The sequence below is a fragment of the Sphingomonas sp. Root720 genome (assembly GCF_001428605.1).
Taxonomy (GTDB): domain Bacteria; phylum Pseudomonadota; class Alphaproteobacteria; order Sphingomonadales; family Sphingomonadaceae; genus Rhizorhabdus.
This window is the reverse complement of sequence record NZ_LMID01000013.1, coordinates 329,364-383,599: the sequence shown is the minus strand read 5'-3', so window position 1 is coordinate 383,599 and position 54,236 is coordinate 329,364. Positions and strand designations below refer to the sequence as shown.

Here is a 54,236-nt window from a genome sequence, read left to right as displayed (position 1 = left end):
CCGAGCCCGTCCAGCTCGGGCGTCTGCCGGTCGAGGATCAATATGTCGAACGGCTCCGCGCCTGCCCGATCGACCGCGTCGATGCCGTTGGCGACCACGTCGACCCGCGCGAAACCCGCGCGGTCGAGCGCCGTCGCGATCAGTTCGGCGACCTCGGTCTCGTCCTCCAGGATCAGTGCGGATCGCCCGAGGAACAGGCGACGGAAACTCTGCTCGATCGTGATATCGTCTTCTTGCCCCATGGCGTCATCATGCCAGCGTGCCGGGGAAAGGAAAGCGGGTCGCCGGCCGCCGTCAGATAAATTCAGGCCGAGGCGCTGGCTTGCCGGGCACGGCCATTATAGACGGAGACCATGGTTCGCCTGCGTATCCTTGCCGCGCTGCTGCTGATCGGTGCCGCCGCGCCGTCGCCGGTCGAGGACGCGGTGCTCGGCCTGAAACTCGCCGATCATGCGCGACGCACCGGCGATGCGCGGTCGATGCTCGCGGCGGCACGGATCGTGGCGGCGAGCGGCCTTCGCGACGCCGACCTCAACGACGGCCGGCTGGTCGCGCGCGAGGGGCTGCCCGACCGCTCCCCGATCGCCGTCGCGATGGCGCAGGAGGCGCGGCTGATGGCGCCGGGCGACCCTGCGATCGCAGCCGAGGCCGAGGCCATCGCGCGGGCGCGGCCCAAGGGCATCGTCGGCGGCAGCTGGGGCAGCGGCCCGCTGCAGTTCCGGCAAATGCTCCCCGCAGGCAACCGGATCGGCTGGACGGTGCGGGCGCGCGGCGCCGAACCGGCCTTCGTCTCGGCGATCGGCGACGGCGATGCGGACCTGCACCTGAGCGTGGCCGACCGACAGGGGCGCACGATCTGCGACGAGCGCCGCAACGCCTATTACCCGCTCTGCCGCTGGTCGCCGTCGCGCCCCGCCGACTATCGCGTGACGCTCGGCAATGCCGGACGGGTGCCGACCCAGGTCGTGGTGCTCAGCAACTGACCGTTCGCGCCGCCCGGCGCCGGGTCAGGCGTCGCTGATCACCACCCGGTCGCGTCCGCCACCCTTGGCCGCATAGAGCGCGTCGTCGGCCCGGCGCATCAGCGCCTCGCGGCTCATCCCCGGATAGGCCTGCGCTACGCCGCAGCTGATCGAGATGTCGAGCGGCCGGCCGCCGGGCAGGATCACCGGTTGGGACGCGACCGAGACGCGGATCGCCTCGGCGATCGTCAGGGCCAGCTCCTCGGCGGTGCCGTCGAGCAGGATCGCCAGCTCGTCGCCGCCGAGCCGCCCGATCCTGTCGTGATCGCGCAGCAGCGCGCGGAGCCGGTCGTGTAACTCGACCAGCACCTGATCCCCCGCGAGGTGACCATGGCCGTCATTGACCTGCTTGAAATGATCGACATCGACCATGATCAGCGCGAGGTGCGACGAGGCGAGGCGGGCGAGGGCCCGGTCGAGATGCTCCATGAAGGCGGCATGGTTGAGCGCACCGGTCAGGCTGTCGGTCGAGGCGGCGAGCACCAGGCTTACCTCGCGTTCCTTGCGCATGGTGATGTCGCGGATCGCGCCGATCGCGCCATAAGCGCGCCCTTCCTGGTCGACGAGCGCGCGCATCGTGCCTTCGAGCCAGTCTTCGGAGCGGCCGTGCGGGCGGAATTCGCAATAGGCCACGGAGCCGGGACGGAGAATCGCCTCGGCGAAGGCGATGCCGACCGCGTCCGCGTCGCGCGGGTCCACGAGCGTGGCGAGCGCCTGCCCGACCAACTCGCGCGTCTCCACGCCCAGCAGCATCGTCGTGGCGCCCGACGACTGGATGCATCGCCCGCGATCGTCGAGGCGGACCAGCGCGTCGGCGGATTCGGAGGCGAGCAGCCGCAGCCCCGCCTCGCTTTCCGCGAGGCGCCGGGCCAGCGTTCGCCGCGCCTGAAGTTCGGCGGAGACCGGCAGGGTCGAGAGCAGCAGGATAGCCAGGTAGAATTGCACGAACAGCGCCTGTTCGCCCTTGTCGGCGATCATCGCGGCGATCGGCCCCCGGCCGAACATGGTGCAGACCATGCCGATGACGGTGGCGATGATCAGCGCGATGGTGGTGCCGAAGCGGCCGAGCCGGAAGGTCGCCAGCAGGATCGGGGCGTTCAGGATGAACAGCATCGGATAGCCGGCGGTGTGGAAGGTGAAGAGTCCGCACAGGGCGACGAGGAGCAGAAGCCCGGCCGCCTCGAACCTTCCGCCGGGAGACATTTCCCTGATCCAGCGCGACAGATCGCCCGCGACGATGCCCAGGAACAGCGGCGTGAAGATGAGCAGGCCGAGGGCATCGGCGAAATACCAGATGCGGTAGACGGCCCAGAAGGGCTGGCCGTGGATATAATGGGCGGTGGCCGCCCCTGCCGCGGCGCTGACGATCGGGGCGGCGGCGGCGAACAGAGTGAAGCGGACCACCGACCCGACGCTTGCGAGCGGATCGCCATGGGCTTTCAGTCGCTGGACCAGCCACCCGGCGATCAGCACCTCGCCCATGTTGTTGGCGGCGTAGAGCAATGCCGTCGGCGGCGCGTGGAAGGCCAGCAGGTTGGCGAGGAGATTGGCGGTCATCGCGGCGGCGAAACAGGGCAGCCAGCGCGCCTTGGGAAGCGACAGGATGACCGCGAGCAGCAGCGCGTTGGCCGGCCAGATCGCGGCGACATCATGTCCGTCGCCGGTCAGCAGGATGGTGCCGTAGGCGAGCAGGAAATAGCCCACGCCTCCGGCCATAGCGGTCCGGAAACCCCGATCGTGCGGGTTCCCTATCAAGCGCCTCACGTCGTTGCCCCCCGGCCGCCCGCACGAAGCGGGCGTCGTCGACCATAGCCCCAAAACGCCGCCGGGCTGAGAGAAAAATCCCGATCGTTCTTCCGGGGGCGGTCCCTCGCCTCGCGCACCGGACCGGCGAGGGCCTTCCATGCGCCGCCAGGACGCGTGTTTTCGGGGCGAGTCCGGCTGGTCAGGCGGCGCGGAACCGCAGCAGTCGGGCGCCGATGGCCTTTCCGGCCGCGTCGCGCGCGATCAGCACCAGCATCTCCTCGCCCTTCGGCAACTCGCGGCCGGTGCCGGGATCGCGGGTGACGAAGGTGAAGCCGACATTGGCCCAGCGCCCCGGGGCCACGACGAGGCCGAGCGGCGGCGCGAGGCTGGTGTAGCCGCCCGCCGCGTCGCGATACCAGGCCTCGACCCGGAGCGCCTGCGGCGGTTCGGCCATGTCGATGCGGACATGGTCGCAGTGGCGCAGCAGAGTGATGTAGCCGCCGTCGCCCGGTTGCGGCCCGGCGGCGGTCGCTGGCTTGCAGGCCCCCGCGCGATCGATCGATAGCGCGGTGGCGAAGGGCAGCGGCGGCAGCGCGCGGGCGACGTCGACCATGTCGGGCGACCGCCCGTCGAACAGCAGCGGCGCCGCCAGGTCGCCTGCCGTCCAGAAGGTGCCGATCGTCCCGCCGCCGCGCGGGCTGCCGCTGATCCGGGCGGCGAGCGCGGCGAAGCTGGCCGGCCGATCGGGGGCCAGGGTGCTTGCGATCACGCGGGCGAGCGCGGTGGTGAAGGCGCCGCCGTCGCCGTCGTCCCAGGCGATCGCGCCGGGCCCCGCCGCGGCGAAGGCGACGAGCCGGCCGCCGCCCGCGAGGCCGCCGTCGACGAAGCCGGAGGGATCGGCCGCGCCGCGCAGCGCCGGGCCGGCAGGGATGCCCAACTGCTCGGGGGGGATCGCCTTGGGCGTGCCCGAGCCGCGCAATAGCCCGCCGCCGGTGCAGCTGTCGATCACCACCCAGACGTCCACGCCGCGCGCGCGCAATTCGCCGATGCGACGGCCGATCTCGTCGTCGACCAGCGCGCCGGGCACCGACCGGCCGCGCGGATCCCACGGCCCGGCATCGGCCGCCAGGAAAAGTTCGTCGCGTCCGTCGGGCTCGATCGGATCGGCGTTCCGCACCGGCGCCTGGGTTCCATGGCCGGACAAGAGGATGACGGCGCGGTCGCCGGCGACCGAGCCGGCGGCGAGCCGGTCGAGCGCGGCGCGGATCGCGGCCAGGGTGGCGTCGCCGCCGGTCAGGATCGTCATCGCCGCGCGGTCGACGCCGAGGCTGGCCAAGGCGCCCGCCATGCGTTCGGCGTCGCGCGCCGCGCCCGGCAGCGCGAAGGCGGCGAGGCGCGGATCGGAGAAGCGCGACACCCCCACCAGCACGGCGCGCGTCTCGGCGGGAGCGGGAGCGGCGGACAGCAGCGCGCCCGCGAGCGCGGCGAGAAGGAGGCGCGTTCGCATCCTCCCTTCCATAGGCGCGCGCGGGGCCTGCCGCCAGCGCATGTCAGGAAACGTCAGGGAGCAATTCGGGCGGTCCGTGGCAATTCGCCTCGGGGGTAACAGGGGAGATACCGTGAAACGTCGCATATGCTTTTCCGCTACGGCGGCCTTGGCCGCCGTGCTGGCCTGCGCGCCCGCGTCGGCCGCCATGGACGAAACCGTGAAGGGCGCGATCGCCCTTCAGCAACAGGGCAAGGCCGCGCAGGCCTACGCCATGCTGGCGCCGCTCGTCGCGACCCGCGCGGGCGATCCGGACTATGACTATGCGCTGGGTCTGGCCGCCGCCGACAGCGGCCGTCCGGGCGAGGCGATCCTCGCCTTCCAGCGCGTATTGTCGGTCCAGCCCGGCAACAGCCAGGCCCGCGCCGAGCTGGCCCGCGCCTATGCGCTGGGCGGCGACGTCGATACCGCGCATGCGCAATTCAACACCGTCGTCCAGGATCCGACCCTGCCCGATCCGGTGCGGCAGCGCTTCGACAGCATCGTCCGCCGCTTCGATCGCGAGATCGCCGGCGGCGGCACCGACCTGTCGGGATTCATCGACGCGTCGGCGGGGCATGACAGCAATATCAACAGCGCGACCAACCTGACCACGATCAGCATCCCGCTCTTCGCAGGTCTGGGGCCGGGGACGCTCGGCGGCGCCGCGCGCCGGATCGACAAGCAATATTACGACCTGCAGGGCGGCATCAGCGTCGCCACGCCGGCCAGCCGCCAGATGCGCGTGTTCGGCAGCCTGCTCGGCACATGGCGTGACAATATCGGCGACCGCACCTTCGACCAGGCGAGCCTGACCGGGACCGCCGGCGCCTCCTACAGCCTCGCCAGCCGCGACGTGATGTCGCTGTCGGGACAGGTCCAGAAATTCTGGCTGGGGCATGACGGCTATCGCAACGCCTATGGCGCGATCGGCCAATATACCCATCTGATGGGCAATGGCGCGGCGCTCAGCGTCGGCGCGCAACTCTACCGCTTCGACTATGACAATGATCCGCTGCGCGACGCCGACCGCTATGCGCTGGCGCTGTCCTATGCCGACCGGATCCTCGTCGCCAGCGTGTCGGGCGGCAAGGAGGAAGCACGGCGCAATGCGGGCGACCAGTTCTCCAACGGCTTCGTCAACGCCAATCTGGGCTTCGAACAGGCGATCGCGCCGGGGCTCAACGTCGTCGGCGGCATCTCCGGCGAACTGCGCCGCTACGACGATGCCGACCCGCTGTTCCTGAAGAAGCGCAAGGACGAGCAGATCGACGCCTCGATCGGCCTCAAATATCTGCTGACCCGGTCGGTCTACCTTCGCCCGCGCGTAACATACACGCGTAATTTCAGTAACATAGCACTGTACGACTTCAAGCGTTGGACCGCCAGCCTCGGCGTCCGCTTCGAGTTCCGGGGGAATTGAGCATGACCAGCACCACCATCTTCGCCCGCCTTTCGCTCGGGCTGCTCGCGTCGGCCTCGATCGCCGGTCTCGCCGCGCCCGCCATGGCCGGCAAGCTCCTCTTCTCCGACGATCCGGCGCTGGCCGGCGCCACCCTGGCGGCCGGCCAGGAGGTCCGCACCAGCGGCGGGACCACCCAGATCATGACCGACAACGGCACGATCGTCTCGCTGGTCGGCGGCGGCGCGGTCAGGGTCGACGGGGATGACGTCACCGTGCTGGCCGGGAGCGTCACCGTCGCCGCGCAGAGCGGCAATTCGGGGACGATCGTCCGGCTGCCCGGCGGCGCCACCGCGCGACTGACCGGCACGGCGCCTTCGGGCGCCTTCAGCGTCGATGGCGACGGCTTCACCGGCCATACGCTCGGCGGCAGCGTGAACATTCGGACTCGGCCTGGCAGGGCCAGGCCGGGGGGCGGACTTCGCGGGTCTTCGCCAACGGCGCCGATCCAGCGCCGTCAGCGTCGTCGGGCGGCGGGACGAGCGCGGCGGTCGAGCCGGCGGGCGATACCGCACGGGCGGCCGCCAACGGCGTCCCGGTCAACCTGGGCGAGGCGCTGGCGGCGGTCGGCGCCTCGGGCGACGTCGTCCAGGCGGCGCGCAACGTCGAGGCGGCGGCGACCAATCCGGCGATCCCGGCCTTCCCGGCCGACGACGTCGCGACCCTGGTCGGCTTCGCGGCGCAGCTCCAGTCGGCCTATGGCGGACAGCTCTTCGCGGGTGCCGAACCCGGCATCATCCAGACCTATCTCGCCTTCCTGGCGAACGGCGGGGCGGGGGACCAGTTCAAGGCGACCTATGCCGCGCTGATCAGCCAATATATCGACCTGCTGCGCACCGGGGCTTCCCCGGCGACCTTCACCGGCGCTAACCAGGCGGCGGTCGACAGCTACCTCGCCTATCTCGCCACGACGGGAACGCTGCAGGGATTGTCGGCGCAGAACCAGGCGCTGGCCGATGCCTATCTCGACTTCCTGTCGACGGGCGGCGCGGCGAGCGACTTCACCAAGAGCTACACCGACGTCGTCAACGCCTATATCGACTTCATCAAGAGCGGGGGCGTGCCGGCCAACTTCACCGGCGCGACCCAGGACGTGATCGACGCCTATTTCGCCTTCCTCCAGTCGAGCGGGCTGGTCGATGCGATCGCGCAGGCGAACCGGTCGGTGTTCGACGCCTATGCGCAATATCTGGCGAATGGCGGCACCGGCGTGTTCGTGCCGCCCGGCGGCGTCGATCCGGGAACGGGAGGGCCGGGTACCGATCCCGGAACCGGCCCGGTCGCATTGCCCGAATATGCCGCGGCGCTGCAGGCCTATATCGCCTTCCTCAAGGGGGGCGGCAATCCGAACGGCTTCAGCGGGATCACGGTCGACCTGATCCGCCAATATATCAACCTGGCGATCGACAATGGCCTGTTCGCGGGGATTCCGGCCCCGACGATCCAGCTGATCCGCGATGCACTGAACCTGCTGGCGGCGACCGGCACCTTCGACGCCATCGCCCCGCTGCTCGCGAACCTGACGCTGGTCCTGCCCAACCTTCCGACCACGCCGACCGGACCGACGACGCCGTCGACCCCGACCACGCCGGGATCGGTGGCGGGCGCGGAGAAGACCGGGCAGATCGTCGCCTATGCCGGCAACCAGCTGGGCATCGACCTGCGGGACAAGTCGACGACGACGACCGACGACAGCGGCAAGCTCGTGAAATATGTGTGGACGACCAACCCGGCCCAGGAGGCGCCCGAAATCGGCACCAACAGCGGGTTCGAGACGGGAACGGTCGCCGGGGTGATCGGCTGGACGCGCTGGGCGGGCGGGGCCACGGCGGGCAAATATTTCGACAGCAGCGTCGTCAACCGCAACGACAAGCAGGGCGTTCATTTCGTCCATGGCACGCCGGCCACCGACCTGCCGACCAGCGGCACCGCGACCTATGCGTTGGTCGGGGCGACCAAGCCGACGATCAGCGACGGGTCGCTCGATCCCGGTACGCTGACGGGCAGCGCGGCGGTGGCCTTCGGATCGACCCCGAAGGTGGGAATCGACCTGCATGTGGGGATCGGCGGCCACACCTATGACGTCGCGACCACCGGTGGCGTCACCAATCCCTCGCAGAGCCCGATGTCGGTGCAGAGCAACATGACCTTCTTCGCGAACAACCTGCCGGTCGCCATCGGCGGGCCGGCCTGCTCGGTCGGTTGTGGGGCGAACATCTCGGGCTTCCTCGCCGGCCCGGGGGCCAGCCATCTGGGCCTGAGCTACATGGTCAGCGGCAACAATGGCGGCCTCACCGTCACCGGCGCGGCAGCGTTCGGCAAATAGATCGGCTTCGGGCGCCGGTCCTCCCACCGCCCGGCAGCCCGCAGGAGACGGCGTCAGGTCTGGAGGCCTGGCGCCGTCTTTCCTTTCCGGCCGATCCCGAACGCCTTATGGCGATATGAAAGCGCTCGTTACGAACCGAAGGCGTCGGTCCACCAGATAAGCCCTAGCGCGCCAGCAGGATGAAGGGCGCCCAAACCGAGGGATCGGCGCCATTTTCCACCGCCGGGTCGGCGATCAGGCCCAGCATCGCCTGGCGGAGGGCCTGTGGCCGTGCTTCGCCCCTGGCCGCGCGCGCCGCGGTCTCGACCGTCAGGCGCGCGGCGACGTCGTCGCGCACCGCCCAGTGGCTGACCAGCAGCGAGCGGGCCCCCGCATAGAGGAAGGCGCGCGCCAGACCCGACAGCGCGGGCGCGGACGGACTTTCCCCCGCCGCGGTGTCGCAGGCCGAGAGCACCACCCAGTCGGCGTCGATGTCGAGCCCGGCAATCTCCGACGCGGTCAGCAGGCCGTCATCGGCGTCGTCGGGGGTGGCCGGCGGCGTCAGCACCAGCCCCGGCTCGGACAGCTTTCCGACCGCACCGCCGACCAGCCCATGGGTGGCGAAGGCGAGCACGCGAACCTGCCGGAGATCCTCGGCCTTGACCGCGCGCTCGGTCGCGGCCGCGCCAAGCAGCAGGCTGGGCTTGAGGCCGAGCGCATCCTGCATGCGGCGCAGCTCGCGTTCGGCTTGCGGCAGCGGCGCGAGCGCGGCGATGGCGTCGCGGTCGACCGCCCCGCCGCGATAGAAGCTGCGCAGGTCGCCCGGCGCGGCCGTGCCCCCGAGCAGCGGCGCGCCGATGCCGACGAAGCGGTCGCCGGCCGCCGCCGGCCTGACATCCTCGCCGATCCCGGCGATGGCGGGTACCTGCATCAGCGCCGCCTTGCGGATCAGCCAGGGCGTGCCGCGCAGCGCGGCGGGATCGTCGTCGCGGCCGCGCGGCGGCTCGGTCACCAGCACCGCGAAGGGAAGCTTGGTGAAGCCGCCGCCGGGGGCGAGGATCCAGTCGGTCGCGCCCTTCAGCGAGCGGTCGAGCCCGGCGGGCACGATGTCGCGATAGACGCGGTGGGCCAGCGTCCGGTCGAAGCGTGGGCGTTCCGCCGCCGCGTCGGCGAGCGCACCGCGCGCCGCCAGCGCGAGGCCGAGCGAGGCGCGCAGGGTGGCCGCGTCGGCCAGCGTGGTCGCCCCTTCGGCCGATCGCGCCCAGGCACCGCCGCCGGGACGGACCACGAAGGTCAGCGCGCCGCCGGCGAACGGCACCGGCATGACCAGCGCCTGGTGCCGATCGAGCCGCTTCGCCACCGCCGCCTCGTCGAGCGCCGCGAAGCGGGTGAGGGCGGCATAGTCGGGCTGGGCCAGCGCCAGCGCGGCTTCGGTCGCCGCCAGTTCGCCGTCGACCTTGCCGACCTCGGCGGTTGCGTCGCGATAGTCGGAATCGCCCTTGCCATAGGCGCGCAAGGCCGCCTGCGTCAGCTTGTCGCGCTGGGCGAGCAGATCCTGCCGCCTGCGGATCAGCGCGGCGGCGGCGCCATCCCTGGCCGACGCGCGGGCCGACACCGCGACGATGGCGCGGCCGGCATCGTCGAGCGCCATGAGCTGGGCGATGCGGAAGCCCGAGGCCCGGTCGCCGACCAGCCAGCTCGCCTCGAGCAACCGGGCGAGATGATCGGCCACGAAGCTGCTGCGCCGGTCGGGATCGGCATCGGCGAAGGTCTCGCGCTCGGTGATGTCGAGGGTGCGGAGGAGATCGGCATCGGCACCGGGCCGTTTCAGCCGGGCGGCGAGCAGCGCGCGGTAGCCGGCATTCTCGATCCGGTCGGGGTGGGTTTCGGGCAGGCTTTTCGCCTGCCAGGCGTCGACCGCCGCGAATTGCTCCCAGGCGCCGTCCTCGTCGCCCATGTGAAGCAATGTCTTGCCGAGCGAACTGCGGATGCGCATCGCCCGCTGCTGGTTGCCCTTGCCGAGCCCGGCGATCGCCAGGCGGCGGATCTCTACCGATTCCGCCTCGCGGCCGAGATCGACGAGCTGATCGGCGAGATTGTCGCGGAAGGCGGCGAGCGACTGGTCGGCCGGATCGCGGGTCTTCTCCCCGATCGCGACCGCGCGGCGCGCATAGGGCTCGCCCTCGGCGGCGCGGCCGAGGAACATCAGGTTGCGGGCGAGATTGTTGTAGGTGATCGCGAGCGGCGGATAATCGGGGCCGAAGCGCTTCTCGCGCAGCGCCGCGATGCGCCGCAATATGTCGACCGATTCGGCGCGCCTGTTCTGCGCCGCGAGCACCGCGACCCAGTTGGTCAGCGCGACGATCGCGGTCGGGTGATCCTCGGGCAGGATGCGCGCGGCGATCGTCATCGCCTCGCGCGCATAGCCCTCGCTTGCCTCGAGCTTGCGCTGCTGGAGGGTGATCGTCGACATGTTGCCGATCGAGCCGACCAGCTCGGCATCCTCGGGCGCGCGGACCCTGCGGTAGAGGTCAATCGATGCGCGCCCGACCCGTTCGGCGGCGTCCAGGTCGCCTTCGGCGAAGTGGATGGTGGCCAGCGTATTCATCGCGCTCGCTTCCTCGGCGCTGCCCTGCGGCCTGATCGCATGCCATTGCGCCATCGCCGACCGGAGCGACGCTTTCGCCTCGTCGAGCTTGTTGAGATCGGCGAGCGCCGATCCCAGCATGGTCGCGGTCCGCGCCTTGTCGGCGGGGGTGGCGTCCGGCGCGTCCCGCGCCTCGATAAGGAACGGCATCGCCTCGTCGCTGCGCGAGGCTCCGACCAGCGCCGCGCCGAGATTGACGAGGATATGGGTGCGTCGCGCGCCCGCCTTGGGCGCGGTGGCCAGCGCCGCCTGCCAGGCGGTGACGGCACCGCCCGGATCGGCGGCGATGTCGATCCTCCCGGCCGCGACGACCGGATCGGGCCGCGCCGCCTGGATAGCGGGCGACGCAAGAACGAGGGCCGCCATTGCGGCGACCGACCGAAAACAAACCCCCACGCCACTTCCCCCGCGTCGCAAGCCATCCCACCGCCGGTCACGATAGGCGGTCGGGACCGCCGCGTCAGCCCGGTAGCGCCGCTTCATTTCGAGACGAGAATGAACGGAGCCCACACCGAGGGATCGGCGCCGTCCGCCACCGTGCGGTCGGCGATCAGGCCCAGCATCGCCTTGCGTAGAGCCTGCGGCCGATCCTCGCCCCTCGCGGCGCGCGAGGCGGTCTCGACCGTCAGGCGCGCGGCGACGTCGTCGCGCACCGCCCAGTGGCTGACGAGCAGCGAGCGGGCGCCGGCATAGAGGAAGGCGCGGGCGAGGCCCGACAGGGCGGGCGCGGAGGGGCTTTCGCCGGCCGCCGTGTCGCAGGCCGACAGCACCACCCAGTCGGCGTCGATCTCGAGCCCGGCGATCTCGGAGGCGGTCAGCAGTCCGTCGTCGTTCGCGTCCGGCGCAGCGGGCGGGGTCAGCACGAGGCCTGGCTCTGACAGCTTGTCGATCGAGCCGCCGACCAGCCCGTGGGTCGCGAAGGCGAGGACGCGAACGCCCTTGAGGTCCTCGGCCTTCACCGCCGCCTCGGTCGCGGCCGGGCCGATCAATAGGCTGGGCTTGAGGCCGAGCGCATCCTGCATGCGGCGCAGCTCGCGCTCGGCCTGGGGAAGCGGGGCGAGCGCGGCGAGGGCGTCCCGGTCGACTGCGCCGCCGCGATAGAAGCCGCGCAGGTCGCCCGGTGCCGCCTTGCCGCCGAGCATCGGCGCGCCGATGCCGACGAAGCGGTCGCCGGCTGCCGCCGGCCTGTCGCCCTCGCCGATCCCGGCGATGGCGGGGACCTGCATCAGCGCCGCCTTGCGGATCAGCCAGGGGGTCTCGCGCATCGCCGCCGCATCATCGGCGCCCTTCGGTGCTTCGGTCACCAGCACGGCGAAGGGCAATTTGGTGAAGCCGCCGCCGGGGGCGAGGATCCAGTCGGTCGCGCCCTTCAGCGCCTTGTCGAGGCTCACGGGGACGATGTCGCGATAGAGCTTATGGGCCAGCACCCTGTCGAAGCGGGGCCGTTCGATCGCGGCATCCGCCAGCGCGCCGCGTCCCGCCTGTTCGAGCCCGAGCCCGCTGCGCAGGACGCGGGCATCGGCCAATGTGGTCGCCCCCTCGGCCGACCGCGCCCAGGCACCGCCCGTCCTGCGAACGACGAAGGTCAGCGCGCCGCCCTGGAAGGGCACCGGCATGACCAGGGCCTGGCGCCGGCCGAGACGCTTCGTCACCGCCGCCTCGTCGAGCGCGGCGAAGCGGGTGAGGGCGGCATAGTCGGGCTGGGCCTGTTCCAGCGCGGCCTCGATCGCGGCCAGTTCGGTATCGACCCTGCCGACCTCGGCGGTGGCGGTGGGGTAGTCGGCTCCTCCCTTGCTGTAGGCGCGCAGTGCCGCCCGGGTCGCCTGGTCGCGCCGTGCGAGCAAGTCCTGACGGCTGCGGATCAGCGCGGCGCTGCGGCCGTCCCTGGCCCCGGCCCGGGCCGAAACCGCCACGATCGCCCGGCCGGCATCGTCGAGCGCCATGAGCTGCGCGACGCGGAAGCCCGAGGGCCGGTCGCCGACCAGCCAGCTTGCCTCCAGCAGCCGGCCGAGATGGTCCGCGACGAAGCTGCTGCGCCGGTCCGGATCGGCATCGGCGAAGAGTTCGCGTTCGGTTATGTCGAGGACGTGCGCGACCTGCGCGGCGGCATCGGGCTCCCCGCGCCGTGCCGCCAGCAGGGCGCGGCAGCCGGCAATGTCGATGCGATCCGGATGGGTCTCGGGAAGCTTCTTCGCCTGCCATTCGCCGATGATGGCGAACTGGTCGGCGGCGCCCCCTTCGTCGCCCATCGCCAGCAGGTTCTTGGCCAGCGACGTGCGGATGTTCATCTCGCGCACCGGATTGGCGTTGCCCAGGCCGGCCAGCGCCTCGCGCTTGATCGCCATCGCCTCGCCATTCTCGCCGCGCTCGATCAGCAGGTCGGCGAGGTTGTTGCGGAAGGCGGCCAGGGTCTCGTCCTCGGGCGCCAGCGTCCTCTCGCCGATCTCCACCGACCGCCGGGCGTAAGGCTCGGCCTCTGCCGCGCGACCGAGATAACCCAGGCTCTTGGCGAGATTGTTGTAGGTGACGGCAAGCCCCGCATAATCCTTGCCGAAGCGCTTCTCCTCGATCGAAGCGATTCGCCGCATGGTCTCGACGGCCTCGGATCTGCGGTTCTGCGCGGCGAGGACCAGCACCCAGTTGTTGGCCGCGATGAGCGCGATCGGATGATCCTCCGCCAGCACGCGCCCGGCCATCGTCATCGCCTCGCGCGCATAGGTTTCGGCGGCCTCCAGCTTGCCGGCCTGGACGGCGACGATCGCCATCGTCGCGATCATGGCGACCAGGTTGGCGTTCTCGGGAGCCTTCACCTTGCGCGACAGGTCGAAGGAGGATTGTTCCAGCCGGGCGGCGGTGTCGAGATCGCCGCGCGCATAATAGGCGATCGAGAGCGTGTGGATCGCGTCCGACTCCTCGGCGCTGCCTTCCGGCTTGATCGCATGCCATTGCGCGACGGCGTCCTTGAGGGTGGCCTCTGCCTCGTCGAGCTTGTTGAGGCTGGTGAGCGCGGAACCCAGCAATGTCGTGCTATGGGCCCTGTCGCGCGCGGAGACGCCTGGCGAATCCCGCGATTCGAGCAGGATCGGGATGGCGGCCTCGACCTCCGCCGATGCGACCAGGGCGGTGCCGAGATTGCTCAGGATATGTGCGCGCCCCGCGCCCGGCGCGGGTGCCGCGGCGAGGGCTGCCCGCCAGGCGGCGACGGCACCGACCGGATCGGCGGCAATGTCGATTTTCGACGCCATGGCGACGGCGTCGGGCCGTGCCTGGGCCGCCGACGACGCCAGGACAAGGGCGGCCATGGCGACCGCCGAATAAAAACGCACCCCCACGTCACTCCCCCGCAACGCGAACAATTCCCACCACCGGCCATGATAGGCGATCGGCGTGGCCCCGTCAGCCGAATAGTGGGGTCAGGGCGGATCGGGCTGGCAGGCGGCGCCGACGCGGCCTCGACCCGGCCGAACCGGCGGCGGGAGCGATGGTCGCCGATCGGAAGCCGCATGGCTTTCCTCAGTCGGCGAGGCGAAGGGCCACCTCGTTCATGAAGCGCGCGTCGTCGCCCGATGCGAGCCGGTCGGCTTCGGATGCGATCGCGCCCAGCATGGCGGCGAGCGGGTCGAGTTCCGCCTTCACATAATTGCCGAGTACATGGCCCGTCACCCGGTCCTTGTGGCCGGGATGGCCGATGCCGATGCGGACGCGGCGGAACCCGTTGCCGATATGCGCCTCGGTCGAGCGCAGGCCGTTATGGCCCGCGGTGCCGCCGCCGGTCTTCACCTTCACCTTGAAGGGAGCGAGGTCGAGCTCGTCGTGGAAGACGGTGACGTCGGCGGTCTCGCACTTGAAGAAGCGCATCGCCTCGCCGACCGAGCGGCCGCTCTCGTTCATGAAGGTGGCGGGCTTGATCAGCAGCACCTTCTCCATGCCGATCCGGCCGGTCGAGGACCAGCCCTGGAACTGTTTCTTCCACGGGTCGAATCGGTGGACCTCGGCGATCGTGTCGACCGCCATGAAACCCACATTGTGCCGGTGCATCGCATATTGCGCGCCCGGATTGCCGAGGCCGACCCATATCTGCATGGCGAGCCTCCTAGCCACTCGATCGAACCGGAGAAAGATGCGTGGCAAAGAAAAAGGCCCCGCCGAACGGATCGGCGGAGCCTCTGTCTGTTCGCGAAGCGCGAGGGGTTCAGCCCTCGGAAGCCTCTTCGCCGCCATCTTCGGCGGTGTCGGCGGCGTCGCCTTCACTGCTCTTCAGCGCCGACGGAGCGACGATCGTCGCGATGGTGATGTCGCCGTGGTCGACCGCGGTCGCGCCCTTCGGCAGCTGGATCTGCGACAGGTGGATGTTGTCGCCGACCTCGAGCCCCTTCAGCGAGACCGTGATCCCGTCGGGGATCTCGGCCGCATCGACCGACAGGCCGAGGTCGTGGATGACGACGTTGAGGACGCCGCCACGCTTCAGGCCCGGCGACAGTTCCTCGTCCGTGAAGTGGACCGGAACGTTGACGGTGACCTTGCTATGTTCGCCGATACGCAGGAAGTCGGCGTGCAGCGGACGATCGTTGACGGGATGGAACTGGACGTCCTTCGGCAGGGTCCGGATCTTCTTGCCGCCGACATCCAGCATGACCACGCTGTTGAAGAAGTGGCCAGTGTGCAGCAGCTTCATGAGAAGCTTTTCCTCGATATGGATCGAGGTGGGTTCCTGCTTTTCGCCGTAGATCACGGCGGGGACGCGGCCTTCGCGGCGGATCGCGCGGGAGGCTCCCTTGCCTGCCCGCTCGCGTGCCTCGGCCGACAGGTCGAGCACTTCGCTCATAACATGTCTCCAGTTCGCATTTGTGTTTCCAAAACCGCACTGCCTCCAGGGATGACCAGAGCGGGAGGGGCGCGCATAGCGGCGAAGCGCCCGAAACGCAAGGAAGCTCTTTGCACTCGGGGCCGGCGCGTGCAAGGGAGGCGCGTGCTAGATGAACATATCCTATTTATCGACGGCGAGGCGATGGTGATCGACAAGCCCTCCGGCTTGCCGGTCGATCCGCCCCGCGACGGCAGCATCAGCCTGGAGAACCATCTCCAGTCGCTGTCCTTCGGTTTCAAGCGCTGGCCCAGCGCGGTCCACCGGCTCGACCGGGACACGTCGGGCTGCCTGCTGCTCGCCCGCAATCCCAAGGCGCACAAGCGCTTCGCGCTCGCCTTCGAGGAAGGGAAGGTCGAGAAGACCTATCTCGCGGTCCTCGACGGCGTGCCGGCCGAGGAAAGCGGACTGGTCGACCTGCCGCTCGGCAAGGTTTCGACCCGCGAGAAGGGCTGGCGGATGGTCGGCGATCCCCGGGGCAAGCCGGCGACCACCGCGTGGCGGCTGCTCGCGACGGTCGATGGCCGCTCGCTGGTCGAGTTCAAGCCGACGACCGGCCGGACCCATCAGATCCGCGTCCACGCCGCCACCGGCATCGGCCTGCCGATCCATGGCGACCCGGTCTATGGGCGCGATGGCGGCCGGGGCGGGCAGGCCGGCGTGACGCTGCTCCACGCCCTGGCGCTGGTCGTGCCGCGGGAGGGCAAGCCGCCGATCGAGGCCCGCGCGCCGCTCCCCGCGCGGTTCGTCGCGCTAGGCTTCACCGACCCGGCCTGACCGCCATGCCCCGCATCGCCGTGACCGCGCACATCTCGATCGACGCCGACGAAATCGAGGAACGCTTCGTCCGGGCCAGCGGACCCGGCGGGCAGAACGTCAACAAGGTCTCGAGCGCGGTCGAGTTGCGCTTCGACGCGCGCCACTCGCCCTCGCTGCCCGACGCGGTATCGATACGCGTCCAGCGGCTGGCGGGATCGCGGCTGACCTCGGACGGCGTGATCGTGATCCAGGCGCAGGAATATCGCGACCAGCCGCGCAACCGCGAAGCCGCGCTCGAACGGTTGCTGGAACTGATCCGCGAGGCGACCATCGTCCCCAAGAAACGCAAGCCGACCAAGGCGACCTATTCGTCGAAGGTCCGGCGGCTGGACGGCAAGGCCAAGCGATCGGGGGTGAAGGCGGGCCGGGGCAAGCCGCGGCTGGATTAGCTCCCCCGCCCGTCCGTCGGGAAGGGGGCCTATAGTCCGCCGAGGTGGAAGATGCTGAAGGCGGCCACCGCGCCCATATAGGCGCCGCCCAGCAGGATGGCGGCGGCGAGCGTCGCGGGGCGGACGATCCTTTCGGCCAGCGCCGCCTGCCACAGCGCGAGCGAGAGCGGGAAGTAGACCAGCGTCCCGGTCACCAGGCCGGGCGAGTTGCGGTCGAACGCGAGCACCAGCGCGAAATGAAAGACGAAATTCCAGAACTGGTTGCCCGCGGCCCAGGCCAGCACCCAGAAATTGGCTTCGGGGCTGCGCGTCTTCGCCGCCCGGCCCACGAGCGCCGCCATGACCAGGATGAAGAGGATGTTGCCGCCGAGAAACAGCGGCAGCGCCATCGCATGGCCGCTGATCTCCGCGGCATAGCGGGGGAAGCCGGCAAGATATTCCTCGGCGATATGTGCCGCGAAGGCGACCGGCAGCAGCCAGATCAGGCGATAATAGAGCGATGTCAGCGCAGCCTCCCCCAAAACCCGGCGGCCACGATATCGCAAGGCGCTTGAAGCGCAAGCAAACTGGGGCCAGACCGGGGGCATGTACAGATTCGACATCGACACATATGGCGACAAGGCAGCCCTCTATGCGGACATGGCGGCGGCGCTCGCCGCGCTGACGGCCGACGAACCCGATTCCATCGCCAACATGGCCAATGCCGCCGCCCTCGTCTGGGAATATCTCCCCGACCTCAACTGGGCGGGCTTCTACCGCGCGGTCGACGGCGAACTGGTGCTCGGGCCGTTCCAGGGCAAGACCGCCTGTATCCGCATCCCGTTCGGCAAGGGCGTGTGCGGAACGGCGGCGGCGACGCACGAACCGCAATGCATCGAGGACGTCCACGCCTTCCCCGGCCATATCGCCTGCGATGCGGCCTCGGCATCCGAACTGGTGATGCCGATCGTCCACCAGGGCCGGCTGATCGGCGTGCTCGACCTCGACAGCCCGGTGAAGGGCCGGTTCGATGCCGAGGATGTAAAGGGCTGCGCCGAACTGGTCGCCGTGCTGGGGCCGCGGATCGCGGGGTGAGAATCTTCCAGCCCCGGGACGGTGTTCCGGCGGAGGCCGGACTCTCTTGAGATGAGCGCCGCGCTCCTCTCCTGAGATGCCAGCCTGCGCTGGCATGACGGTAAAAGGGTGGAAGAAATCAGCTCAGCCGGTCGATCGCCTCGTCGTCCAGCGCGCCGGGGACGATCATCAGCGGGCAGGGGAGCTGCCCCGCATCGGCGCCGGCGAAGTGGCTCACCAGCTTGCCGGGATTGCCCGCCGACGCCGCGCCGAGAACCAGCGCCGCGACGTGCGGCTGTTCGGCGAGCAATTCCCGGACCACGGCGACCGGATCGCCCTGGCGCACCGTGATGGCCGGCATGATGCCGGTATCCTCGATCAGTGCGCTGGCGGCCTGAGCGACCATCGCCTCGGCACGCAGACGGGCCTCCTCCTCCATCGTCGCCTGGACGGCGCCCCACTGCACGAACTCCTGCTGCGGCACGAGCGCGAGAATCTCGACCGAGCCGCCGGTCTTCGCGGCGCGCCTCGCAGCGAAGCGCAAGGCCGCACGAGCGGCTTCATTATCGTCGATGACAACCAGATAGGTACGCACTTCAGCCTATTCCTCTAATTTGTAACCATATCGGTTTTCCGCCTATGGTTTTTGCCCCTGTCGGCCTTGACCTTGCAATCCTGAGCGGGGATGAGGTGCTCGCATCGACCCCAAACCCTCTTCAGGGGACATACTATGCCGATCGAGTTGAAGATGCCCGCCCTTTCTCCGACGATGGAGGAAGGTACTCTTGCCAAATGGCTCGTCAAGGAAGGGGACAAGGTCTCTTCCGGCGATCTCCTCGCCGAGATCGAGACCGACAAGGCGACGATGGAGTTCGAAGCCGTCGACGAAGGCATCGTCACCCAGCTGGTGGTCGCCGAGGGCACCGAGGGCGTCAAGGTCGGCGCGGTGATCGCGCTGATCCAGGGCGAGGATGAGGACGAGGCGCCCAAGGCGGCGCCGAAGGCCGAGGCCGCACCCAAGGAAGAGCCGAAGAAGGAAACGCCTGCCCCCAAGGCAGAGGTGTCCGCTCCCAAGGCGGAAGTGCCCGCCCCCAAGGCGGAAGCCCCCGCCAAGGCCGCAGCCCCCGCATCCGACTCCGGCTCTCGCGTGAAGGCGAGCCCGCTCGCGCGCCGGCTGGCGCAGGCGCAGGGCATCGATCTGGCGCAGGTCAGCGGCTCGGGCCCGGCCGGCCGAATCGTCAAGGCCGACCTCGACGGCACGCCGAGCGGTGGCGCCAAGCCTGCCGCCGCCGCCGCCGCCGCCGCGCCCGCCCAGGCGGCCGCGCCCAAGGCCGCCGCTACCGCGCCGGTCGCGACCGGCGCGGACGAGATCCCGCACGAGGTCGTCAAGCTGTCGAACATGCGCAAGACGATCGCGCGCCGCCTGACCGAGTCGATGCAGCAGAGCCCGCACATCTACCTGACGGTCGACATCCGGCTCGATCCGCTGCTGAAGCTGCGCGGCGAGCTCAATGCGTCGCTCGAGAGCCGCGGGGTGAAGCTGTCGGTCAACGACCTGCTGATCAAGGCGCTCGCCGTCGCGCTGATGGAGGTGCCGGACTGCAACGTATCCTTCGCGGGCGACACGCTGATCCGCTACCAGCGCGCCGACATCTCGGTCGCGGTCGCGATCCCCGGCGGGCTGATCACGCCGATCGTCAAGGGCGCCGACGGCAAGAGCGTCGCGGCGATCGCCACCGAGGTCAAGGACCTGGCCGAACGTGCCAAGGCCGGCAAGCTGCAGCCGCAGGAATATCAAGGCGGCACCGCCTCGATCTCGAACATGGGCATGTTCGGGATCAAGCAGTTCACCGCGGTGATCAACCCGCCCCAGGCGATGATCATGGCGATCGGCGCCGGCGAGAAGCGGCCCTATGTGATCGACGATGCACTGTCGACCGCGACGGTGATGTCGGTGACCGGCAGCTTCGACCACCGCGCGATCGACGGCGCGGTCGGCGCGCAGCTGATGCAGGCATTCAAGCAGCTCGTGGAAAATCCGCTCGGCATGCTGGCCTGATGTCAGCCGGCACGACGCTGCCGCCGGACGGCAACCCCGCGATACGCGTGGTCGCCATGCCGGCTGACACTAATGCCAATGGTGACATCTTCGGCGGCTGGCTAGTCAGCATGATGGATCTTGCCGCCGGAACGGTCGCCTCGAAGCGCAGCAAGGGCCGCGCGGCGACGATCGCCATCGACGGCATGATCTTCCACCGCCCGGTGAAGGTCGGCGACGTCGTGTCGGTCTATGCCGACCTGCTGTCGGTGGGTCGCACCTCGATCAAGATCGAGGTTGCGGCCTGGCGCCAGTCGCGCGACGGCATGGAACATGAACGGGTTACCCAGGCGACGATCACCTTCGTCGCGATCGACGATCAGGGACGGCCGCGCGCCGTCGACGGATAGAATAGGAGCAGGCAGTGGCGGACACCTACGATCTCATCGTCCTCGGGTCGGGTCCCGGCGGCTATGTCGCGGCGATCCGGGCCGCCCAGCTCGGCCTGAAGGTCGCGATCGTCGAGCGCGAGCTGCTCGGCGGCATCTGCCTCAACTGGGGCTGCATCCCGACCAAGGCGCTGCTGCGTTCGTCGGAGATCTTCCACCACATGAAGCATGCGGCGGCGTTCGGCCTCGCCCCGGTCGAGCCGACCTTCGAGCTGGCCGACGTGGTCAAGCGGTCGCGCGGCGTCGCCAAGCAGCTGAACCAGGGCGTCACCGGCCTGATGAAGAAGCACAAGATCGCCGTGCATTTCGGCGACGGCGTGCTGACCGCCAAGGGCAAGCTTACCGTCACCAAGGACGGCCAGAAGACCGAGCTCGCCGCGAAGAACATCATCGTCGCGACCGGCGCCCGCGCCCGCGACCTGCCCTTCGCCAAGGCGGACGGCAAGAAGATCTGGACCTACCGCCACGCGCTGACCCCGGCCGAGATGCCGACCAACCTGCTGGTCATCGGATCGGGCGCGATCGGCGTCGAGTTCGCCAGCTTCTATGGCGACATGGGCGCCAAGGTGACGATCGTCGAGATGCTCGATCGCATCCTGCCGGTCGAGGACGAGGAGGTCAGCAGCTTCATGACCAAGGCGCTGACCAAGCAGGGCATGACGATCCGCGCGTCGACCGGCGTCCAGAAGATCGAGACGACGGCCAAGGGCATCAAGGCCGAGATCAAGGAGAAGGACGGCAAGGTCACGACCGAGGAATATAGTCACGTCATCGTCGCGGTCGGCATCGTCCCCAACACCGAGAATATCGGGCTGGAGACGCTGGGCGTGAAGACCGAGCGCGGCCATATCCTGATCGACGACAGCTGCCGCACCAACGTCGAGGGCATCTATGCGATCGGCGACGTGGCGGGTGCGCCCTGGCTGGCGCACAAGGCGATGCACGAGGCGGTGATCGCCGCCGAGGCGATCGCCGGCCAGCATCCGCACGCGATGGATGTCCGCAACATCCCGGGCTGCACCTATTGCCGCCCGCAGGTCGCGTCGGTCGGCCTGACCGAGGCCAAGGCGAAGGAGGCCGGCTACAAGGTCAAGGTCGGCAAATTCCCGTTCATCGGCAACGGCAAGGCGATCGCGCTGGGCGAGCCCGAGGGCTTCGTGAAGACCGTGTTCGACGAGGCGACCGGCGAGCTGCTCGGTGCGCACATGGTCGGCGCCGAGGTCACCGAGATGATCCAGGGCTATACGATCGGCAAGACGCTCGAGACCACCGAGGCCGAGCTGATCGGCACCGTCTTCCCGCACCCGACGATCAGCGAGGCGATGCACGAGAGCGTGCTGGCGGCCTATGGACGCACGCTGCATATGTAGTCCGGCAGGCGGGGAGGGAAACGGTATTTGTTCTCTTTTTGTTCTTGATTTTCCCACGGGATTAGGCTATACGCCTGCACCCAGCGGGAGGGTCGAATGTCAGATCATGATTATCCGCGCGATCCGTGGGGTGAGCAGAATATCAGGACGCCCTCTGTCAAACTAGCGGATCGCGGTTTGACCGAGATGGAGAATATGGTCAGGCGGCATCCGATGGAGACATATCGGGCCTGGCGACTGGCGGAAGATTCGAAGGCCGCGGTCGAGGAGCGGTTCCCGCGCGAAGAGCGTTGGAATGGCCCGGGGGATGCCTATCGTCATTTGCGTTGGAATTTCGCGATGACTCAATCCATCGGAAAGGAGGCTGCGGAGGCCTATGCCGACAGCCATGAAGCCGATGGTGGCCAGCCGGCGAATGAAAGGGAAATGGACTTACGCAATAATCGACTAGGTCGCGCGATGGCGGTCGACCCGCGCTTCCAATCGCTCATGCCGGATGCGGCTGCCGAACTCGCTTTGCGTAAGGGTTGGTTGCACGGTTTGCAGAGATAGTCAGCCGGTATGAAAAAGCTCGCCGCCCTGATGATCTTCCTGCTCGGTCTGGCTGGGTGTGGAGATTGGACGATGATGAAGGCAAGCCTGTCCAATCGCGCCCGCAAGCCGATCAATGCCATATCGGTCGATTTCGCCGGCAAGATCAAACGCATCGATGAGCTTTTTCCCGGGCATGAGACTGCCGTGATGGTTTTCTCTGGGCGGGAGGGCGGAATATGTCTGACATATTGGCAGGGGGGCACCAGGCGACAATATGCCTTGGGCTATCTGACAAGGAACATGCCGGTCCATTATCGGATTGCGATACGTGATCGGGACATCTCGATCCTGGACGACTCCGTCGGTGGTTCAAGCAGGCGGACAGAGATTGCTCGCCCACTTCCGCCAGGGAAAGAATGCGCCTCCCACGGATGATCATGTCGTTCGTCGATCGGTGATGCCGTTCGCCGACGGGCTGTCGAGCCGTCATGGCGGTGCGGCTATATTCGCGCGCGAAAAGGCGTCGGAAGGGAGGCGGCTTTGGGTTTGGGAAGGTCATCCGTTTTCGGCGGCTTCATGGCGCTGGCGCTGCTGTGCAGCCATGAGCTGGCCGCCTGCGAACTGTCCCAGAAGCCGAAGCCGGTGAACCGGGTTCAGCCCAAACGGGATGTCGTCTCCGAAATCCAGAAACGGCTGGGCGAATTGCTGCGGCCCAGCGCGGGCTCCTCGGTGCCGAGCCGGCGCATCATCCTGCAGTAGAGTTCCGTCGGCCCCCTGGTCGGCCGAGTGGTTGTGCCGCCAAAAACGGGCCGCCAAAAAAAAGGACGGACCTGGGTCCGCCCAATCTACCCGCCCGATATCGCCCCGATCAGGCGGGGCGTGCCCTCTCTTGGAAATGGAGGGGCTTGCAAGCCTATTCGGTATCGCCTTCCTCGACCTGCAGCGCGGCGATGCGCGGCATCGGGCGCAGGCCGCGGTTCAGGGCGAAGCCCGAACTCGAGAGCAGCGCCACCATGTCTTCCGACCGGCCGGCGCGGCGGATGTCGAGCGCGGTGAAGCCGGCGTTGAGCAGCGAGGTGATGTCACGGTCGCGCTGCCAGCCCGACGGCGAGCCGAGCACCACCGCGATTAGGCGGCGGCCGTCGCGGACCGCGGAGGCAGTAAGGGTGAAGCCGCTGTCGTTGGTGAAGCCGGTCTTGATCCCGTCGAGGCCGACGACATTGCCCAGCAGCTTGTTGTGATTGGCCATCCGCAGCTTGCCGTAGCTGAAGCTCCGCTCCGAGAAGCAGTGATAACGGGCCGGGTGGTTGCGGATCATCGCGGCGGAGAGGATCGCGATGTCCTGCGCCGAGGTGAAATGCGCCGGATCGGGCAGCCCGCTGGCATTGGCGAAGACGGTCTGGCGCATGCCGAGCTGGCGGGCCTTGGCGGTCATCAGCCGGGCGAAATTGGCTTCGGTACCGCCGACTTTCTCGGCCAGCGCCACCGCGACGTCGTTGGCCGACTTGACCGCGACGACGCTGATCGCATCGGCGACCGACAGCGACTGGCCGACGCCGAGGCCGAGCTTGGAAGGCCGCTGGCTGGCAGCGTGCGGCGTCATCACCACCCGGTCGTCGAGGCGCAGCCGGCCGGCGTCGAGCGCGTCGAACACCAGATAGAGGGTCATGACCTTGGTGATCGACGCCGGATGGCGGATCGCCGTCGGCTGTTCGGCGTAGAGGATCTCGTTGGTGTCGGCGTCCATCAGCACCGCGGCGAAGCGCGGGGCGCCGAGCGGACTGACCGCCCCGACCGGCGCGGCCGCCGGGATCGTCAGCGGCAGGGCCAGCGCCAGGCAGGCCAGCCATCGTGCGAACGCAAATCCAGTCACCGATCCAGTCCCCTCTGTTATTGACTAGACGGGATTGAATCTAAAGCATTTTTCGGAATCGCGACAGCGGGTCCGAAGCCGCCTTTCATGCGCTTCGACTCATTTTACGCACGGTCGACCTTGTCGGCATAGATCAGCCGGCCCGGCCCGAGCCGCGCCATGACTTGCGCAAGATCGCTCTCCCCGAAGGCGAAGCAACCCTCCGAGCGCCCCAGCTTGCCATGCTGGGCGATCATTTGCCGCTCGGCATACCAGGCGCCATGGATGACGACCGCACGGGCGCGGGCGTTGTTGTTGCTTCCGTCGAGGCCGTCGACCCGCCGCGAGCGGCCGTGGTTGCCATAATATTCCTCGGCGGTGATGAAGGCGCCGCTCGACGAAGCGGCCGATCCCATCACGTTGGAGAATTTCTGCAGCCAGCCGGTATGCGACGGATCCGATCCGCGACCATGCGCGACGAGCAGGCTGTCGACCTTGCCCGACGCGACGTCGAGCAGGTGGAAGCGCGGCGTCGCCGAGGAATCGTCGAAATCGCATATGCCGATGAGGTCGCGCACCTTGATGCGGCCGACATGCCGGCTCATTGCCGCCAGGGCCCGGGCCCGCACTTCGGGACGGAGACGCGGAGCCGGAATGAGCGGCGCGGCGACCGAAGTACCGCCCGCTGCCACTGCCAGTCCGCCGAAGATCCCCGCACTTAGCAAGCCGCGCCGGTTGACCGGCGTGTCGATGATATTCTGCAAATGCCCAACCCGCTCTATACACTGAACTATGTCAGTTATTTAGCAGAGATGGGCCGACATTTCATTGCCGAAGTAGACGTTTGTTCCCCTATAGCCGCGCGCCGGGCGTGGACTTTGCACGGTTCATCGCCACCCCTGCGATCGTCGCCGGGATTCGCAGGATCGGGTGCCCGGGCTTTCGTCGACGGCCCGGGCGGTGATGGCCTTCAGCGCGTGGCGACCTGCACGGCTTCCCCGCCGGGCGCTCCCAGCTTGGCGAGCAGCGCCCGGTCTCGGCCATAGGGATCGCCGACGTAGCGGATCGTTCCGTCCGGATCGGCCTGCGCCGTAAAATAGACGAGGTAGACGGGCATGCTCTTCTCGAGCTGGAAGGTCTTCGTCCGGCTGGGCTCGGCCAGCGCGTCGTCGAGCCCGTCGCCGCCCTGGAGCATCGCCGCCAGGTCCTCGATATTCTCGACGCGGACGCAGCCATGGCTGAGCGCCCGGTTCTCCCGGGAAAAGACCGCGTGGTTGGGGGTGTCGTGCAGATAGATGGCATGCGGGTTGGGCATGTCGATCTTGATCCGGCCGAGCGCGTTGGTCGGCCCCGGCGGCTGCCAGGCCGAGAGGCTGCCGTCGGCCCGCTTGGTCCAGCGGAAACCCTTGCCGCGCAGGCCCCCCGACTTGATGATGCTCTGCGGCACCGTCCAGCCCGGGTTGGCGACCACCGACTGGGCATGGAGCGCGAGCTGCGGGGTCGGGGTTTTCGGCGAGCCGACCACGACGTTATAGGTCGCTTCCTCGAGCCCGCCGCTCATCACCGAGAGGCGGTAGCTGGGAACGTTGACGTAGATGTAGCGGTCGCCCAGCTCGCGCGGCATCCAGCGCCAGCGCTCGAGATTGGCGCGCAGCTGGGCGCGAAGCGCATCGTCGCCACGCGCGCCGGCATAAGCGGCCCTGAGCGCGCGATATTGATCATTGTCGGGCAGCAGGCCGCGCAGCCACTTGCCCAACCGGCCCTGGTCGAGCGCTTCGGCCAGCCCGGCGGCGATAAGGTTCAGGTCGGCCGGTGCATCGATATGCCAGTCGAGCGCCGCCTTGTCGTCCACCCGGCCGTCGGCGTAATCATGGGCGATCCGCAGCGCCGAGGCGGTGGCGAGCGCGTCGAGCGCCGGCCCGCCCCGCTTCGCTTCGATCGCCGCGCGCAACGCGTCGGGATTGTAATCGGCGGGATTCAATCCCTCGCCTGCGGACTCTTCGATGACGGCGAGCAGGTCGCGGGCACTGGCGAGCGACCATTGCCCTTGCACCTGCTCGGGAACGGCGGCGACGCTTTCGGGCGATGGCGTTCCGGCGGGCGCGCTGGCGTTGAAGGCGAGACCCGCGACGGCGGCCAGCGGCAGGGCCGCGAGCCAGCGTTTCCATCCGAAGTGGCGCGGCGCGGGCCGCATGAAAGCTCGGCTGGCGGGCCGAGAAACGGGGTCGAACCGGGTGCCGGTACTCAACATGGCAAACCTCCCTGACGATGGGATGAAAACGGCCGACGACCCCAAGCCGATCCATCGCGGCGCGAAAATTTGCCTGGCGGAACAAGGCAACCTATGGCTCGTTCCGGATGTGGAAAGGGGGCGATCTGCCGCGCCTGCCCGCCGCCGCCACCGCAGGAGCCCGATGACCGAACCGCCCGAGAGCCGGCTGATCCTGTTCGCCGCGCTGGCCGCCAACTTGGGCATCGCCATCGCGAAGTTCGTCGCGGCGACGATCACCGGGTCTTCGGCGATGCTGACCGAGGGCTTCCATTCGGTCGTCGACAGCCTCAACCAGCTGTTGCTGCTCTACGGTCAGAAGCGGTCGTCGCGCCCGCCCGACGAGTGGCATCCGCTCGGCTATGGCCGCGAGCTCTATTTCTGGAGCTTCGTCGTCGCGATCCTGATCTTTTCGACCGGCGCGGGCCTGTCGATCTATGAGGGCGTCGTCCATATCAGCGATCCCGAACCGATCCGGTCGCCGCTGATCAACTATATCGTGCTGGGGCTGTCGCTGCTGCTCGAGGGGGCGAGCTGGGGCATCGCCGTGCGCGAGTTCGGCGCGGCCAAGGGGGACCATGGCTGGTGGGAAGCCATCCGCCGGTCGAAAGACCCGCCGACCTTCATCGTCCTGTTCGAGGATTCGGCGGCGATGTTCGGCCTGTTCGTGGCGGCCGCCGGCATCACCCTCAGCCTCCTGACCGGCGATCCGCGCTGGGACGGCGTCGCCTCGATCGTCATCGGCCTGGCGCTGGCGGGCGTGGCGCTGGCGCTGGCGCGCGAGTCGAAGGACCTGCTGATCGGCGAGCCGGCCGATCCCGCGCTGGAGGCTGCGGTGCGCGCCGCCGTGACCCGGCGCCCCGAAGTGACCGGCGTCAACGAGATCATCACGATCCATATCGGCCCGCGCAACATCTTCCTCGGTCTGGCGGTGGACTTCGAGGACGAGGTGCCGGTGGGACGGGTAGAGGCGATGATCGCCGAGACCGAGACCGAGCTGCGCGAGCGCTGGCCGTCGATCCGCGCCATCTACATCAAGCCCCAGGCGAAACCCTGAGCGACCGGGCCGACCGCATTCCTACATGGTGCGGTCAGAACGGTCCGCGCGGATAGACCCGGCTGTCGATCACGGCCTGCAGCTCGGCGATCCGCCGGTCGTAGGTACGGGCGAGGCAGGCGGTGTTCGCGCCGCAGGCCCGTCGCCGGCCGAGCCAGGCAGCCTGGTCGCGGCGGATCACGTCGCGCGAGCCCATCGGGACGAAGCGCTGGTCGAGCCGGTAGAGCACCGACATCGTCACGTCGCGGTCGTTGAGCGCGCGATCGGCGCAGACCGCCCGTTCGTCCGCATGGCTGGCACGCGCGCAGTCGAAGCTCGCCGCGCGGGCCGCCATGGGCAGGGCCAGGGGCAGGGCGGTGAGGAGCAAAGCGAGAATCGGACGGTGCATCATCGGCCTTTCGATCGGGTAACGAGCACAACCATCGCCAAAATCCGGCGGTTCCACCGGTTGACCCGATCCGAGTCCTTCTCTATAGGCGCGCCCTGCTCAGGGTCGGTTTGCGGTCCTGGGCCGCTTGAAACATTGCTGATGCGTGTGATGGCCTGGGAGGTCTGCAGAGACCGCCGGGGCCTTGCTGCATTTCCGTTTGTCCGCGTGCGGGAGGCGGGAAGGCGATTCGGGCATCAGTAAAGTAACTCTTAGAGGTGAAGGGCTTCATGCCAACGATCAACCAGCTGATCCGCAAGGGTCGCGAACCGCAGAAGGCCAAGTCGAAGGTCCCTGCGATGGAAAAGAATCCGCAGAAGCGCGGCGTTTGCACGCGCGTCTACACGACGACCCCGAAGAAGCCGAACTCGGCGCTGCGCAAGGTGGCCAAGGTCCGCCTGACCAACAGCCGCGAAGTGATCAGCTATATTCCGGGTGAAGGCCATAACCTCCAGGAGCACTCGGTGGTCCTGATCCGCGGCGGCCGTGTGCGCGACCTTCCGGGCGTGCGCTATCACGTTCTCCGCGGCGTGCTCGACACGCAGGGTGTCAAGGATCGCAAGCAGAGCCGTTCGAAATACGGCGCCAAGCGTCCCAAGTAAGAGGTAGATCGAAATGGCTCGTCGTCGTCGCCCAGAAAAGCGCGAAATCCTTCCCGATCCGAAGTTCGGGGATGTCGTGCTCAGCAAGTTCATGAACAGCGTCATGCTCGACGGAAAGAAGTCCGTCGCCGAAGGCATCGTCTATGGCGCCCTCGAAACCGTCGAGACCCGCGCCAAGCGCGAGCCGCTCGGCGTGTTCCATGACGCGCTCAACAATGTGAAGCCGGGTATCGAGGTCCGCAGCCGCCGCGTCGGCGGTGCGACCTATCAGGTTCCCGTCGAGGTTCGTCCGGAGCGCTCGCAGGCGCTCGCGATCCGCTGGCTGATCTCCGCCGCCCGCGCGCGTTCGGAGCACACCATGGCCGGCCGTCTTTCGGGCGAGCTGATGGATGCCGCGAACAATCGCGGCAACGCCGTCAAGAAGCGCGAAGACACGCACCGCATGGCGGAAGCGAACCGCGCCTTCTCGCACTATCGCTGGTAACAGCGTCGCACCTCGGGCCCGCCCCTCCAGGGGTGGGCTCGAAAGTGTAACACTTCGTTCCCATATCGTCGGGGCTGGGTCGTCAAAACCCTCCCCCGACATCGGAGTTTAAGATCATGGCCCGCAGCCACCCGCTCGAAAAATATCGCAACATCGGCATCATGGCGCACATCGATGCCGGCAAGACGACGACGACCGAGCGTATCCTTTACTACACCGGCAAGTCCTACAAGATCGGCGAGGTCCATGAGGGCACCGCGACGATGGACTGGATGGAGCAGGAGCAGGAGCGCGGGATCACGATCACGTCCGCCGCGACGACCTGCTTCTGGGACGATCACCGGATCAACATCATCGACACGCCCGGCCACGTCGACTTCACGATCGAGGTCGAGCGTTCGCTGCGCGTCCTCGACGGCGCGGTCGCCTGCTTCGACGGCGTTGCCGGCGTCGAGCCGCAGTCGGAGACCGTCTGGCGCCAGGCCGAGAAGTACAAGGTCCCGCGGATGTGCTTCGTCAACAAGCTCGACCGCACCGGCGCGAGCTTCGAGCGCTGCGTGGAGATGATCAAGGATCGCCTGGGCGCCCGTCCGGCGGTGCTCTATCTCCCGATCGGCATCGAGGGCGGCTTCAAGGGCCTCGTCGATCTCGTCTCGAACCGCGCGATCATCTGGCTCGAGGAGTCGCTGGGCGCGAAGTTCGAATATCAGGACATCCCGGATGACCTGAAGGACGCCGCCGCGGCGGCCCGCTCGGAACTGATCGAGATGGCCGTCGAGCAGGACGACGCCGTCATGGAAGCCTATCTCGAAGGCACCGAGCCCGACGTCGCGACGCTGAAGAAGCTGATCCGCAAGGGCACGCTCAACTTCTCGTTCGTTCCGGTGCTGTGCGGTTCGGCCTTCAAGAACAAGGGCGTGCAGCCGCTGCTCGACGGTGTCGTCGACTATCTGCCGAGCCCGCTGGACATTCCGCCGGTCGAAGGCCTCAAGCTCGACGGCGAGACCCCGGACAGCCGCCCGGCCACCGACGATGCGCCGATGTCGGCGCTGGCGTTCAAGATCATGAACGATCCGTTCGTCGGCACGCTCACCTTCGCCCGCATCTATTCGGGCAAGATGGATGCCGCCACGACCGTGCTGAACTCGGTCAAGGACAAGAAGGAAAAGGTCGGGCGCATGCTGCTCATGCATGCGAACAGCCGTGAGGACATCCAGGAAGCCTATGCCGGCGACATCGTCGCTCTGGCAGGCCTCAAGGACACCACCACGGGCGACACGCTGTGCGCGCAGAACGCCCCGATCATCCTTGAGCGGATGGAATTCCCCGAGCCGGTCATCGAGCTGTCGGTGGAACCGAAGACGAAGGCCGACCAGGAGAAGATGGGCATCGCCCTCAACCGCCTGGCGCGCGAAGACCCGTCGTTCCGCGTGTCGTCGGATGCCGAATCGGGCCAGACGATCATCAAGGGGATGGGCGAGCTCCACCTCGAGATTCTCGTCGACCGCATGAAGCGCGAGTTCAAGGTCGAGGCGAACATCGGCGCGCCGCAGGTGGCGTATCGCGAATCGATCGGCCGCAAGGTCGACGTCGACTACACCCACAAGAAGCAGTCGGGCGGCTCGGGCCAGTTCGGCCGCATCAAGTTCACGGTGGAGCCGGGCGAGCGCGGCCAGGGCGTCATCTTCAAGGATGAGGTGAAGGGCGGCAATATTCCCAAGGAATATATCCCGTCGGTCGAGAAGGGCATCCGCGAGATCGCCGCGTCGGGCTCGCTGATCGGCTTCCCGATCATCGACTTCACCGCGACGCTGTACGACGGCGCCTATCACGACGTCGACTCGTCGGCGCTGGCGTTCGAGATCACCGGTCGCGGCGGTATGCGCGAAGCTGCCCAGAAGTCGGGCATCAAGCTGCTCGAGCCGATCATGAAGGTCGAGGTCGTCACCCCGGAAGATTATCTGGGCGACGTCATCGGCGACATGAACAGCCGTCGTGGCCAGATCCAGGGCACCGACACCCGCGGAAATGCCCAGGTCGTCGAGGCGCTGGTACCGCTGGCGAACATGTTCGGCTATGTGAACCAGCTGCGCTCGTTCACCCAGGGCCGGGCGCAGTACACGATGCAGTTCTCGCATTATGAAGAAGTGCCCGCCAACGTGGCCGACGAGGTCAAGGCAAAGCTGGCATAATCGGTAATTTGTGGTTATGGGCGCGTCCGCATCGGGCGGCGCGTCCGGCAATTGATTCGAAGAGAAGAGGCAAAAAATGGCTAAGGCTAAGTTTGAGCGGACCAAGCCGCACTGCAATATCGGCACCATCGGCCACGTCGACCATGGCAAGACGTCGCTCACGGCAGCCATCACCAAGGTCCTCGCCGAGACCGGCGGCGCGACCTTCACCAGCTACGACAACATCGACAAGGCTCCGGAAGAGCGCGAGCGCGGCATCACCATCTCGACCGCGCACGTCGAGTATGAGACCGAGAAGCGCCACTATGCGCACGTCGATTGCCCGGGCCACGCCGATTATGTGAAGAACATGATCACCGGCGCCGCGCAGATGGACGGCGGCATCCTGGTCGTTTCGGCCACCGACGGCCCGATGCCGCAGACCCGCGAGCACATCCTGCTCGCCCGCCAGGTCGGCGTGCCGCAGCTCGTCGTGTTCATGAACAAGGTCGACCTGGTCGACGACGCCGAGATCCTCGAGCTCGTCGAGCTCGAAATCCGCGAGCTGCTGTCGTCCTACGACTTCGACGGCGACAACATCCCCGTCATCGCCGGTTCGGCGGTCTGCGCCCTCAACGGCACCAAGCCCGAGATCGGCCATGACGCCGTCCTCAAGCTGATGCAGGCGGTCGACGAGTTCATCCCGCAGCCCGAGCGTCCGCTCGACAAGCCGTTCCTGATGCCGATCGAGGACGTGTTCTCGATCTCGGGTCGCGGCACCGTCGTCACCGGCCGCGTCGAGACCGGCGTCGTCAAGGTCGGCGAGGAAGTCGAGATCGTCGGCATCAAGGACACCCGCAAGACCACGGTCACGGGCGTCGAGATGTTCCGCAAGCTGCTCGACCAGGGCCAGGCCGGCGACAACATCGGTGCGCTGATCCGCGGCGTCGGCCGCGAAGAAGTCGAGCGTGGCCAGGTTCTCTGCAAGCCGGGCTCGATCAAGCCGCACACCGACTTCTCGTCGGAAGTCTACGTCCTGTCGAAGGAAGAGGGTGGCCGTCACACGCCGTTCTTCGCGAACTATCGTCCGCAGTTCTACTTCCGTACGACCGACGTGACCGGCACCGTCGAACTGCCCGAGGGCACGGAGATGGTCATGCCCGGCGACAACATCAAGCTCGGCGTCAAGCTCATCGCCCCGATCGCCATGGAAGAGGGCTTGCGCTTCTCGATCCGTGAAGGCGGCCGCACTGTCGGCGCCGGGGTTGTCAGCTCGATCTCGAAGTAATATAGCGCGTTGAAACGGGCCGGCCGGCCCCCTCGGGGGCCGGCCGGTTCGCTTTGTATACAAGTTGGAAAGCGGCAATATTGCCGCACGGCTCTTTCGCATCGGTGTAGGACATGGAAACGCAGAATATCCGTATTCGCCTGAAGGCATTCGACCATCGCGTGCTCGATCAGGCTACCGGCGACATCGCCGACACCGCCCGCCGTACCGGCGCGCTCATCCGTGGTCCGATCCCGTTGCCCACCCGCATCGAGAAGTTCACCGTGAACCGCGGCCCGCACATCGACAAGAAGTCGCGCGAGCAGTTCGAGGTGCGGACCTACAAGCGGCTGCTGGACATCGTGCAGCCCACCCCGCAGACGGTCGACGCGCTGATGAAGCTCGATCTTGCAGCGGGTGTTGATGTCGAGATCAAACTGGCCTAAGAGGCCGGCTCTGCGCGGGGGCGAATCGCTCCCGCGCTCGTCATTTCTCTCCCTTCGGGGATCGAGAGGGTGGCGAAGATAGGGATACCGACCGGCCTGATCCTCGGAGAGGTGCCGGTGTCTGGTCCCCGCCTTTCGCAGCAATGCGAAATCCATGCCCAGGCGGGGGCTATCGAAAATTGGGCTTGGGGGCTTCGGTTGATACCGGGGCTTTTTTCGTTGGCACGCTCGCCGCTAACGCGAGCCTCTGTTGGGAAGGAACAGATCATGCGCACTGGCGTGATCGCGAAGAAGATGGGGATGACCCGCCTGTTCCAGGAAGATGGTCGGCACGTGCCGGTCACCGTCCTGGCGCTGGAGAATGTACAGGTCGTGGCGCGCCGCGAGCAGGGCCGTGACGGTTATGTCGCCGTCCAGCTCGGTGCCGGCTCGGCCAAGCCGAAGAATCTCACCAAGCCGGAGCGCGGCCATTTCGGCAAGGCCGAGGTGGAGCCGAAGGCTTTCCTCGCCGAGTTCCGCGTGTCGGAAGACGGTCTGCTCGACGTGGGCGCGGAACTCTCCGCCGACCATTATGTCGCAGGCCAGTTCGTCGACATCCAGGGTAGCACCCAGGGCAAGGGCTTCCAGGGCGGCATGAAGCGCTGGGGCTTCGGCGGTCTGCGCGCCACCCACGGCGTCTCGGTCTCGCACCGCTCGCTCGGTTCGACCGGTCAGCGCCAGGATCCGGGCAAGGTCTTCAAGAACAAGAAGATGGCCGGCCACATGGGCGACAAGAACCGCACCCAGCAGAACCTCGAGATCGTCCAGACCGACGCCGAGCGCGGCCTCCTCTTCGTCAAGGGCTCGGTCCCGGGCTCGAAGGGCGGCTGGCTGCTTGTCAAGGACTCGGTCAAGATCGCCGCTCCCAAGGACGCGCCGTTCCCGGCGGGCCTGAAGTCGGCCGCGAACAGCAACAATGCGCCTGCCGAGACGCCTGCGGAAGATACCGCGGCTCCCGAGGCCACCGAAGGCCAGGAGGGCTGATCATGAAGGTCAAGGTTCAGACCCTCGACGCCAAGGCATCCGGCGATATCGAGCTCAACGACGAGATCTTCGCCGTCGAGCCCCGCGCCGACATCCTGCACCGCGTCGTCACCTGGCAGCTCGAGAAGCGTCGCGGCACCGCCCGCGGTGCCCGCGAGCGTTCGGATGTCGCCCGCACCGGCAAGAAGTTCGGTCGCCAGAAGGGCGGCGGTACGGCTCGTCACGGCGATCGCCGCGCCCCGAACTTCATCGGCGGCGGTAAGGCGCATGGTCCGCGCGTTCGCGACTTCAATCCGTCGCTGAACAAGAAGGTTCGTGCGCTCGGCCTGAAGATGGCGCTGTCGTCGAAGGCCAAGGACGGCAAGCTTGTCGTGCTCGACACGCTCACCGTCGCCGACGCCAAGACCAAGGTGCTGCTCGCTCAGATCGGCAAGCTCGGTTTCGGCAACACCACGCTGGTGATCGACGGCGACATGGTCGACAATGGTTTCGCGCTGGCGTCTTCGAACATCCCGAAGCTCAACGTGATGCCCGCCGTCGGCGCCAATGTGTACGACATCCTGAAGCATGAAACGCTGGTGCTGACGCGCGCCGCGGTCGAGAAGCTGGAGGCGCGCTTCAATGGCTAAGAAGGAAGCCGTGGTGGACAACCGCCACTATGACGTGGTGCTCAAGCCCCACATCACCGAAAAGACGACGCTGCTCTCGGAGCACAACGCCGTGGTGTTCCAGGTTGCGGGCGATGCCAGCAAGCCGGAGATCAAGGCCGCTGTCGAGGCGCTGTTCAACGTCAAGGTGACGGGCGTGAACACGATCGTCTCCAAGGGCAAGACGAAGCGCTGGAAGGGTACGCCCTACAAGCGCTCCGACGTGAAGAAAGCGATCGTGACGCTGGCCGAAGGCCAGTCGATCGACGTGACGACGGGAATCTGAGGCCATGGCGCTGAAGCATTATAACCCGACGAGCCCGGCCCGCCGCGGCCTGATCCTCGTCGACAAGTCGAGCCTCCACAAGGGCAAGCCCGTCAAGGCGCTGACCGAAGGCAAGCGCAAGTCGGGTGGCCGCAACAACCAGGGCCACGCCACCGCGCGCGGCATCGCTGGCGGCCACAAGCAGAAGTACCGGATCATCGACTTCAAGCGTCGCAAGTGGGACCAGCCCGCGACCGTCGAGCATCTCGAATATGACCCGAACCGTTCGGCCTTCATCGCGCTGGTGAAGTATGAGGACGGCGAGCTGGCCTACATCATCGCGCCGCAGCGTCTGACCACCGGCGACGTCGTCGTCGCCGCGAAGAAGACCGATACCAAGCCGGGCAACGCGATGGAAATCGGCCAGGCTCCGGTTGGCACGATCGTCCACAACGTCGAGATGAAGCCCGGCAAGGGCGGCCAGATCGCACGGGCGGCAGGCACCTATGTGCAGATCGTCGGCCGCGACAAGGGCATGGTGATGGTTCGCCTGAACTCAGGCGAGCAGCGCTACATCCGGTCGGACTGCATGTGCACCGTCGGTGCCGTGTCGAACCCGGACAATGCGAACCAGAACCTGGCCAAGGCCGGTCGGAACCGCTGGCTCGGAAAGCGTCCGCTGACCCGCGGCGTCGCCAAGAACCCGGTCGACCATCCCCATGGCGGCGGCGAAGGCCGCACCTCGGGTGGCCGTCATCCGGTGACCCCGTGGGGTAAGCCCACCAAGGGAGCCCGGACCCGCCACAACAAGGCGACCGACAAGTTCATCATCCGTTCGCGCCACGCGAAGAAGAAGAGGTAATCCATGGCCCGTTCCGTTTGGAAAGGTCCGTTCGTCGATCTCCACCTTCTCCGGAAGGCGGAAGGCGCTCAGGACAGTGGTGCGCGCACTCCGATCAAGACCTGGTCGCGTCGCTCGACCATCTTGCCGCAGTTCGTTGGACTCACGTTCAGCGTCTACAACGGCCGCAAGTTCGTGCCGGTCGCGGTCAACGAGGACATGGTCGGTCACAAGCTGGGTGAGTTCGCGCCGACGCGTTACTTCCCCGGCCACGCCGACAAGAAGGGTAAGCGCTGATGTCGAAGCCCGCATCCCCGCGCAAGGTCGGTGACAAGGAGGCCCTTGCGGTCGCCACCACCGTCCGCGGCAGCCCGCAGAAGCTGAACCTCGTCGCGGCCCTGATCCGCAACAAGAAGGCCGGCGACGCGCTCAACATCCTCACCTTCTCGAAGAAGGCGATGGCCATCGACGTGCGCAAGGTGCTCGCCTCGGCGATCGCCAACGCCGAGAACAACCACAACCTCGACGTCGACGCGCTCGTCGTGAAGGAAGCTTCGGTCGGCAAGTCGATCGTCATGAAGCGCTTCGCCACGCGTGGCCGCGGCAAGTCGACCCGCATCATCAAGCCGTTCGCGCGCCTTCGTGTCGTCGTGCGCGAGCAGCAGGAAGAGGCTGAATAATATGGGTCAGAAGTCCAACCCGATCGGCATGCGGTTGCAGATCAACCGCACCTGGGACAGCCGCTGGTACGCCGACGGCGCCGATTACGGCCGCCTGCTGCTCGAGGATCTGAAGATCCGCAAGCACATCATGAAGGCGATCCCGCAGGCCGCGATCTCGAAGGTCGTGATCGAGCGTCCGGCCAAGCTGTGCCGCATCTCGGTCTATGCCGCCCGTCCGGGCGTCATCATCGGCAAGAAGGGCGCCGACATCGAGAAGCTTCGCCGCGCGCTCGGCAAGATGACCTCGTCGGACGTCTCGCTGAACATCGTCGAGATCCGCAAGCCCGAGATCGACTCGAAGCTCGTCGCGCAGGGCGTCGCCGATCAGCTCGAGCGCCGCATCGCCTTCCGCCGCGCGATGAAGCGCGCGGTGCAGTCGGCCCTGCGGCTCGGTGCCGAAGGCATCCGGATCACCTGCGCCGGCCGTCTCGGTGGCGCGGAGATCGCCCGCACCGAGTGGTATCGCGAAGGCCGCGTGCCGCTGCATACGCTGCGCGCGAACGTCGACTATGCCGAAGCCGAAGCTCACACCGCCTATGGCGTGTGCGGCATCAAGGTCTGGATCTTCAAGGGTGAGATCCTCGGCCATGATCCGCTGGCTCAGGACCGGCTCATGATGGAAGCTCAGACGTCGGGGGTCCGGCCGGCGCGATAAGGGGTTTCCCCTTATCAGCGTCGCCTGATCGACCGGACAATCGGTGTCAGAAGGCGATAGAAAATGCTGCAACCAAAGCGCACCAAATTCCGCAAGGCCCACAAGGGTCGCATCCATGGCAACGCGCCCGGCGGCGCGTCGCTGAACTTCGGCGCGTTCGGCCTCAAGGCCCTCGAGCCGGATCGGATCACCGCGCGCCAGATCGAGGCGGCCCGCCGCGCGATCACGCGTCACATCAAGCGCCAGGGTCGCTTGTGGATCCGCATCTTCCCGGATGTTCCGGTCTCCTCGAAGCCCGCCGAAGTCCGCATGGGCTCGGGCAAGGGTTCGCCGGAGTTCTGGGCCGCCCGCGTCAAGCCGGGTCGCATCCTGTTCGAGCTGGACGGCGTACCCGGCCCGCTCGCCCGCGTCGCCTTCGAGCGCGCGATGGAGAAGCTCCCGATCAAGACCAAGGTCGTCGCTCGCTTCGGCGAGTCGATCTACGAGGAAAAGTAAGATGGCGAAGATCGCTGACCTCAACGGTAAGACCGACGATCAGCTGGCCCAGGACCTGGGCGAGCTGAAGCGGGAGCAGTTCAACCTGCGTTTCCAGGCTGCCACCAACCAGCTTGAGAAGCCGAGCCGCGTGCGCGAGGTCCGTCGGACCATCGCGCAGATCAAGACCCTGCAGACGCAGCGTTCCGCTGCGGCCGCGAAGTAAGGAGCGCCAGCCATGCCGAAGCGCGTGCTGACCGGAACGGTGGTCTCCGACAAGACCGACAAGACCGTCGTGGTGAAGGTCGAACGTCGCGTGAAGCACGCGATGTACGGCAAGATCATCAAGCGGTCGAAGAAGTATCACGCCCACGACGAGACCAATGAGTATCGCGAGGGTGAGACGGTGCGCATCGAAGAGACCGCGCCGATTTCGAAGCTTAAGACGTGGAAGGTGGTCGAGCGGGTTGATACCCACGCGACGCCGAACCACGCCTGATAACGGAAGGGTCTGAACAATGATCCAGATGCAGACGAACCTCGACGTCGCTGACAACAGCGGCGCGAAGAGGGTGCAGTGCATCAAGGTGCTGGGCGGTTCCAAGCGCCGTTTCGCGACCGTGGGCGACGTCATCGTCGTCTCGATCAAGGAAGCGGCTCCGCGCGGCAAGGTCAAGAAGGGTGACGTGCATCGTGCGGTCATCGTCCGTACCGCCAAGGACATCCATCGTCCCGACGGTTCGACGATCCGTTTCGACGGCAACGCCGCCGTCCTGATCAACAAGAACAGCGGCGAGCCGATCGGCACCCGCATCTTCGGCCCGGTGGTTCGCGAGCTCCGTGCCAAGAACCACATGAAGATCATCTCGCTCGCCCCCGAGGTGCTGTGATGTCTGCGCTGAAGATCAAGAAGGGTGACCGCGTCGTCGTCCTGTCCGGCAAGGACAAGGGCAAGACCGGCGAAGTGACCAAGTCCTTCCCGAAGGACGCCAAGGTGATCGTGTCTGGCGTCAACGTCGCGACCCGCCACCGCAAGCCGAGCCAGGCGAACCCGCAGGGCGGCCTCGAGCGTATCGAAGCGCCGATGCATGTCTCGAAGGTCGCGATCGCGACCGCCGACGGCAAGCCGTCGCGTGTTCGCTTCGAGGTCAAGGACGGCAAGAAGGTCCGCGTCGCGGTCAAGACCGGGGAGACGATCAATGGCTGATGCCTACACCCCGCGCTTCCGGAAGCTCTATGACGACACGATCGTCAAGGCGATGACCGAGAAGTTCGGCTACAAGAACCACATGGAAGTGCCGAGGATCACCAAGATCGTCCTGAACATGGGCGTCGGTGAGGCCACCCAGGACAAGAAGAAGGTCGAGCAGGCCGCCCTGGAGATGACCAAGATCGCCGGCCAGAAGGCCGTGATCACCAAGGCGAAGAAGTCGATCGCGCAGTTCAAGCTGCGCGAGGGCATGCCGATCGGCGCGAAGGTCACCCTCCGCCGCGAGCGCATGTACGAGTTCCTCGACCGTTTCGTCACGATCGCGCTCCCGCGCGTTCGCGACTTCCGCGGCCTCAATCCGAAGTCGTTCGACGGCCGCGGCAACTATGCCACCGGCCTGAAGGAACAGCTGATCTTCCCGGAGATCAGCTATGACAGCGTGGACAAGATCCGCGGCATGGACGTGATCGTCGCCACGACGGCGAAGACCGACGACGAGGCGCGCGAGCTGCTGCGCCTGTTCGGCTTCCCGTTCCCCGTGGAAAACGAGGACCAGAAGCAGGCTGCGTAAGCGGCCATTTGGGAATAGAACCCGGCCGCCGAGCGGCCGGGCGGACAAGGAAGAACTTAAGTCATGGCGAAACTGAGTTCGATCAACAAGAACGAGCGTCGCAAGAAGCTGGTGAAGGCTTATGCGGGTAAATATGCACGTCTGAAGGCGATCGCGAACGACGAGGCCAAGGACGAGACCGAGCGCCTCATCGCTCGTCTCAAGCTGGCCGAGATTCCGCGCAACGCGAATCCGACCCGCGTGCGCAACCGTTGCGAGGTGACGGGCCGTCCCCGCGCTTATTATCGCAAGTTCCGGCTTTGCCGTATTCAGCTGCGTGATCTGGCCAACAAGGGCCTCATCCCCGGCGTTACGAAGTCGAGCTGGTAAGGAACCGAAAAGATGGCTCTGACCGATCCTCTGGGTGATCTGCTCACCCGCATCCGCAACGGGCAGCGCGCCCGCAAGGACAGCGTGCTTTCGCCCGCGTCCAAGCTGCGCGCCCGTGTGCTCGACGTGCTTCAGCGCGAAGGCTATATCCGTGGCTATAGCGAGGAAGACCTCGCCGGCCACAACGGCCTGCGCATCGAGCTGAAATATTTCGAAGGGCAGCCTGCGATCCAGCATGTCGCCCGCGTCTCCAAGCCTGGCCGCCGCGTCTATTCGGGTTCGAAGGAACTCCCACGCGTCCGCAACGGCCTGGGCATCACCATCGTCTCGACGCCCAAGGGTGTTCTGTCCGACGCGGAAGCGCGTGAGCAGAATGTCGGCGGCGAGGTTCTTGCGGAGGTCTTCTGATGAGCCGCATCGGTAAGAAGCCGGTCGCCGTGCCGGCAGGCGTCACCGCCGCGATCGAGGGCAAGACGCTCTCGGTCAAGGGTCCGAAGGGCACGCTGAGCATCAGCCTGGCCGACGAGGTCACCTATGCGATCGAGGATAGTGCGATCTCGGTGCAGCCGGCGAACGAGACCAAGCGCGCGCGGTCCTTCTGGGGCATGCAGCGTACCCTGGTCCAGAACCTGATCACCGGCGTGACCGAGGGCTATACCAAGACCCTCCAGATCACCGGCGTCGGTTATCGCGCCAACGTCCAGGGCAAGAATCTGAAGCTGCAGCTCGGCTACAGCCACGATGTCGACTTCGTGATCCCCGAGGGAATCACGATCGCGACGCCGGATCAGACGACCGTCCAGATCTCGGGCATCGACAAGCAGAAGGTCGGCCAGGTTGCCGCCGAAATCCGCCGCTGGCGGAAGCCGGAGCCCTATAAGGGCAAGGGCATCAAATACGCTGGCGAGTATATCTTCCGCAAGGAAGGGAAGAAGAAGTAATGAGCAAGGGTCTCTCTCTCTTCGAGCGCCGCCGTCGTCGCGTGCGCACCGCACTGCGGGCCAGGGGCGGTCTCCGTCCCCGCCTGTCGGTGCATCGTTCGGGCCGGCATATCTACGCCCAGGTGATCGACGACGAGGCCGGCCGCACGGTCGCCTCGGCTTCGACCCTCGACAAGGATATGAAGGGCAAGACCGGTGCGACCGCCGATGCGGCGGCTTCGGTCGGCAAGGCGGTTGCCGAGCGCGCCAAGGCGGCGGGCGTCACCCAGGTGGTGTTCGATCGCGGCGGCTTCCTTTTCCATGGTCGCGTCAAGGCGCTGGCCGATGCGGCCCGCGAAGGCGGATTGGAGTTCTAAATGGCTGACGAAACCGAAATCCAGGCAGCCGCTCCGGCGGAAGCCACTCCCGGTGCCGAGGGCCAGGGCGAGCGTCGTGGCCGTGGTGGCCGTGGCCGTGGCGGCGGAAACGACCGCGGCGGTGGCCGTGGCCGGGACGGCCGTGGCCGTCGCGACGACCGCAAGGGCAACGAAGAGCAGGGCGAGGAGCTGATCGAGAAGCTCGTCCACATCAACCGCGTCTCGAAGACGGTGAAGGGTGGTAAGCGCTTCGGCTTCGCCGCGCTCGTCGTCGTCGGCGACGGCAAGGGTCGTGCAGGCTTCGGCCACGGCAAGGCCCGCGAAGTGCCGGAGGCGATCTCCAAGGCGACCGCCGCCGCCAAGAAGGCGATGGTCCGCGTGCCGCTGCGCGAAGGCCGTACCCTTCACCATGACGGCAACGGCCACTTCGGCGCCGGCCGCGTGACGGTCCGCACCGCGCCTCCGGGCACGGGCATCATCGCCGGCGGTCCGATGCGCGCGATCTTCGAGAGCCTCGGCGTCCATGACGTCGTGACCAAGTCGGTCGGCACCTCGAATCCCTACAACATGATCCGGGCGACCTTCGAGGCGCTGAAGGATCAGACTTCGCCGAAGTCGGTGTCGCAACGCCGTGGCAAGAAGATCGCCGACCTGCTGGGTCGTGGCGGTGCTTCGGCCCCGGTCGCCGAGGCCGAAGCCGCGGCGATCACGGAGTAATCGACGATGGCTGCCAAGACCCTCAAGGTAACGCAGGTCGGTTCGCCGATCCGCCGCACCGCCGACCAGCGTGCCACGCTGATCGGCCTCGGCCTCAACAAGATGCACCGGACCCGCGAGCTTCAGGACACCCCCGAAGTCCGCGGCATGATCCGCAAGGTGCAGCATATGGTGAAGGTCGAGGACTAAGTCCTCGTCCCGATCCGCCGGTCCCTCGGGGCTGGCCAAACGGATCGAAGGGGGCTAATGGCCCCCTTCCTCTATTCAGCGCGAACATAGCGAAAGCGAGTGCAGATCATGAAACTCAACGAAATCCGCGATAACAAGGGTGCCCGCAAGAGCCGCGTCCGCGTCGGCCGTGGTATCGGTTCGGGCCTGGGCAAGACCGCCGGCCGAGGCCAGAAGGGCCAGACGAGCCGCTCGGGCGTCTCGATCAACGGCTTCGAGGGCGGCCAGATGCCGCTCCACATGCGGATCCCGAAGCGCGGCTTCAACAATATCTTCGCCAAGGACTATGCCGAGGTGAACCTGGGCGCGATCCAGAAGCTGGTCGAGGCCGGCAAGCTCGACGCCAAGGGCGTGATCGATCATGCCGCGCTGAAGGCGGCCGGCGTCGCCCGTGGCGGCAAGGACGGCGTCCGCGTTCTCGGCAAGGGTGAGCTCTCCGCGAAGATCTCGCTGAAGGTCGCCGGCGTTTCCGCGGGTGCCAAGGCGGCGATCGAAAAGGCCGGCGGATCGGTCGAGGTGATCGAGGTCGTGGCCGCTGCGGACAAGGCCCAGGCCAAGCACCGCACCGTCCAGAAGGCCCGCGCTGCCGACAAGGAAGCGAAGAAGGCCGCGGCCAAAGCCTGAGCCGCCTCGCAATCGGGCTTAGACAAGCGCGACGCGAACACTATATGAGGCGGCGGCGGTACCCAAGAGGTTCGCCGCCGCTTTTATTTTCGGGGTCAGAAACGCATGGCATCCGCAGCCGAACAGATGGCCGCCAACGTCAATCTCAGCCAGTTCGCCAAGGCGACCGAGCTCAAGAAGCGCCTGTGGTTCACGCTGGGCGCGTTGATTATCTTCCGCCTGCTCAGCCATGTGCCGCTGCCGGGCCTCGATCCGCGCGCGCTCCAGTCGCTGTTCGATACGACGAAGGGCGGCGTGCTCGATTTCTTCAACGCCTTCTCGGGCGGCTCGCTGACGCGCATGTCGCTGATCGCGCTCGGGGTGATGCCCTACATCACCGCCTCGATCGTCGTGCAGCTGGCGACTTCGCTGTCGCCGACGCTCGCCGCGATCAAGAAGGAAGGCGAGAGCGGGCGCAAGAAGCTCAACCAGTATACCCGCTACGGCACCGTGCTGCTGACGGGCATCCAGGGCTATTTCATCGCGGTCGGCCTCGAGAGCTGGGGTGCGAGCGCGGGCATGGATGCGGTGGTCATCGATCCCTATCTCTTCCGCGCGACGACGGTGATCTCGCTGATCGGCGGCACCATGTTCCTGATGTGGCTGGGCGAGCAGATCACGAGCCGCGGCATCGGCAACGGCATCTCGCTGATCATCATGGCGGGTATCGTATCGCAGCTGCCGACGGCGCTGGCCAACCTGTTCGAAGGCGGCCGCACCGGATCGCTGTCGGCGGTGTTCATCATCGGCGCGGTGATCGGCGTCGTCGCCCTGGTGGCGGGCATCGTCTTCATGGAGCGTGCGCAGCGCCGCGTCCTGATCCAGTATCCCAAGCGCCAGACCGCGCGCGGCGTGATGCAGGCCGATAAGAGCCACCTGCCGCTCAAGATCAACACCGCCAACGTGATCCCGCCGATCTTCGCCTCGTCGCTGCTGCTGATGCCGCTGACCGTGAGCCAGTTCGCCGGCCAGCGGACCCAGGGCGAGAGCATGTGGGGCGACTTCATCATCGGGATGAACCAGTATCTGCACCACGGTACGCCGCTTTACATGGCGCTCTATGCCGCGGGCATCATCTTCTTCTGCTTCTTCTACACCGCCGTCGTCTTCAACCCGGAGGAGACCGCGGACAATCTGAAGCGCTATGGCGGATTCATTCCCGGCATCCGCCCGGGCAAGAATACCGCGGACTATCTCGATTATGTGTTGACCCGCATCACCGTGGTCGGGGCGGCCTATCTGACGTTCATCTGCCTTGTGCCCGAATATGTCACATCGCAATATGGCCTGGGCATCGCGCTTGGTGGTACGAGCCTGCTGATCGTCGTCAACGTGACGATCGACACCGTGACGCAGATCCAGAGCCATCTGCTCGCGCATCAATATGGCGACCTCATCAAGAAGGCCAAACTCAAGGGGGGAATGCGGAGGTGAATTTTCCGACGTTTACGCGGAGCGCCCGCTCGTGAACATCATATTGCTGGGACCGCCCGGCGCCGGCAAGGGAACGCAGGCGTCGAAGCTCGTCGCCGATCGCGGCATGGTGCAGCTTTCGACCGGGGACATGCTGCGCGCGGCGGTCAAGGCGGGAACGCCGATCGGCCTGAAGGCGAAGGCGGTGATGGATGCGGGCGAGCTCGTCTCGGACGAGATCGTCTCGGGCCTGATCGGCGAGAAGCTCGACAGCATGGCGCCGTCCGAAGGCGCGATCTTCGACGGCTATCCCCGCACCGAGGCGCAGGCCCGGTCGCTGGACGAGATCCTCGCGAGCCGCGGCCGCAGCCTCGACCATGTCATCGAGCTCGAAGTGGACGAGGACGCCCTCGTCGAGCGGATCACCGGCCGCTACACCTGCGCTAATTGCGGTGAAGGCTATCACGACAGCTTCAAACAGCCGAAGGTCGCCGGAATCTGCGACCGGTGCGGATCGACCGAGTTCAAGCGCCGTCCCGACGACAATGAGGAAACGGTGCGGACCCGGATGGCCGAATATCGTGCCAAGACCGCGCCGATCCTGCCGGTCTACGAGGCCCGAGGGCTGGTGCAGCGGGTCGACGGCATGGCCGACATGGACCTTGTCTCGGCGGCGATCGCCAAGATCCTCGACAGCTGAACGGCGTCCGCCGCCGCGTCCGGCACGGGCGGGTCGTTACGGCCCGGTGTTGAACCGCCTTGGCCTTTTTCCATATTTCGTGCATGGTCGCGCGGACATGGAACAACGACCGGTCAGGCGGAGACGGCGGCGGCGGCGGTCTGGAACCGTCCAGCGCGAGACCATTGCCTGGCTGACACTATTGGTCAGCCTCGTGAGGCGGGCCGCGCGCTGGGCCGGGCTTCTGCTCCTCGTCGCTGTAATCCTGGTCCTCGGTCTCGGCGCGCCGTTGACCCCCATCGACAAGATACTCAGTTTCTGGGGCCACTGGTAGCGTCGCGAGCGGCGCGTGGAGCCGCTCGACGACGCTTTTCCGGCAGTGTCGTTTCACCCCGATGTCAGGCTGCTGGTTTGGCCGAAACTCCTGCGCGAGCGTAAGGAAAAGTCCTTGCTCACATCCCGGAATCGCGGGATGCCTGTCGCCACGGATGCCGAGTCCCGCGATACCGGGGACGGGTCTGAGGAGCAGGGGAAAAATCTATGGCCGTTTCCGATCATGTGGATCTCGCGACGTTCGTCGAGGGGGTGAAGAAGCGCAATCCGGGTCAGCCTGAGTTCGCGCAGGCGGTGCAGGAAGTCGCCGAGGACATCTTCGATTTCATCGCCGACAAGGAGCAGTATCACAAATATCAGATCCTCCGCCGTATCGCGGAACCGGATCGGGTGATCAGCTTCCGGGTCTGCTGGGAAGACGACAAGGGTAATATCCGCGTCCAGCGTGGCTGGCGCGTCCAGAACAACAATTCGATCGGGCCGTACAAGGGCGGCATCCGCTTTCACCCGTCGGTGACCGAGAGCGTGCTCAAATTCCTGGCCTTCGAGCAGACCTTCAAGAACGCGCTCACCGGCCTGCCGATGGGCGGTGGCAAGGGCGGCTCCAACTTCAACCCGAAGGGCAAGAGCGCCAACGAGGTCATGCGCTTCTGCCAGAGCTTCATGAACGAGCTCTATCGCCATATCGGCGCGGACGTCGACGTCCCCGCCGGCGACATCGGCGTCGGTGGCCGCGAAATCGGCTACATGTTCGGCCAGTACAAGCGCCTGACCAACGAGTTCACCGGCGTGCTGACCGGCAAGGGTCTCGAATATGGCGGCTCGCTGATCCGTACCGAGGCGACAGGCTATGGCGCGGTCTATTTCCTGCACGAGATGCTCAAGACCAAGGGCAAGGACCTGGTCGGCCTCAACGCGGTCATCTCGGGTTCGGGCAACGTCGCGACGCATGCGGCCGAGAAGATCAACCAGCTCGGCGGCAAGGTGCTGACGCTGTCGGATTCGGAAGGCTTCATCTACGATCCGGAAGGCATCACCCAGGACAAGGTCAACTGGGTCAAGGACCTCAAGAATAAGCGCCGCGGCCGCATCTCCGAATATGTGCAGGAGTTCAAGGGCGCCGAGTTCCACGGCAACGGCGCGCGTCCCTGGGGCGTGCCCTGCGACGTGGCGGTCCCCTGCGCGACACAGAACGAGCTGAACGAGGAGGAGGCCAAGACGCTGGTCAAGAACGGCGTGATCGCGGTGTCGGAAGGCGCCAACATGCCGACCACGCTCGAAGGCACCCATGTCTTCAAGAAGGCGCAGATCCTGTTCGCGCCGGGCAAGGCCGCCAATGCCGGCGGCGTCGCGGTGTCCGGCCTCGAGATGAGCCAGAACTCGGCGCGTATCTCGTGGAAGGAAGAAGAGCTGCAGCGCTTGCTCGTCGACATCATGCAGGGCATCCATTCGCGCTGCGTCGAATATGGCGGCGTCGCCGGCAGCGATCATATCGACTATGTGCGCGGCGCAAACATCGCCGGCTTCAAGAAGGTGGCCGACGCGATGCTCGCCTATGGCGTCGTCTGATCGTCATATCCTGATCGGTTGAAGACAGGAGGCGTCCGCTCAGGGAAGAGCGGGCGCCTCCTTCCTTTCGGGCCGATGCTCGGCGGGTTTCCGGCCATGATCGAGGAAATTGCGCTCGACCAGCCACCAGCTTGCCACGCCGGCCGCCAGCGCCAGCGCCATCGAGGCGAGGACGAACAGGGGGAAGGGTAGGTCGGTGGTCGCAACCAGCATCTGCTGGATCACGAAGGCATAGAGATAGGTGCCGTAGGAGAAGTCGCCGTAGCGCGCGGCACCGCTAAGGTCGATGCCGGGATGGAAGGCGAACCAGAACACCAGATAGGCCAAGGCCGGAGGCGCCAGCACATGCGCCGCGACGATCCCCGTGGGTCCCCGGCCGCCAAGGTGGAAAGCCAGCATCGCAGCGGCCAGGCCCACGACCAGCAGGGCCGTCGAGCGCGGTATATGGTCGCGGTGCAGATAGGCGATCATCCCGGCCAGGAAATTGGGCAGCACCTGGAACCAGAGATAGGGCCAGCCGATGACGTCGTAGACCAGTCTCGGCCCGCCCGGCTTGCGGCCGGTGAGATCGAGCCAGCACCAGATCGCCACCACCACGACGTAGAGAAGCGGTACCGTCCAACGCCGCATCGACAGCGCCAGAATGCCGAGCAGCGCGACGCCGACATAGCAGAGCGCCTCGAACTTGATGCTCCACAGCGCACCGTTGACCGCGGGAATCGGATTGGCCGCGAACAGGTGGGGCAGGGGAAAGTGATTGGCGAGCAGCAGATTGGCACCGAGCGTGCGGAACGCCTCGGCGATCGTCGGCACGAAGCCCGGCGGTGCGAACAGCGGCGTGACCACGAAGGCGCAGACCGAGGTCGCGACCAGATAGCCCGGATAGATGCGCCTGATCCGCTTCACCGCATAGCTGGCAAGCGACGAGGCGCGCTCATGGCTGTGCGCGATCAGGAAGCCGCTGACGATGAAGAAGACCCAGACGCCGATATTGCCGGCATTATAATGGCCGTTGGTGGCGATCGAGACGGGCTCGGCCGCCTCGTCGCCGAGGCGGAGCGCATAGCTGTGCGAGAAGACGACGAGCAGCGCCATGGCGAGCCGGATCGCGTCGAAATTGTTGCGGTAGAAGCGGGCGCGGTCGGATGGGACCAGCGGCTGTCGCGCCATCCGCTCAGAGGCCCGCATTCTTGGCGACGGTCAGCCCGATCCCCGACCAGTCGATATCCTCGCCTTCCTTGGCGATGGTTTCGACCAGGCGATCGCGCAACAGGCTGAGCAGCGGCATCGGCACCCGGCTGTCCTCCGCCGCGGCGCCGACCAGCCGCATGTCCTTCAGGCCCAACGCTGCCGGAAAGCCCGCCGGGTGGAAGCGTCGCTCGGCGAGCATCGGCCCGTAATTGCGATAGGCGAGCGCATCGAACAGCGTGTTCGTCATCACTTCCAGCAGCGTTGTCCCGCCGGCGCCGCCCTTTTCCGCCAGCGTCATCGCCTCCGCCATCGCCTCGACCGCAGCCATCAGCATGAAATTGCCGCACAGCTTGATCAGGTTGGCCGCCGGCGGATCGTCGCCGACGCGGAACAGCTTGTGGCCGATCGCCCGCAACAGCGGCTCGGCACGATCGATGTCGGCGGCGTCCCCGGCCGCGACGACCGACAGCTTTCCGGCGGCGGCCGCATCGGGGCGGCCGAACACCGGAGCGGACAGGAAATGCTGGCCCCGGGCGACATGGCGGTCGCGCACCGCCTCGGCGGTCGCGACCGCGATCGTGCTCATCGATATGTGGAGCGCCCCCGGCCGAAGGCCGGCGAGCAGCCCGTCCTCGCCGTCGAGCACGGCGTCCAGCGCGCGATCGTCGGCGAGAATCGAGAGAACGATGTCGCACCCGCTGGCCAGCGCGCAGGGCGAATCGGCCAGTGTCGCACCCGCGGCGACCAGCGGCGCGGCCTTGTCCGCGGAACGGTTCCATAGCGTCAGATCGAAACCGGCCTTCAGGATGTTGGCGGCGATCGCGGCCCCCATCTGCCCGAGCCCGACGAAACCGATGTGCATGCCCGTTCCTCCCCGTTCCGCCTACCGCTATAGGCTGCACGGTCCGCCGCTCCAAGGCGATGTACGTCTTGATCGCTCCGTCCGATCGGGCCTATTGCGCCGGTCGCTCCACGCTTGACAGGCGCTTGACAGTCAGGGTCGCGCCTATTAGTGACGCCCGTTCCCATGCCGCTCCGCCCGGTGCCGCTTCGTGCGCGTGCCGTGCTTCTTGCGTGGTGGGAGGCGGCCCCGGTCCGACGGGGTGAGCGTCGAGATGGGGCGGCATGCCAACCGCCCCGTGGAGCAGGAGAATAGCACAGTGGCACGTATTGCGGGTGTCAATATCCCGACCAACAAGCGCGTCGAAATCGCGTTGACCTACATTCACGGCATTGGCCCGGCCAAGGCCAAGGAAATCACCACCAAGCTGGGCATCGAGCCGCAGCGCCGCGTCCAGGACCTGAGCGATCAGGAAGTCCTGCAGATCCGCGAAGCGATCGATGCCGGCTACACCGTGGAAGGCGATCTTCGCCGCCAGGTGGCGATGAACATCAAGCGCCTGATGGACCTGGCCTGCTATCGCGGCCTGCGCCATCGCAAGGGCTTGCCGGTCCGTGGCCAGCGCACGCACACCAATGCGCGCACCCGCAAGGGCAAGGCCAAGCCGATCGCTGGTAAGAAGAAGTAATGGGCTTGAGCGCCGGGCCCAACGGCTCCGGCGTTCGCTCCTTCATGTAGGAAACGGATAAGATGGCACGTGAACCTCAGCGCATTCGCCGTCGCGAGCGCAAGAACATCACCGCCGGCGTCGCGCATGTGAACGCCAGCTTCAACAACACGATGATCACGATCACCGATGCGCAGGGCAATGCGATTGCCTGGTCGTCGGCTGGCATGATGGGCTTCAAGGGCAGCCGCAAGTCGACTCCCTATGCCGCCCAGGTCGCCGCCGAGGACGCCGGCAAGAAGGCCGCCGAGCACGGTGTCCGCACGCTCGAGGTCGAGGTCAAGGGTCCCGGGTCGGGCCGCGAGTCGGCCCTGCGCGCCCTGCAGGCGGTCGGTTTCCACATCACGTCGATCCGTGACGTGACGCCGATCCCGCATAACGGCGTTCGTCCGTCCAAGCGCCGCCGCGTCTGATCCGGCTTGGGGGCTTCGGCCCCCGCTCTCCGTTTTTCCGGCAGGTTGCCTCCCGCGCCTGCCATACCCCAAGGGGAACACAGTGGCTGTCAACGCAAAGAACTGGCAGGAACTCAAGAAGCCGAACGGCCTCGAAAAGAAGTCGGGCGGCGACGGCAAGCGCAAGGCGACCTTCGTTGCCGAGCCGCTGGAGCGCGGCTTCGGCCTGACGCTCGGCAACTCGCTGCGCCGCGTGCTGCTGTCCTCGCTGCAGGGCGCCGCCGTCACGTCGATCAAGATCGAGAATGTGCTTCACGAGTTCTCGAGCCTCGCAGGCGTCCGCGAGGACGTCACCGATATCGTTCTCAACGTCAAGCAGATCGCGCTGCGCATGCAGGGCGACGGACCGCGCCGGCTCCAGCTGTCGGCGACCGGCCCGGCCGAAGTCACCGCGGGCATGATCGCGGCTTCGGGCGACATCGAGGTCATGAACACCGACCTGGTGATCTGCCACCTCGACGATGGCGCGACGCTGAACATGGAACTGACCGCCGATGTCGGCAAGGGCTATGTCACCGCCGCGGCCAACCGCCCGGTCGACGCCCCGATCGGCCTGATCCCGGTGGATGCGCTCTACTCGCCGGTTCGTCAGGTCGCCTACAAGGTCGAGAACACCCGCGTCGGGCAGGAGCTCGACTATGACAAGCTGACCCTGACGATCGAGACCGACGGCACCGTGACGCCGGAAGACGCGCTCGCCTATTCGGCACGCATCCTGCAGGATCAACTCCAGCTCTTCGTCCACTTCGACGACGGCATGGCGATCTCGGCGCCGGCCTCGGGCGGCGCGGCCGCCGCCGGCGGCGCGGGCGAGCCGGAAGGCGATGCCAACCAGCTCAACCGCTACCTCCTCAAGAAGGTCGACGAGCTCGAGCTTTCGGTCCGTTCGGCCAACTGCCTCAAGAACGACAACATCATCTACATCGGCGACCTGGTCCAGAAGACCGAGGCCGAGATGCTGCGCACGCCGAACTTCGGCCGCAAGTCGCTCAACGAGATCAAGGAAGTCCTCGCTTCGATGGGTCTGCGCCTGGGGATGGAAATCCCGGGCTGGCCGCCGGAGAACATCGAGGAAATGGCCAAGAAGCTCGAACAGGAATTCTGATCCTGTTTTGCCCTCTCTCGCTTTCGCGGGAGAGGGCGGAACCCGCCGTCAGGCGGGATAGAAGCAGAAAGGGAAAGGGCGGCGCCCTCGACTGCCGCCTGGCTTGGGGTACCTTGAACGGCCCCCTGACAAACGAAGGAAAACACCATGCGCCATCGCGTCGGCGGTCGTAAGCTTCAGCGGACCGCTTCCCATCGGGCCGCCCTGTTCCGCAATCAGTCGGCGGCGCTCGTCAAGCACGAGCAGATCCTGACCACGCTCGCCAAGGCGAAGGAGCTTCGCCCCTATGTCGAGAAGCTGATCACGCTGGCCAAGAAGGGCGGTCTCGCCAATCGCCGTCTCGCCCATGCGCGCCTCCAGGACGATACCCAGCTGAAGAAGCTGTTCGAGGTGCTGGCCGAGCGTTATGCCTCGCGCAACGGCGGCTACACCCGCATCGTCAAGGCCGGCATCCGCGCGTCGGACGCAGCTTCGATGGCGATCATCGAGTTCGTCGACCGTGACGTCTCGGCCAAGGGCCAGGATTCGGGTCCGGTCGCGAGCGACGAGGACGAGGCCGAAGCGGCCTGATCCGTCCTCCGCTCCATTGCGGAGTGGATGGACTCCCGCAAGTCGTTGCAAAGAGAGCCGCGGGCGTTACGCTCGCGGCTCTTTTCGTGTCCGGAGGGGATCTGCGTTGATGTCGTCGATGGTGTTGCGTGCCGCCACAGCCTGTCTTCTCTCGATGAGCACCACCGTGCCCTTGTTCGCCGAAGGTCCCAAATTGCAAGCCTACCCCGAAACCCGCCGCGACGGCCTCGTCGAGGATCAGTTCGGCGAGGCGATCGCAGATCCCTATCGCTGGCTGGAGAATGACGTTCGCGAGGACGGTGAGGTCGCGAAGTGGGTCGATGCGGAAAACAAGGTCACCGAGACCTATCTCGCGGCACTTCCCAGCCGGGACGCGATCCGCAAGCGCTTGGAGACGCTGTGGAATTACGAGCGCTACGGGGTGCCCCGGAAGCGCGGCGGCCGCTATTTCTACACCTATAACAGCGGCCTGCAGAACCAGTCGGTGCTGCTGGTCCGCGACGGGCTCGACGGCAAGCAGCGCGAGCTGCTCGATCCGAACCGTTGGGCCAGGGACGGAGCGACCGCGCTCGACGAATGGCGCCCGTCGAACAATGGCGACCTGCTGCTCTATTCGATCCAGGACGGCGGCAGCGACTGGCGCACGCTGCGCGTCATCGACGTCGCGACGGGCAAGGCGCTGGACGACGAGATCAAATGGGTGAAGTTCTCGGATCTCGCCTGGGATGGCGACGGCCGGGGCTTCTATTATTCGCGTTTCCCCGCCCCCAAGAACGGCGAGGCCTTCCAGCAGCTCAACCTCAACCACCAGGTTTATTATCACAGGATCGGGACGCCGCAGTCCGAGGACAGGCTGCTCTACGCGACGCCTGGCCGGCCGCGGCTGAACCACAGCCTGGAGACGACCCAGGACGGCCGCTATGCGCTGGTCACGTCGAGCGAAGGCACCGACGAGCGCTACGAGCTGACCCTGTTCGATCTGGCGGAACCCAATGCCAGGCCGCGCAAGCTGGTCACCGGTTTCACCAACGAATGGGCACTGGCGGGCAGCGTCGGCAGCAAGCTCTATTTCCGCACCAACCTGAAGGCGCCACGCCAGCGGGTGGTGGTGCTCGACGCGGCGGAGAAGAAGCCGAAGCCGGTCGAGATCATCCCCCAGACCGCCGACACGCTGGTCGGCGTCTCGTTGGTCGGGAGCCGGCTGATTCTCGCCTATCTGGGCGATGCCAAGACCGAGGCGCAGCTGTTCGAGCTTACCGGCCAGCTGGTCGGTCCGATCAACCTGCCCGATATCGGAACCGGGGCGGGCTTCGGCGGGCGCACCGGCGATCCCGAAACTTTCTTCAGCTTCTCCAGCTTCGCGACGCCCTCGACCATCTACCGCTACAACAGCGCGACCCGGAAAATGGAGGAGTTCATCAAGCCGGAGCTCTCCTTCGACCCGGCCGACTATATCGTCGACCAGCAATTCTATCGGTCGAAGGATGGCACCGAGATTCCCATGTTCGTCGCGCGCAAGAAGTCGACCGGGCCGGGCGCGCCGGCCTTGCTCTACGGCTATGGCGGCTTCAACATCTCGATGACGCCGGGCTTCTCACCCGCGATCCTCGACTGGATGGAGATGGGTGGCGTCTACGCCGTCGCCAATCTTCGCGGCGGCGGCGAATATGGCAAGGTCTGGCACGATGCCGGCCGCCTCGCGCGCAAGCAGAACGTGTTCGACGATTTCATCTCGGCCGGCGAATATCTGATTTCCAGCGGGATCAGCGCCAAGGGGCGCCTGGCGGCGATGGGCCGGTCGAACGGCGGCCTGCTGATCGGCGCGGTGGTCAACCAGCGGCCGGACCTGTTCGCCGCCGCCAATCCGGCGGTGGGCGTGATGGACATGCTGCGCTTCAACCGTTTCACCGCCGGGCGCTACTGGGTCGACGATTATGGCGATCCGGGCAAGGAAGCCGATTTCCGGGTGCTGCGCGCCTATTCGCCCTATCACAACATCAGGGCGGGCAGCGATTATCCGGCGATCATGGTGACGACCGCCGATACCGACGACCGCGTCGTGCCTGGGCACAGCTTCAAATATGCCGCCGCTTTGCAGGCGGCGCAGATCGGGGCCAAGCCGCACCTGATCCGCATCGAGACCCGCGCCGGTCACGGGTCGGGCAAGCCGACCGATAAGATCATCGACGAATATGCCGATCTCTGGGCCTTCATGGGCTATTGGACGGGGATGGCGCTGGCGAAGTGAGGGCAGGGGATGGCGAAGGGGGGCGGTTCTATGCGGTTCATCGGATTGATCCTGCTGTCGCTGGCGGCGGCCACGCCGGTCGCCGCTTCGGTTTATAAGGATTTCGTCGGGGTCTGGGACGCCCGGGATGCGACCTATCGGACGGAGCGCGAGGCGCTCGACGCCCGCGCCAAGTCCGCCGCGACGCGCGCGGTCGAGGCGCTGGTGATGAGCGCGCCCGAGGCGCCCGAGGATCTGGTGGTGGCGCTGGCCGACGCCTGGTCGCTGTCCGAGCTGGTCGGCCGGGGACAGACATTGTGGGCCCTGCGCGAGCATATGGCGGCTCGTCCCTCGGCCGCGCTTTCGGAGGCGTGGATGCAGGGCAAGGTCGATGAGCTGCGCCGCCGCCAGGCGGAGGCCAACATGATCGAGCGGCAGATCGACATCCTCAAGGGGCGCGACACGGTCAGCGTCCAGCATTGGATCGCGGCGCTCGAGCAACTGTCGATGATGCGCGGGAATATTTCCGGGGCGGCCGCCGAACTGGCCCTGATCGACCAGAATCTCAGGAGCTACTACAGGGCGCAGTCGCAGGAGCCGAGCGGTCTGGCGGTGACGCTCTGGGCGGGCGCCCTCGATGCCCTGCGGT

At 66.9% G+C, this 54,236-nt stretch carries 64 protein-coding genes (2 of these 64 cut by a window edge); 47 read left to right on the top strand and 17 right to left on the bottom strand.

Annotated features, from left to right (window positions below; genetic code table 11):
- Positions 1–242: the 5' portion of a response regulator transcription factor gene (locus ASE22_RS19320; protein ID WP_056363535.1), read on the bottom strand. The gene continues 550 nt to the left of window position 1, outside the view; 242 of the gene's 792 nt are visible here — the first part of the coding sequence; the start codon lies at positions 240–242; its stop codon lies off the left edge, out of view.
- 111 nt (positions 243–353) lie between these two features.
- Between ASE22_RS19320 and ASE22_RS19315 the strand changes: the two genes are divergently transcribed.
- Positions 354–983, top strand: a complete 630-nt coding sequence (locus ASE22_RS19315; protein ID WP_056363533.1) for a hypothetical protein — start codon at positions 354–356, stop codon at positions 981–983.
- A 24-nt stretch (positions 984–1,007) separates the two neighbouring features.
- On the opposite strand, the gene ASE22_RS19310 is transcribed toward ASE22_RS19315, so the two are convergent.
- Entirely contained in the window at positions 1,008–2,738 is a 1,731-nt protein-coding gene (locus tag ASE22_RS19310) for a sensor domain-containing diguanylate cyclase (protein ID WP_056363531.1), read from the bottom strand.
- Positions 2,739–2,967: 229 nt separating this feature from the next.
- Positions 2,968–4,275 (bottom strand): caspase family protein, encoded by a 1,308-nt coding sequence (locus ASE22_RS19305; RefSeq protein WP_056363529.1) that lies wholly within the window; start codon positions 4,273–4,275, stop codon positions 2,968–2,970.
- A 112-nt stretch (positions 4,276–4,387) separates the two neighbouring features.
- Here ASE22_RS19305 and ASE22_RS19300 point away from each other — a divergent pair, with 112 nt between their 5' ends.
- Positions 4,388–5,716 carry a surface lipoprotein assembly modifier gene (locus tag ASE22_RS19300; protein WP_235536295.1) on the top strand — a complete coding sequence of 443 codons (1,329 nt, stop codon included), beginning with the start codon at positions 4,388–4,390 and terminating at the stop codon, positions 5,714–5,716.
- Here the strand turns inward: ASE22_RS19300 and ASE22_RS19295 are convergent.
- Both ASE22_RS19295 and ASE22_RS26920 read right to left on the bottom strand, forming a co-directional pair.
- Positions 5,664–6,137, bottom strand: a complete 474-nt coding sequence (locus tag ASE22_RS19295) for a hypothetical protein (protein WP_056363525.1) — start codon at positions 6,135–6,137, stop codon at positions 5,664–5,666. The genes ASE22_RS19300 and ASE22_RS19295 overlap by 53 nt on opposite strands.
- 75 nt (positions 6,138–6,212) lie before the next feature.
- A complete protein-coding gene (locus tag ASE22_RS26920) occupies positions 6,213–6,572 on the bottom strand; it encodes a hypothetical protein (protein WP_056601465.1) in 360 nt (119 codons plus the stop codon).
- 111 nt (positions 6,573–6,683) lie between these two features.
- Here ASE22_RS26920 and ASE22_RS19290 point away from each other — a divergent pair, with 111 nt between their 5' ends.
- Positions 6,684–8,081, top strand: coding sequence for a hypothetical protein (locus ASE22_RS19290; RefSeq protein ID WP_056363522.1), 1,398 nt, complete (start codon positions 6,684–6,686; stop codon positions 8,079–8,081).
- A gap of 163 nt (positions 8,082–8,244) precedes the next feature.
- Here the strand turns inward: ASE22_RS19290 and ASE22_RS19285 are convergent, their stop codons facing one another.
- The 4 genes from ASE22_RS19285 to ASE22_RS19270 form a co-directional block, all read right to left on the bottom strand.
- Entirely contained in the window at positions 8,245–11,073 is a 2,829-nt protein-coding gene (locus tag ASE22_RS19285; protein WP_056363521.1) for a CHAT domain-containing protein, read from the bottom strand.
- A 113-nt stretch (positions 11,074–11,186) separates the two neighbouring features.
- Positions 11,187–14,009 carry a CHAT domain-containing protein gene (locus ASE22_RS19280; protein ID WP_235536294.1) on the bottom strand — a complete coding sequence of 941 codons (2,823 nt, stop codon included), beginning with the start codon at positions 14,007–14,009 and terminating at the stop codon, positions 11,187–11,189.
- Between the two features lie 211 nt (positions 14,010–14,220).
- Positions 14,221–14,790, bottom strand: coding sequence for an aminoacyl-tRNA hydrolase (gene pth / locus ASE22_RS19275; protein WP_056363519.1), 570 nt, complete (start codon positions 14,788–14,790; stop codon positions 14,221–14,223).
- A gap of 109 nt (positions 14,791–14,899) precedes the next feature.
- Positions 14,900–15,532 (bottom strand): 50S ribosomal protein L25/general stress protein Ctc, encoded by a 633-nt coding sequence (locus ASE22_RS19270; protein ID WP_056363516.1) that lies wholly within the window; start codon positions 15,530–15,532, stop codon positions 14,900–14,902.
- A 144-nt stretch (positions 15,533–15,676) separates the two neighbouring features.
- On the opposite strand from ASE22_RS19270, the gene ASE22_RS19265 reads away from it, so the two are divergent.
- Together ASE22_RS19265 and arfB are read left to right on the top strand one after the other, a co-directional pair.
- Positions 15,677–16,348, top strand: coding sequence for an RluA family pseudouridine synthase (locus ASE22_RS19265; protein ID WP_156397150.1), 672 nt, complete (start codon positions 15,677–15,679; stop codon positions 16,346–16,348).
- A gap of 5 nt (positions 16,349–16,353) precedes the next feature.
- Positions 16,354–16,779, top strand: a complete 426-nt coding sequence (gene arfB / locus ASE22_RS19260) for an alternative ribosome rescue aminoacyl-tRNA hydrolase ArfB (RefSeq protein WP_056363511.1) — start codon at positions 16,354–16,356, stop codon at positions 16,777–16,779.
- A 29-nt stretch (positions 16,780–16,808) separates the two neighbouring features.
- On the opposite strand, the gene ASE22_RS19255 is transcribed toward arfB, so the two are convergent.
- Complete coding sequence (locus ASE22_RS19255; RefSeq protein ID WP_235536293.1) at positions 16,809–17,300, bottom strand: HXXEE domain-containing protein; 492 nt, start codon at positions 17,298–17,300, stop codon at positions 16,809–16,811.
- 64 nt (positions 17,301–17,364) lie between these two features.
- Between ASE22_RS19255 and ASE22_RS19250 the strand changes: the two genes are divergently transcribed.
- Positions 17,365–17,853 carry a GAF domain-containing protein gene (locus ASE22_RS19250; protein ID WP_056363510.1) on the top strand — a complete coding sequence of 163 codons (489 nt, stop codon included), beginning with the start codon at positions 17,365–17,367 and terminating at the stop codon, positions 17,851–17,853.
- A 118-nt stretch (positions 17,854–17,971) separates the two neighbouring features.
- Here ASE22_RS19250 and ASE22_RS19245 read toward each other — a convergent pair whose 3' ends face one another.
- On the bottom strand, positions 17,972–18,427 hold the full coding sequence (locus tag ASE22_RS19245) for a universal stress protein (RefSeq protein WP_056363508.1): 456 nt from the start codon (positions 18,425–18,427) through the stop codon (positions 17,972–17,974).
- Positions 18,428–18,562: 135 nt separating this feature from the next.
- On the opposite strand from ASE22_RS19245, the gene ASE22_RS19240 reads away from it, so the two are divergent.
- The 6 genes from ASE22_RS19240 (at position 18,563) to ASE22_RS19220 (ending at position 22,982) form a co-directional block, all read left to right on the top strand.
- Complete coding sequence (locus tag ASE22_RS19240) at positions 18,563–19,891, top strand: pyruvate dehydrogenase complex dihydrolipoamide acetyltransferase (protein ID WP_056363505.1); 1,329 nt, start codon at positions 18,563–18,565, stop codon at positions 19,889–19,891.
- Complete coding sequence (locus ASE22_RS19235) at positions 19,891–20,280, top strand: acyl-CoA thioesterase (protein WP_056363503.1); 390 nt, start codon at positions 19,891–19,893, stop codon at positions 20,278–20,280. Before ASE22_RS19240 ends, ASE22_RS19235 begins: the two co-directional genes overlap by 1 nt.
- A 14-nt stretch (positions 20,281–20,294) precedes the next feature.
- Positions 20,295–21,689 carry a dihydrolipoyl dehydrogenase gene (gene lpdA / locus ASE22_RS19230; protein WP_056363502.1) on the top strand — a complete coding sequence of 465 codons (1,395 nt, stop codon included), beginning with the start codon at positions 20,295–20,297 and terminating at the stop codon, positions 21,687–21,689.
- Between the two features lie 96 nt (positions 21,690–21,785).
- Complete coding sequence (locus tag ASE22_RS19225; RefSeq protein ID WP_156397149.1) at positions 21,786–22,241, top strand: DUF6973 domain-containing protein; 456 nt, start codon at positions 21,786–21,788, stop codon at positions 22,239–22,241.
- Positions 22,242–22,250: 9 nt separating this feature from the next.
- Positions 22,251–22,658, top strand: coding sequence for a hypothetical protein (locus ASE22_RS26915; protein WP_056601463.1), 408 nt, complete (start codon positions 22,251–22,253; stop codon positions 22,656–22,658).
- A gap of 141 nt (positions 22,659–22,799) precedes the next feature.
- Positions 22,800–22,982, top strand: coding sequence for a hypothetical protein (locus ASE22_RS19220; protein WP_235536292.1), 183 nt, complete (start codon positions 22,800–22,802; stop codon positions 22,980–22,982).
- Positions 22,983–23,136: 154 nt separating this feature from the next.
- Here ASE22_RS19220 and ASE22_RS19215 read toward each other — a convergent pair whose 3' ends face one another.
- From ASE22_RS19215 to ASE22_RS19205, 3 genes are all read right to left on the bottom strand, one after another.
- A complete protein-coding gene (locus tag ASE22_RS19215; protein ID WP_056363497.1) occupies positions 23,137–24,096 on the bottom strand; it encodes a D-alanyl-D-alanine carboxypeptidase family protein in 960 nt (319 codons plus the stop codon).
- A 104-nt stretch (positions 24,097–24,200) separates the two neighbouring features.
- Complete coding sequence (locus ASE22_RS19210) at positions 24,201–24,839, bottom strand: murein L,D-transpeptidase catalytic domain family protein (RefSeq protein ID WP_056363495.1); 639 nt, start codon at positions 24,837–24,839, stop codon at positions 24,201–24,203.
- A 206-nt stretch (positions 24,840–25,045) separates the two neighbouring features.
- Positions 25,046–26,269 (bottom strand): L,D-transpeptidase family protein, encoded by a 1,224-nt coding sequence (locus ASE22_RS19205; protein WP_056363493.1) that lies wholly within the window; start codon positions 26,267–26,269, stop codon positions 25,046–25,048.
- 220 nt (positions 26,270–26,489) lie between these two features.
- Here ASE22_RS19205 and ASE22_RS19200 point away from each other — a divergent pair, with 220 nt between their 5' ends.
- The gene (locus ASE22_RS19200) at positions 26,490–27,401 is read left to right on the top strand and encodes a cation diffusion facilitator family transporter (RefSeq protein WP_056364122.1); all 912 of its coding nucleotides are present in this window, start codon (positions 26,490–26,492) and stop codon (positions 27,399–27,401) included.
- Between the two features lie 34 nt (positions 27,402–27,435).
- On the opposite strand, the gene ASE22_RS19195 is transcribed toward ASE22_RS19200, so the two are convergent.
- The gene (locus ASE22_RS19195) at positions 27,436–27,792 is read right to left on the bottom strand and encodes a lysozyme inhibitor LprI family protein (RefSeq protein ID WP_056363491.1); all 357 of its coding nucleotides are present in this window, start codon (positions 27,790–27,792) and stop codon (positions 27,436–27,438) included.
- A 266-nt stretch (positions 27,793–28,058) separates the two neighbouring features.
- Between ASE22_RS19195 and rpsL the strand changes: the two genes are divergently transcribed.
- The 28 genes from rpsL (at position 28,059) to gdhA (ending at position 46,474) form a co-directional block, all read left to right on the top strand.
- Complete coding sequence (gene rpsL / locus ASE22_RS19190; protein WP_011952201.1) at positions 28,059–28,430, top strand: 30S ribosomal protein S12; 372 nt, start codon at positions 28,059–28,061, stop codon at positions 28,428–28,430.
- 13 nt (positions 28,431–28,443) lie between these two features.
- Complete coding sequence (gene rpsG / locus ASE22_RS19185; RefSeq protein ID WP_056363489.1) at positions 28,444–28,914, top strand: 30S ribosomal protein S7; 471 nt, start codon at positions 28,444–28,446, stop codon at positions 28,912–28,914.
- A gap of 116 nt (positions 28,915–29,030) precedes the next feature.
- Positions 29,031–31,106 (top strand): elongation factor G, encoded by a 2,076-nt coding sequence (gene fusA / locus ASE22_RS19180; protein WP_056363486.1) that lies wholly within the window; start codon positions 29,031–29,033, stop codon positions 31,104–31,106.
- A 76-nt stretch (positions 31,107–31,182) separates the two neighbouring features.
- Complete coding sequence (gene tuf / locus ASE22_RS19175; protein ID WP_056363484.1) at positions 31,183–32,373, top strand: elongation factor Tu; 1,191 nt, start codon at positions 31,183–31,185, stop codon at positions 32,371–32,373.
- Positions 32,374–32,486: 113 nt separating this feature from the next.
- Positions 32,487–32,798, top strand: coding sequence for a 30S ribosomal protein S10 (gene rpsJ, locus ASE22_RS19170; RefSeq protein WP_011952197.1), 312 nt, complete (start codon positions 32,487–32,489; stop codon positions 32,796–32,798).
- Between the two features lie 267 nt (positions 32,799–33,065).
- Positions 33,066–33,821 carry a 50S ribosomal protein L3 gene (gene rplC / locus ASE22_RS19165; protein WP_056363482.1) on the top strand — a complete coding sequence of 252 codons (756 nt, stop codon included), beginning with the start codon at positions 33,066–33,068 and terminating at the stop codon, positions 33,819–33,821.
- A gap of 2 nt (positions 33,822–33,823) precedes the next feature.
- The gene (gene rplD, locus ASE22_RS19160; RefSeq protein ID WP_056363480.1) at positions 33,824–34,450 is read left to right on the top strand and encodes a 50S ribosomal protein L4; all 627 of its coding nucleotides are present in this window, start codon (positions 33,824–33,826) and stop codon (positions 34,448–34,450) included.
- Entirely contained in the window at positions 34,443–34,754 is a 312-nt protein-coding gene (locus tag ASE22_RS19155) for a 50S ribosomal protein L23 (RefSeq protein WP_056363476.1), read from the top strand. The genes rplD and ASE22_RS19155 overlap by 8 nt, the downstream gene beginning before the upstream one ends.
- Positions 34,755–34,758: 4 nt before the next feature.
- On the top strand, positions 34,759–35,595 hold the full coding sequence (rplB, locus tag ASE22_RS19150; RefSeq protein WP_056363474.1) for a 50S ribosomal protein L2: 837 nt from the start codon (positions 34,759–34,761) through the stop codon (positions 35,593–35,595).
- Positions 35,596–35,598: 3 nt separating this feature from the next.
- Complete coding sequence (rpsS, locus tag ASE22_RS19145; protein ID WP_056363472.1) at positions 35,599–35,871, top strand: 30S ribosomal protein S19; 273 nt, start codon at positions 35,599–35,601, stop codon at positions 35,869–35,871.
- On the top strand, positions 35,871–36,254 hold the full coding sequence (gene rplV / locus ASE22_RS19140) for a 50S ribosomal protein L22 (protein ID WP_056363470.1): 384 nt from the start codon (positions 35,871–35,873) through the stop codon (positions 36,252–36,254). Before rpsS ends, rplV begins: the two co-directional genes overlap by 1 nt.
- Before the next feature lies 1 nt (position 36,255).
- Complete coding sequence (gene rpsC / locus ASE22_RS19135) at positions 36,256–36,951, top strand: 30S ribosomal protein S3 (RefSeq protein ID WP_011952190.1); 696 nt, start codon at positions 36,256–36,258, stop codon at positions 36,949–36,951.
- Positions 36,952–37,014: 63 nt separating this feature from the next.
- Complete coding sequence (gene rplP / locus ASE22_RS19130; protein ID WP_056363468.1) at positions 37,015–37,446, top strand: 50S ribosomal protein L16; 432 nt, start codon at positions 37,015–37,017, stop codon at positions 37,444–37,446.
- A 1-nt stretch (position 37,447) separates the two neighbouring features.
- On the top strand, positions 37,448–37,651 hold the full coding sequence (rpmC, locus tag ASE22_RS19125) for a 50S ribosomal protein L29 (protein WP_056363466.1): 204 nt from the start codon (positions 37,448–37,450) through the stop codon (positions 37,649–37,651).
- Between the two features lie 12 nt (positions 37,652–37,663).
- Positions 37,664–37,924: a 30S ribosomal protein S17 gene (rpsQ, locus tag ASE22_RS19120; protein WP_056363465.1), complete on the top strand. Its 261-nt coding sequence runs from the start codon at positions 37,664–37,666 to the stop codon at positions 37,922–37,924.
- Between the two features lie 19 nt (positions 37,925–37,943).
- On the top strand, positions 37,944–38,315 hold the full coding sequence (rplN, locus tag ASE22_RS19115) for a 50S ribosomal protein L14 (RefSeq protein ID WP_011952186.1): 372 nt from the start codon (positions 37,944–37,946) through the stop codon (positions 38,313–38,315).
- Entirely contained in the window at positions 38,315–38,632 is a 318-nt protein-coding gene (rplX, locus tag ASE22_RS19110; RefSeq protein ID WP_056363461.1) for a 50S ribosomal protein L24, read from the top strand. Before rplN ends, rplX begins: the two co-directional genes overlap by 1 nt.
- Positions 38,625–39,206: a 50S ribosomal protein L5 gene (rplE, locus tag ASE22_RS19105; protein ID WP_056363459.1), complete on the top strand. Its 582-nt coding sequence runs from the start codon at positions 38,625–38,627 to the stop codon at positions 39,204–39,206. Before rplX ends, rplE begins: the two co-directional genes overlap by 8 nt.
- A 63-nt stretch (positions 39,207–39,269) precedes the next feature.
- A complete protein-coding gene (gene rpsN / locus ASE22_RS19100; protein ID WP_056363457.1) occupies positions 39,270–39,575 on the top strand; it encodes a 30S ribosomal protein S14 in 306 nt (101 codons plus the stop codon).
- 12 nt (positions 39,576–39,587) lie between these two features.
- Positions 39,588–39,983 (top strand): 30S ribosomal protein S8, encoded by a 396-nt coding sequence (rpsH, locus tag ASE22_RS19095; RefSeq protein WP_046194310.1) that lies wholly within the window; start codon positions 39,588–39,590, stop codon positions 39,981–39,983.
- Positions 39,983–40,516 carry a 50S ribosomal protein L6 gene (gene rplF / locus ASE22_RS19090; protein ID WP_056363455.1) on the top strand — a complete coding sequence of 178 codons (534 nt, stop codon included), beginning with the start codon at positions 39,983–39,985 and terminating at the stop codon, positions 40,514–40,516. Before rpsH ends, rplF begins: the two co-directional genes overlap by 1 nt.
- Positions 40,516–40,872, top strand: a complete 357-nt coding sequence (gene rplR / locus ASE22_RS19085; RefSeq protein WP_011952180.1) for a 50S ribosomal protein L18 — start codon at positions 40,516–40,518, stop codon at positions 40,870–40,872. Before rplF ends, rplR begins: the two co-directional genes overlap by 1 nt.
- Entirely contained in the window at positions 40,873–41,589 is a 717-nt protein-coding gene (rpsE, locus tag ASE22_RS19080) for a 30S ribosomal protein S5 (RefSeq protein ID WP_082545317.1), read from the top strand.
- Positions 41,590–41,595: 6 nt separating this feature from the next.
- A complete protein-coding gene (gene rpmD, locus ASE22_RS19075) occupies positions 41,596–41,778 on the top strand; it encodes a 50S ribosomal protein L30 (protein ID WP_056363453.1) in 183 nt (60 codons plus the stop codon).
- A 108-nt stretch (positions 41,779–41,886) separates the two neighbouring features.
- Entirely contained in the window at positions 41,887–42,441 is a 555-nt protein-coding gene (gene rplO, locus ASE22_RS19070) for a 50S ribosomal protein L15 (protein WP_056363451.1), read from the top strand.
- A 105-nt stretch (positions 42,442–42,546) separates the two neighbouring features.
- A complete protein-coding gene (gene secY, locus ASE22_RS19065; RefSeq protein ID WP_056363449.1) occupies positions 42,547–43,914 on the top strand; it encodes a preprotein translocase subunit SecY in 1,368 nt (455 codons plus the stop codon).
- A 31-nt stretch (positions 43,915–43,945) separates the two neighbouring features.
- Positions 43,946–44,593, top strand: coding sequence for an adenylate kinase (locus ASE22_RS19060; protein WP_056363447.1), 648 nt, complete (start codon positions 43,946–43,948; stop codon positions 44,591–44,593).
- Between the two features lie 519 nt (positions 44,594–45,112).
- Positions 45,113–46,474 (top strand): NADP-specific glutamate dehydrogenase, encoded by a 1,362-nt coding sequence (gdhA, locus tag ASE22_RS19055; protein ID WP_056363445.1) that lies wholly within the window; start codon positions 45,113–45,115, stop codon positions 46,472–46,474.
- Positions 46,475–46,513: 39 nt separating this feature from the next.
- Here the strand turns inward: gdhA and ASE22_RS19050 are convergent, their stop codons facing one another.
- The gene (locus ASE22_RS19050; protein ID WP_235538178.1) at positions 46,514–47,662 is read right to left on the bottom strand and encodes an acyltransferase family protein; all 1,149 of its coding nucleotides are present in this window, start codon (positions 47,660–47,662) and stop codon (positions 46,514–46,516) included.
- The gene (locus ASE22_RS19045) at positions 47,649–48,527 is read right to left on the bottom strand and encodes an NAD(P)-dependent oxidoreductase (protein ID WP_056363444.1); all 879 of its coding nucleotides are present in this window, start codon (positions 48,525–48,527) and stop codon (positions 47,649–47,651) included. The genes ASE22_RS19050 and ASE22_RS19045 overlap by 14 nt, the downstream gene beginning before the upstream one ends.
- Positions 48,528–48,825: 298 nt before the next feature.
- Between ASE22_RS19045 and rpsM the strand changes: the two genes are divergently transcribed.
- From rpsM to ASE22_RS19015, 6 genes are all read left to right on the top strand, one after another.
- Positions 48,826–49,194: a 30S ribosomal protein S13 gene (gene rpsM / locus ASE22_RS19040; RefSeq protein ID WP_056364116.1), complete on the top strand. Its 369-nt coding sequence runs from the start codon at positions 48,826–48,828 to the stop codon at positions 49,192–49,194.
- Between the two features lie 62 nt (positions 49,195–49,256).
- The gene (gene rpsK / locus ASE22_RS19035) at positions 49,257–49,646 is read left to right on the top strand and encodes a 30S ribosomal protein S11 (RefSeq protein WP_011952170.1); all 390 of its coding nucleotides are present in this window, start codon (positions 49,257–49,259) and stop codon (positions 49,644–49,646) included.
- Between the two features lie 82 nt (positions 49,647–49,728).
- Entirely contained in the window at positions 49,729–50,790 is a 1,062-nt protein-coding gene (locus ASE22_RS19030; protein WP_056363442.1) for a DNA-directed RNA polymerase subunit alpha, read from the top strand.
- 147 nt (positions 50,791–50,937) lie between these two features.
- Positions 50,938–51,360 carry a 50S ribosomal protein L17 gene (gene rplQ, locus ASE22_RS19025; RefSeq protein WP_056363440.1) on the top strand — a complete coding sequence of 141 codons (423 nt, stop codon included), beginning with the start codon at positions 50,938–50,940 and terminating at the stop codon, positions 51,358–51,360.
- 109 nt (positions 51,361–51,469) lie between these two features.
- Positions 51,470–53,608: a prolyl oligopeptidase family serine peptidase gene (locus ASE22_RS19020; protein WP_056363438.1), complete on the top strand. Its 2,139-nt coding sequence runs from the start codon at positions 51,470–51,472 to the stop codon at positions 53,606–53,608.
- Between the two features lie 30 nt (positions 53,609–53,638).
- Positions 53,639–54,236 carry the 5' portion of a hypothetical protein gene (locus tag ASE22_RS19015; protein WP_056363436.1) on the top strand. Its footprint extends 80 nt past the window's final position, so only the first 598 of its 678 coding nucleotides appear in the window; the start codon lies at positions 53,639–53,641; its stop codon lies beyond the right edge, outside the window.

What these genes read in the sequence shown, in the direction of transcription:
- ASE22_RS19315 (WP_056363533.1), top strand. Translation starts at nt 354, where the DNA reads ATGGTTCGCCTGCGTATCCTTGCCGCGCTGCTGCTGATCGGTGCCGCC.
- ASE22_RS19310 (WP_056363531.1), bottom strand. Translation starts at nt 2,738, where the DNA reads ATGGCCGGAGGCGTGGGCTATTTCCTGCTCGCCTACGGCACCATCCTG.
- ASE22_RS19305 (WP_056363529.1), bottom strand. Translation starts at nt 4,275, where the DNA reads ATGCGAACGCGCCTCCTTCTCGCCGCGCTCGCGGGCGCGCTGCTGTCC.
- ASE22_RS19295 (WP_056363525.1), bottom strand. Translation starts at nt 6,137, where the DNA reads ATGTTCACGCTGCCGCCGAGCGTATGGCCGGTGAAGCCGTCGCCATCG.
- ASE22_RS19285 (WP_056363521.1), bottom strand. Translation starts at nt 11,073, where the DNA reads ATGGCGGCCCTCGTTCTTGCGTCGCCCGCTATCCAGGCGGCGCGGCCC.
- ASE22_RS19280 (WP_235536294.1), bottom strand. Translation starts at nt 14,009, where the DNA reads ATGGCCGCCCTTGTCCTGGCGTCGTCGGCGGCCCAGGCACGGCCCGAC.
- pth (WP_056363519.1), bottom strand. Translation starts at nt 14,790, where the DNA reads ATGCAGATATGGGTCGGCCTCGGCAATCCGGGCGCGCAATATGCGATG.
- ASE22_RS19270 (WP_056363516.1), bottom strand. Translation starts at nt 15,532, where the DNA reads ATGAGCGAAGTGCTCGACCTGTCGGCCGAGGCACGCGAGCGGGCAGGC.
- arfB (WP_056363511.1), top strand. Translation starts at nt 16,354, where the DNA reads ATGCCCCGCATCGCCGTGACCGCGCACATCTCGATCGACGCCGACGAA.
- ASE22_RS19250 (WP_056363510.1), top strand. Translation starts at nt 17,365, where the DNA reads ATGTACAGATTCGACATCGACACATATGGCGACAAGGCAGCCCTCTAT.
- ASE22_RS19240 (WP_056363505.1), top strand. Translation starts at nt 18,563, where the DNA reads ATGCCGATCGAGTTGAAGATGCCCGCCCTTTCTCCGACGATGGAGGAA.
- ASE22_RS19235 (WP_056363503.1), top strand. Translation starts at nt 19,891, where the DNA reads ATGTCAGCCGGCACGACGCTGCCGCCGGACGGCAACCCCGCGATACGC.
- ASE22_RS19225 (WP_156397149.1), top strand. Translation starts at nt 21,786, where the DNA reads ATGTCAGATCATGATTATCCGCGCGATCCGTGGGGTGAGCAGAATATC.
- ASE22_RS26915 (WP_056601463.1), top strand. Translation starts at nt 22,251, where the DNA reads ATGAAAAAGCTCGCCGCCCTGATGATCTTCCTGCTCGGTCTGGCTGGG.
- ASE22_RS19220 (WP_235536292.1), top strand. Translation starts at nt 22,800, where the DNA reads ATGGCGCTGGCGCTGCTGTGCAGCCATGAGCTGGCCGCCTGCGAACTG.
- ASE22_RS19205 (WP_056363493.1), bottom strand. Translation starts at nt 26,269, where the DNA reads ATGCGGCCCGCGCCGCGCCACTTCGGATGGAAACGCTGGCTCGCGGCC.
- ASE22_RS19200 (WP_056364122.1), top strand. Translation starts at nt 26,490, where the DNA reads ATGACCGAACCGCCCGAGAGCCGGCTGATCCTGTTCGCCGCGCTGGCC.
- ASE22_RS19195 (WP_056363491.1), bottom strand. Translation starts at nt 27,792, where the DNA reads ATGATGCACCGTCCGATTCTCGCTTTGCTCCTCACCGCCCTGCCCCTG.
- rpsL (WP_011952201.1), top strand. Translation starts at nt 28,059, where the DNA reads ATGCCAACGATCAACCAGCTGATCCGCAAGGGTCGCGAACCGCAGAAG.
- rpsG (WP_056363489.1), top strand. Translation starts at nt 28,444, where the DNA reads ATGGCTCGTCGTCGTCGCCCAGAAAAGCGCGAAATCCTTCCCGATCCG.
- fusA (WP_056363486.1), top strand. Translation starts at nt 29,031, where the DNA reads ATGGCCCGCAGCCACCCGCTCGAAAAATATCGCAACATCGGCATCATG.
- tuf (WP_056363484.1), top strand. Translation starts at nt 31,183, where the DNA reads ATGGCTAAGGCTAAGTTTGAGCGGACCAAGCCGCACTGCAATATCGGC.
- rpsJ (WP_011952197.1), top strand. Translation starts at nt 32,487, where the DNA reads ATGGAAACGCAGAATATCCGTATTCGCCTGAAGGCATTCGACCATCGC.
- rplC (WP_056363482.1), top strand. Translation starts at nt 33,066, where the DNA reads ATGCGCACTGGCGTGATCGCGAAGAAGATGGGGATGACCCGCCTGTTC.
- rplD (WP_056363480.1), top strand. Translation starts at nt 33,824, where the DNA reads ATGAAGGTCAAGGTTCAGACCCTCGACGCCAAGGCATCCGGCGATATC.
- ASE22_RS19155 (WP_056363476.1), top strand. Translation starts at nt 34,443, where the DNA reads ATGGCTAAGAAGGAAGCCGTGGTGGACAACCGCCACTATGACGTGGTG.
- rplB (WP_056363474.1), top strand. Translation starts at nt 34,759, where the DNA reads ATGGCGCTGAAGCATTATAACCCGACGAGCCCGGCCCGCCGCGGCCTG.
- rpsS (WP_056363472.1), top strand. Translation starts at nt 35,599, where the DNA reads ATGGCCCGTTCCGTTTGGAAAGGTCCGTTCGTCGATCTCCACCTTCTC.
- rplV (WP_056363470.1), top strand. Translation starts at nt 35,871, where the DNA reads ATGTCGAAGCCCGCATCCCCGCGCAAGGTCGGTGACAAGGAGGCCCTT.
- rpsC (WP_011952190.1), top strand. Translation starts at nt 36,256, where the DNA reads ATGGGTCAGAAGTCCAACCCGATCGGCATGCGGTTGCAGATCAACCGC.
- rplP (WP_056363468.1), top strand. Translation starts at nt 37,015, where the DNA reads ATGCTGCAACCAAAGCGCACCAAATTCCGCAAGGCCCACAAGGGTCGC.
- rpmC (WP_056363466.1), top strand. Translation starts at nt 37,448, where the DNA reads ATGGCGAAGATCGCTGACCTCAACGGTAAGACCGACGATCAGCTGGCC.
- rpsQ (WP_056363465.1), top strand. Translation starts at nt 37,664, where the DNA reads ATGCCGAAGCGCGTGCTGACCGGAACGGTGGTCTCCGACAAGACCGAC.
- rplN (WP_011952186.1), top strand. Translation starts at nt 37,944, where the DNA reads ATGATCCAGATGCAGACGAACCTCGACGTCGCTGACAACAGCGGCGCG.
- rplX (WP_056363461.1), top strand. Translation starts at nt 38,315, where the DNA reads ATGTCTGCGCTGAAGATCAAGAAGGGTGACCGCGTCGTCGTCCTGTCC.
- rplE (WP_056363459.1), top strand. Translation starts at nt 38,625, where the DNA reads ATGGCTGATGCCTACACCCCGCGCTTCCGGAAGCTCTATGACGACACG.
- rpsN (WP_056363457.1), top strand. Translation starts at nt 39,270, where the DNA reads ATGGCGAAACTGAGTTCGATCAACAAGAACGAGCGTCGCAAGAAGCTG.
- rpsH (WP_046194310.1), top strand. Translation starts at nt 39,588, where the DNA reads ATGGCTCTGACCGATCCTCTGGGTGATCTGCTCACCCGCATCCGCAAC.
- rplF (WP_056363455.1), top strand. Translation starts at nt 39,983, where the DNA reads ATGAGCCGCATCGGTAAGAAGCCGGTCGCCGTGCCGGCAGGCGTCACC.
- rplR (WP_011952180.1), top strand. Translation starts at nt 40,516, where the DNA reads ATGAGCAAGGGTCTCTCTCTCTTCGAGCGCCGCCGTCGTCGCGTGCGC.
- rpsE (WP_082545317.1), top strand. Translation starts at nt 40,873, where the DNA reads ATGGCTGACGAAACCGAAATCCAGGCAGCCGCTCCGGCGGAAGCCACT.
- rpmD (WP_056363453.1), top strand. Translation starts at nt 41,596, where the DNA reads ATGGCTGCCAAGACCCTCAAGGTAACGCAGGTCGGTTCGCCGATCCGC.
- rplO (WP_056363451.1), top strand. Translation starts at nt 41,887, where the DNA reads ATGAAACTCAACGAAATCCGCGATAACAAGGGTGCCCGCAAGAGCCGC.
- secY (WP_056363449.1), top strand. Translation starts at nt 42,547, where the DNA reads ATGGCATCCGCAGCCGAACAGATGGCCGCCAACGTCAATCTCAGCCAG.
- gdhA (WP_056363445.1), top strand. Translation starts at nt 45,113, where the DNA reads ATGGCCGTTTCCGATCATGTGGATCTCGCGACGTTCGTCGAGGGGGTG.
- ASE22_RS19050 (WP_235538178.1), bottom strand. Translation starts at nt 47,662, where the DNA reads ATGCGGGCCTCTGAGCGGATGGCGCGACAGCCGCTGGTCCCATCCGAC.
- ASE22_RS19045 (WP_056363444.1), bottom strand. Translation starts at nt 48,527, where the DNA reads ATGCACATCGGTTTCGTCGGGCTCGGGCAGATGGGGGCCGCGATCGCC.
- rpsK (WP_011952170.1), top strand. Translation starts at nt 49,257, where the DNA reads ATGGCACGTGAACCTCAGCGCATTCGCCGTCGCGAGCGCAAGAACATC.
- rplQ (WP_056363440.1), top strand. Translation starts at nt 50,938, where the DNA reads ATGCGCCATCGCGTCGGCGGTCGTAAGCTTCAGCGGACCGCTTCCCAT.
- ASE22_RS19020 (WP_056363438.1), top strand. Translation starts at nt 51,470, where the DNA reads ATGTCGTCGATGGTGTTGCGTGCCGCCACAGCCTGTCTTCTCTCGATG.